General features: G+C 67.2%; 49 protein-coding genes and 1 pseudogene (2 of these 50 cut by a window edge). 25 read left to right on the top strand and 25 right to left on the bottom strand.

The features are described 5' to 3' along the window. The 9 genes from LDO13_RS04670 to LDO13_RS04630 all read right to left on the bottom strand — a co-directional run. Positions 1-776, bottom strand: partial view of an ABC transporter permease gene (locus tag LDO13_RS04670; protein ID WP_224048893.1) — the 5' portion only. Its footprint begins 553 nt before the window's first position; the window shows 776 of its 1,329 coding nt (coding positions 1-776); its start codon is at positions 774-776; the stop codon falls past the left edge of the window. Further along, on the bottom strand, positions 773-2,176 hold the full coding sequence (locus tag LDO13_RS04665; RefSeq protein WP_224048892.1) for an ABC transporter permease: 1,404 nt from the start codon (positions 2,174-2,176) through the stop codon (positions 773-775). The genes LDO13_RS04670 and LDO13_RS04665 overlap by 4 nt, the downstream gene beginning before the upstream one ends. After that, on the bottom strand, positions 2,169-3,860 hold the full coding sequence (locus tag LDO13_RS04660; RefSeq protein ID WP_224048891.1) for an ABC transporter ATP-binding protein: 1,692 nt from the start codon (positions 3,858-3,860) through the stop codon (positions 2,169-2,171). Before LDO13_RS04660 ends, LDO13_RS04665 begins: the two co-directional genes overlap by 8 nt. A 167-nt stretch (positions 3,861-4,027) precedes the next feature. Continuing rightward, a complete protein-coding gene (locus LDO13_RS04655) occupies positions 4,028-5,098 on the bottom strand; it encodes a BMP family ABC transporter substrate-binding protein (RefSeq protein ID WP_224049664.1) in 1,071 nt (356 codons plus the stop codon). Positions 5,099-5,408: 310 nt separating this feature from the next. Beyond that, positions 5,409-6,440: an NADP-dependent oxidoreductase gene (locus tag LDO13_RS04650; protein WP_224048890.1), complete on the bottom strand. Its 1,032-nt coding sequence runs from the start codon at positions 6,438-6,440 to the stop codon at positions 5,409-5,411. Beyond that, positions 6,437-6,868: an organic hydroperoxide resistance protein gene (locus tag LDO13_RS04645; RefSeq protein ID WP_224048889.1), complete on the bottom strand. Its 432-nt coding sequence runs from the start codon at positions 6,866-6,868 to the stop codon at positions 6,437-6,439. The genes LDO13_RS04650 and LDO13_RS04645 overlap by 4 nt, the downstream gene beginning before the upstream one ends. Before the next feature lie 118 nt (positions 6,869-6,986). Then, positions 6,987-7,451 carry a MarR family transcriptional regulator gene (locus LDO13_RS04640; protein WP_224048888.1) on the bottom strand — a complete coding sequence of 155 codons (465 nt, stop codon included), beginning with the start codon at positions 7,449-7,451 and terminating at the stop codon, positions 6,987-6,989. Positions 7,452-7,746: 295 nt separating this feature from the next. Then, a complete protein-coding gene (locus LDO13_RS04635; RefSeq protein WP_224048887.1) occupies positions 7,747-8,946 on the bottom strand; it encodes an amidohydrolase in 1,200 nt (399 codons plus the stop codon). A gap of 129 nt (positions 8,947-9,075) precedes the next feature. Next, positions 9,076-10,233, bottom strand: coding sequence for a sugar phosphate nucleotidyltransferase (locus LDO13_RS04630; protein WP_224048886.1), 1,158 nt, complete (start codon positions 10,231-10,233; stop codon positions 9,076-9,078). 350 nt (positions 10,234-10,583) lie between these two features. Between LDO13_RS04630 and sdhC the strand changes: the two genes are divergently transcribed. The 6 genes and pseudogenes from sdhC to LDO13_RS04600 all read left to right on the top strand — a co-directional run bounded on the left by sdhC (position 10,584) and on the right by LDO13_RS04600 (position 17,139). Next, a complete protein-coding gene (gene sdhC, locus LDO13_RS04625) occupies positions 10,584-10,919 on the top strand; it encodes a succinate dehydrogenase, cytochrome b556 subunit (protein ID WP_056433017.1) in 336 nt (111 codons plus the stop codon). Between the two features lie 2 nt (positions 10,920-10,921). Further along, a complete protein-coding gene (locus LDO13_RS04620) occupies positions 10,922-11,419 on the top strand; it encodes a succinate dehydrogenase hydrophobic membrane anchor subunit (protein ID WP_224048885.1) in 498 nt (165 codons plus the stop codon). Between the two features lie 125 nt (positions 11,420-11,544). After that, complete coding sequence (sdhA, locus tag LDO13_RS04615; protein WP_224048884.1) at positions 11,545-13,353, top strand: succinate dehydrogenase flavoprotein subunit; 1,809 nt, start codon at positions 11,545-11,547, stop codon at positions 13,351-13,353. A gap of 1 nt (position 13,354) precedes the next feature. Then, positions 13,355-14,137, top strand: a complete 783-nt coding sequence (locus LDO13_RS04610; protein WP_056433008.1) for a succinate dehydrogenase iron-sulfur subunit — start codon at positions 13,355-13,357, stop codon at positions 14,135-14,137. 1,072 nt (positions 14,138-15,209) lie between these two features. Further along, positions 15,210-15,314 (top strand): annotated as a pseudogene (locus LDO13_RS18630) (thrombospondin type 3 repeat-containing protein); the annotation flags it as partial. 1,060 nt (positions 15,315-16,374) lie between these two features. Then, complete coding sequence (locus LDO13_RS04600) at positions 16,375-17,139, top strand: alpha/beta hydrolase (protein WP_224048882.1); 765 nt, start codon at positions 16,375-16,377, stop codon at positions 17,137-17,139. Here the strand turns inward: LDO13_RS04600 and LDO13_RS04595 are convergent. The 11 genes from LDO13_RS04595 to glyA form a co-directional block, all read right to left on the bottom strand. Then, positions 17,102-18,268 (bottom strand): YihY/virulence factor BrkB family protein, encoded by a 1,167-nt coding sequence (locus tag LDO13_RS04595; protein WP_224048881.1) that lies wholly within the window; start codon positions 18,266-18,268, stop codon positions 17,102-17,104. The two genes, LDO13_RS04600 and LDO13_RS04595, sit on opposite strands and share 38 nt — an antisense overlap. Next, the gene (locus tag LDO13_RS04590) at positions 18,213-18,878 is read right to left on the bottom strand and encodes a 2'-5' RNA ligase family protein (RefSeq protein WP_224048880.1); all 666 of its coding nucleotides are present in this window, start codon (positions 18,876-18,878) and stop codon (positions 18,213-18,215) included. The genes LDO13_RS04595 and LDO13_RS04590 overlap by 56 nt, the downstream gene beginning before the upstream one ends. 4 nt (positions 18,879-18,882) lie before the next feature. Then, positions 18,883-19,878: a tryptophan--tRNA ligase gene (gene trpS / locus LDO13_RS04585; protein ID WP_263422154.1), complete on the bottom strand. Its 996-nt coding sequence runs from the start codon at positions 19,876-19,878 to the stop codon at positions 18,883-18,885. 134 nt (positions 19,879-20,012) lie between these two features. Then, a complete protein-coding gene (locus tag LDO13_RS04580; protein ID WP_224048878.1) occupies positions 20,013-20,846 on the bottom strand; it encodes an exodeoxyribonuclease III in 834 nt (277 codons plus the stop codon). A 10-nt stretch (positions 20,847-20,856) separates the two neighbouring features. Beyond that, entirely contained in the window at positions 20,857-21,432 is a 576-nt protein-coding gene (locus LDO13_RS04575) for a hypothetical protein (protein ID WP_224048877.1), read from the bottom strand. Positions 21,433-21,560: 128 nt separating this feature from the next. Then, complete coding sequence (locus LDO13_RS04570) at positions 21,561-21,917, bottom strand: VOC family protein (protein WP_224048876.1); 357 nt, start codon at positions 21,915-21,917, stop codon at positions 21,561-21,563. 25 nt (positions 21,918-21,942) lie between these two features. Continuing rightward, positions 21,943-22,776 (bottom strand): ABC transporter permease, encoded by an 834-nt coding sequence (locus LDO13_RS04565; RefSeq protein ID WP_224048875.1) that lies wholly within the window; start codon positions 22,774-22,776, stop codon positions 21,943-21,945. Continuing rightward, a complete protein-coding gene (locus LDO13_RS04560) occupies positions 22,773-23,636 on the bottom strand; it encodes an ABC transporter permease (RefSeq protein WP_224049663.1) in 864 nt (287 codons plus the stop codon). Before LDO13_RS04560 ends, LDO13_RS04565 begins: the two co-directional genes overlap by 4 nt. A gap of 10 nt (positions 23,637-23,646) precedes the next feature. Further along, positions 23,647-24,597 (bottom strand): ABC transporter ATP-binding protein, encoded by a 951-nt coding sequence (locus tag LDO13_RS04555; protein WP_224048874.1) that lies wholly within the window; start codon positions 24,595-24,597, stop codon positions 23,647-23,649. 216 nt (positions 24,598-24,813) lie between these two features. Further along, on the bottom strand, positions 24,814-25,713 hold the full coding sequence (locus tag LDO13_RS04550) for a bifunctional methylenetetrahydrofolate dehydrogenase/methenyltetrahydrofolate cyclohydrolase (protein ID WP_224049662.1): 900 nt from the start codon (positions 25,711-25,713) through the stop codon (positions 24,814-24,816). A gap of 25 nt (positions 25,714-25,738) precedes the next feature. Continuing rightward, on the bottom strand, positions 25,739-27,040 hold the full coding sequence (gene glyA / locus LDO13_RS04545; protein WP_275960437.1) for a serine hydroxymethyltransferase: 1,302 nt from the start codon (positions 27,038-27,040) through the stop codon (positions 25,739-25,741). A 329-nt stretch (positions 27,041-27,369) separates the two neighbouring features. Here glyA and purU point away from each other — a divergent pair, with 329 nt between their 5' ends. Continuing rightward, the gene (purU, locus tag LDO13_RS04540; RefSeq protein ID WP_224048873.1) at positions 27,370-28,230 is read left to right on the top strand and encodes a formyltetrahydrofolate deformylase; all 861 of its coding nucleotides are present in this window, start codon (positions 27,370-27,372) and stop codon (positions 28,228-28,230) included. 40 nt (positions 28,231-28,270) lie between these two features. Beyond that, a complete protein-coding gene (locus LDO13_RS04535) occupies positions 28,271-28,684 on the top strand; it encodes a class I SAM-dependent methyltransferase (RefSeq protein ID WP_224048872.1) in 414 nt (137 codons plus the stop codon). Between the two features lie 20 nt (positions 28,685-28,704). Here the strand turns inward: LDO13_RS04535 and LDO13_RS04530 are convergent, their stop codons facing one another. Then, entirely contained in the window at positions 28,705-29,181 is a 477-nt protein-coding gene (locus tag LDO13_RS04530; RefSeq protein WP_224048871.1) for a DUF2231 domain-containing protein, read from the bottom strand. Positions 29,182-29,271: 90 nt separating this feature from the next. Between LDO13_RS04530 and LDO13_RS04525 the strand changes: the two genes are divergently transcribed. From LDO13_RS04525 to LDO13_RS04475, 11 genes are all read left to right on the top strand, one after another. Then, the gene (locus LDO13_RS04525) at positions 29,272-29,790 is read left to right on the top strand and encodes a gamma carbonic anhydrase family protein (protein WP_224048870.1); all 519 of its coding nucleotides are present in this window, start codon (positions 29,272-29,274) and stop codon (positions 29,788-29,790) included. A 128-nt stretch (positions 29,791-29,918) separates the two neighbouring features. Further along, positions 29,919-31,109, top strand: a complete 1,191-nt coding sequence (locus tag LDO13_RS04520; RefSeq protein WP_224048869.1) for an ROK family transcriptional regulator — start codon at positions 29,919-29,921, stop codon at positions 31,107-31,109. Positions 31,110-31,239: 130 nt separating this feature from the next. Further along, on the top strand, positions 31,240-32,796 hold the full coding sequence (gene mmsA, locus LDO13_RS04515; RefSeq protein ID WP_224048868.1) for a multiple monosaccharide ABC transporter ATP-binding protein: 1,557 nt from the start codon (positions 31,240-31,242) through the stop codon (positions 32,794-32,796). A 57-nt stretch (positions 32,797-32,853) separates the two neighbouring features. After that, a complete protein-coding gene (gene mmsB / locus LDO13_RS04510; RefSeq protein ID WP_224048867.1) occupies positions 32,854-34,122 on the top strand; it encodes a multiple monosaccharide ABC transporter permease in 1,269 nt (422 codons plus the stop codon). A 60-nt stretch (positions 34,123-34,182) separates the two neighbouring features. Beyond that, a complete protein-coding gene (locus LDO13_RS04505) occupies positions 34,183-35,286 on the top strand; it encodes a sugar-binding protein (protein WP_224048866.1) in 1,104 nt (367 codons plus the stop codon). Between the two features lie 186 nt (positions 35,287-35,472). Next, positions 35,473-36,906 (top strand): FtsX-like permease family protein, encoded by a 1,434-nt coding sequence (locus LDO13_RS04500; protein WP_224048865.1) that lies wholly within the window; start codon positions 35,473-35,475, stop codon positions 36,904-36,906. A gap of 2 nt (positions 36,907-36,908) precedes the next feature. Further along, a complete protein-coding gene (locus LDO13_RS04495) occupies positions 36,909-37,616 on the top strand; it encodes an ABC transporter ATP-binding protein (protein WP_224048864.1) in 708 nt (235 codons plus the stop codon). A gap of 137 nt (positions 37,617-37,753) precedes the next feature. Next, on the top strand, positions 37,754-38,824 hold the full coding sequence (locus tag LDO13_RS04490) for a Gfo/Idh/MocA family oxidoreductase (protein WP_224048863.1): 1,071 nt from the start codon (positions 37,754-37,756) through the stop codon (positions 38,822-38,824). A 950-nt stretch (positions 38,825-39,774) separates the two neighbouring features. Then, positions 39,775-40,362 carry a hypothetical protein gene (locus LDO13_RS04485; protein ID WP_224049863.1) on the top strand — a complete coding sequence of 196 codons (588 nt, stop codon included), beginning with the start codon at positions 39,775-39,777 and terminating at the stop codon, positions 40,360-40,362. Positions 40,363-40,926: 564 nt separating this feature from the next. Next, entirely contained in the window at positions 40,927-42,207 is a 1,281-nt protein-coding gene (locus LDO13_RS04480; RefSeq protein WP_224048862.1) for a serine/threonine-protein kinase, read from the top strand. Positions 42,208-42,209: 2 nt separating this feature from the next. Further along, the gene (locus LDO13_RS04475; protein ID WP_224049660.1) at positions 42,210-42,701 is read left to right on the top strand and encodes a mucin-associated surface protein; all 492 of its coding nucleotides are present in this window, start codon (positions 42,210-42,212) and stop codon (positions 42,699-42,701) included. A gap of 116 nt (positions 42,702-42,817) precedes the next feature. Here LDO13_RS04475 and LDO13_RS04470 read toward each other — a convergent pair whose 3' ends face one another. Beyond that, complete coding sequence (locus tag LDO13_RS04470) at positions 42,818-45,037, bottom strand: NADP-dependent isocitrate dehydrogenase (protein ID WP_224048861.1); 2,220 nt, start codon at positions 45,035-45,037, stop codon at positions 42,818-42,820. A gap of 246 nt (positions 45,038-45,283) precedes the next feature. Here LDO13_RS04470 and LDO13_RS04465 point away from each other — a divergent pair, with 246 nt between their 5' ends. Continuing rightward, positions 45,284-46,282, top strand: a complete 999-nt coding sequence (locus LDO13_RS04465) for a hypothetical protein (protein ID WP_224048860.1) — start codon at positions 45,284-45,286, stop codon at positions 46,280-46,282. 669 nt (positions 46,283-46,951) lie between these two features. Further along, positions 46,952-48,715 carry a glycoside hydrolase family 3 N-terminal domain-containing protein gene (locus tag LDO13_RS04460; protein WP_224048859.1) on the top strand — a complete coding sequence of 588 codons (1,764 nt, stop codon included), beginning with the start codon at positions 46,952-46,954 and terminating at the stop codon, positions 48,713-48,715. Positions 48,716-48,793: 78 nt separating this feature from the next. Here LDO13_RS04460 and LDO13_RS04455 read toward each other — a convergent pair whose 3' ends face one another. The 3 genes from LDO13_RS04455 to LDO13_RS04445 all read right to left on the bottom strand — a co-directional run bounded on the left by LDO13_RS04455 (position 48,794) and on the right by LDO13_RS04445 (position 52,708). Beyond that, the gene (locus tag LDO13_RS04455; RefSeq protein ID WP_224048858.1) at positions 48,794-49,660 is read right to left on the bottom strand and encodes a MurR/RpiR family transcriptional regulator; all 867 of its coding nucleotides are present in this window, start codon (positions 49,658-49,660) and stop codon (positions 48,794-48,796) included. Between the two features lie 70 nt (positions 49,661-49,730). Then, positions 49,731-51,332 carry a serine hydrolase domain-containing protein gene (locus LDO13_RS04450; protein WP_224048857.1) on the bottom strand — a complete coding sequence of 534 codons (1,602 nt, stop codon included), beginning with the start codon at positions 51,330-51,332 and terminating at the stop codon, positions 49,731-49,733. Continuing rightward, positions 51,329-52,708 (bottom strand): M20/M25/M40 family metallo-hydrolase, encoded by a 1,380-nt coding sequence (locus tag LDO13_RS04445; protein WP_224048856.1) that lies wholly within the window; start codon positions 52,706-52,708, stop codon positions 51,329-51,331. Before LDO13_RS04445 ends, LDO13_RS04450 begins: the two co-directional genes overlap by 4 nt. 230 nt (positions 52,709-52,938) lie before the next feature. Here LDO13_RS04445 and LDO13_RS04440 point away from each other — a divergent pair, with 230 nt between their 5' ends. The 4 genes in view from LDO13_RS04440 to LDO13_RS04425 are tightly spaced (at most 2 nt apart) and all read left to right on the top strand, a layout consistent with a single transcriptional unit that may run on beyond the window. Continuing rightward, a complete protein-coding gene (locus tag LDO13_RS04440) occupies positions 52,939-54,816 on the top strand; it encodes an ABC transporter substrate-binding protein (protein WP_224048855.1) in 1,878 nt (625 codons plus the stop codon). A 2-nt stretch (positions 54,817-54,818) separates the two neighbouring features. Beyond that, positions 54,819-55,895, top strand: coding sequence for an ABC transporter permease (locus LDO13_RS04435; RefSeq protein WP_224048854.1), 1,077 nt, complete (start codon positions 54,819-54,821; stop codon positions 55,893-55,895). Then, on the top strand, positions 55,892-56,794 hold the full coding sequence (locus LDO13_RS04430; RefSeq protein ID WP_224048853.1) for an ABC transporter permease: 903 nt from the start codon (positions 55,892-55,894) through the stop codon (positions 56,792-56,794). The genes LDO13_RS04435 and LDO13_RS04430 overlap by 4 nt, the downstream gene beginning before the upstream one ends. After that, positions 56,794-57,671: the 5' portion of an ABC transporter ATP-binding protein gene (locus LDO13_RS04425; protein WP_224048852.1), read on the top strand. 826 nt of this gene lie beyond the right edge of the window; 878 of the gene's 1,704 nt are visible here — the first part of the coding sequence; it begins with the start codon at positions 56,794-56,796; the stop codon falls past the right edge of the window. The genes LDO13_RS04430 and LDO13_RS04425 overlap by 1 nt, the downstream gene beginning before the upstream one ends.

Here is a 57,671-nt window from a genome sequence, read left to right as displayed (position 1 = left end):
CGGCCGGGCGAGTTGAACATTTCCTTGTTCGCCTGCATCACGGTGCTGAACAGGAAGCCGGTGAGGCCCGAGATCAGCACGTTGAGCACCACACCGACGATGATCTGGTTGACCACGTACTTGATGCTGAAGACCGCCAGCACCATCGACACGAGTGCTCCGGCTACGGCCGCCGCGAGCAGGCCGAGGTACGGGTTGTCGGTCATGCTGGCGACGATTGCGGCGGTGAAGGCGCCGCCCAGGAGCTGGCCTTCGATGGCGATGTTAACGACGCCGGCGCGTTCGCACAGGACACCGGAGAGGGAACCGAAGACAATCGGCACGGCGAGGGTCACGGACCCGGCGATGAGGCCGGCCAGCGAGATGCTGGGAGTCCGCGCGCCGCCGACGACCCAGATCAGGAAGGCAACCACGAAAACGATGGTGAAGACGACCGGCAACCAGCGGGGCGGCCGCTGGTTCCTTTTCGCCTTCAGGACCAAGGCGTAGCCCGCGAGGCCCAGCAGGACCAAGGAGAGCACTATGCCGCTGAGGAATGCGGGGACTTCGATCGCCGGCAGCTGGAAGAAGTCGCCCCCGGAGGAGACCCCGAACTTAGCGGTTCCTTGCGGGCCCATCAGGCCAAAGAAGATGAAGGCGACGGTGGCCAGCACCGACAGCGTGACCGGCAGCTTCCAGGTGACGGGCTTGGCGGACACTGTCTGCTTGCGTTCCTTTGCCTGCTCCGGCTTGCCCTGCGGGCCACCCGGTACGGGCGCTGTTGCTGTTGTGCTCATGCTGCACCTCCGGTGGTTGCTGCCTTCTGGGTCTTGCCGGCGGTTGCGGCCTTCTTCTTGCGCGGGTTCATTCCGAAGATCGCCCGGATCAGCGGCGGCGCCGCGATGAACAGCACGATGAGCGACTGGACCACCAGCACGATGTCGATCGGCGTGCCGGTCTGGATCTGCATCTGGACCGCACCGGCGCGGAAGGCGCCGAACAGGATGCCGGCGGCGAACGTGCCCCACGGCGTCGAACGTCCGAGCAGTGCGACGGTGATGGCATCAAAGCCGTAGGTTGCCGCGACTCCGTCGGTGAGTACCTTTTCGGTGCCCGCCACCTGCGCGACGCCGGCCAGCCCGGCCAGGCCGCCGGCCAGGGTCATCACCAGGATGGTGGCGCGGGGGACGTTGATGCCGGCGGTCAGTGCCGCCTTGGGGTTGGCGCCGACGGCGCGGAATTCGAAGCCGATCGTTGACCGGTTCAGCAGCCACGAGACGAATACGGTCGCCGCGATGGCCAGCAGGAAGCCGAGGTGCAGCCGGTACTGGCTGCCGAAGAGCTGCGGGTACAACGCTGAGGGATCCAGGATCGGGGAAATCGGGGTGGTCTCCCCCGGCCGCTGGAACAAGTCCGTGTCCAGCAGGTAGCGCAGGAAATACAGGGCGATGTAGTTGAACATGATGGTCACGATGACCTCATGGGCGCCGGTTTTCGCCTTGAGCACACCAACGAGTCCGCCCCAGATGGCACCGCCGATGACGCCGGCGATCAGGACGAGCAGCAGGTGGAGCCCCACCGGCAGGTCCAGAGCGAAGCCCACCCAGGCGGCAAGAATGCCGGCCATGATGATCTGGCCCTGGGCACCGATGTTGAAGAGGCCAGCACGGAATGCCAGTGCGACGCCGAGGCCGGCGGTAATCAGCGGCGTGGCGATGGTGAGGGTTTCCATCAGCGGAGCGAACTGTCCGCCGATGCCGCTCCCCCGCGGGTTGAACACAGAGCCCTGGAAGAGCGCGACGTAGGAGCCGGTGGCGGCTGACCAGACTGCAGAAAGGAAGTCGGTGGGCCGGGCAAAGAGGTAGCTCGACGTGGCCGCTACCACCTTGTCCGTGGCGGCAATGAGCAGGCCGCCAAGGATCAGGGCGAGGAGGACGGCCAGGATGGTCACGATGCCGTTGCCGGTGAAGATCTTGCGCAGCACCGAATCCGGTTCCTCAGCGCCGGGGAGTGCCCCGCTCTGGGCGGAGACCGGAACCGCTGATGGCCGCATCGCCCCGCCGGCTGTGTCCAGCGAGGTGACGAAGTCGGCGTCGTCTTCCAAGGGATCCTGGGACTCCGGGTTCGGAGCCTGGGTTTTGGGAATCCGGTCCGGATCCGGTTCAGCCGAGTGTCGCGGCTCGTTGTTCTCACTCATGGTCGTCTCCTACGGCGCCGGAGCGGGGCTCCTGCACGGGCTGGGCGGCGGGCGCCTGGTTCGTTTCTCTGTTCGCGGCGGCGTTTTCGGCCGCGTTCGCTGCGGCGTTTTCGGCCGGTTGCTCAGCGGGTACTTCCCCGGGACGGGCAGCCGTCTGCTTGCTTGCGGCGTCCGCGAGGGCGTCCTGCGGGGACAGGCCCGCCATCATCAGGCCGAGGACGTCGCGTCCTGTGCCTGCCGGGACGATCCCGACCAGCTTGCCCTTGTAGAGCACTGCGATCCGGTCGGCGAGTTCGATCACCTCGTCCAGTTCGGTGGACACGATCATCACGGGGGTGCCGTGGTCACGCTCGGCGACGATGCGCTTGTGCAGGAACTCGATGGATCCGACGTCCACGCCGCGGGTGGGCTGGGAGGCTATGAAGAGCCGCAGCGGCCGGGAGAGCTCCCGGGCCATCACAACCTTCTGCTGGTTGCCGCCGGAGAGGGTGCCCGCCGCCAGCGAACCCGACGGCGTGCGCACGTCGAACTCGTCGATGCGGGTCTTGGCGTTCTCCAGGACCTTGGCCGGGCTCATGCTGATGCCCTTGGCGAACGGAGCCTTGTCGTAGCGGTCCAAAATCAGGTTTTCGGCGATCGAGAAGGTGCCGATCAGGCCGTCGACCGAGCGGTCTTCGGGCACGAAGCCGACGCCGGAGTTCAGCACGTCCTTAACGCTGCGGCCGAGGAGTTCTTCGCCGTCCAGCAGGATCGATCCCTGGGCGCGTTCATGGAGGCCCAGGATGGCCTCGGTCAGTTCGGTCTGGCCGTTGCCCTGGACACCGGCGACGGCGAGGATCTCCCCTCGTGCGATGTCGAAGCTGATGCCGTCCACAACATGCTGGCCGCTGGGGGCGATCACTGTGAGGTCCTTGACCTGGAAGGTAGTCTCCTGCGGCTTGGCCGGGGCCTTGTCCAGTGTCAGGTTCACGGCGCGGCCCACCATCAGGGAGGCAAGTTCGGTCGTCGAGGCGCCCGGGTCGGCGCTTCCGACCACTTTGCCGCGCCGGATCACCGTGATGGTGTCGGAGACGGCCTTGACCTCGCGGAGCTTGTGCGAAATGAAGACGATCGAGGTGCCGTGGCTTTTGAGCTGGCGCATGATGTCCAGGAGCTCATCGGTGTCCTGCGGCGTCAGCACGGCCGTGGGCTCATCAAGGATGAGCACCTTGGCGTCGCGGACCAGAGCCTTGATGATTTCGACGCGCTGCTGCACGCCGACGGGAAGGTCCTCGATCAGGGCGTCCGGGTCGACGTCGAAGCCGTACCGGTCGGAGATCTCCTTGATCTTCCGGCGGGTGTCGTCCAGGTTCAGGAATCCGCCGGCCTTGGTGGTTTCCGCGCCCAGGGCGACGTTTTCGGCAACCGTGAAAACCGGGACCAGCATGAAGTGCTGGTGCACCATGCCGATGCCCGCGGCCATGGCGTCGCCCGGGCCGCGGAAGGTGACGGGTTTGTCGTCGATGAGGATCTGGCCCTCAGTGGGCTCGTACAGTCCATACAGGACGTTCATCAGCGTGGACTTACCCGCGCCGTTCTCACCGAGCAGACAGTGAATCTGCCCGGGTTCAACAACCACATCAATGTGATCGTTGGCTACCAGGGAGCCGAAGCGTTTGGTGATCCCCTTGAGTTCAAGTTTCAAAACTCTGACCAATCTCGAAGTGTCCGGCGATTGGACCCGGACGGATGATGGGGCTGCAGAACCAGCGTAGTGCCTGCAGCCGGAAGCGGAGTCAGTCCGCGCAACGAAAAGCGCCACAGCCCGTGCGGTGGATGACCGTACGGGCCGTGGCGCTTAGCTAAGGGAAGTTAGACCTTCGGGCTGGCTGCGGATTCAACCTTCAGCTTGCCGGAGGCGATGTCCTTCTTGATCTGGTCCAGGTCAGACTTGAGCTGGGCCGGGACCTGGGAGTCCAGGTCGTGGAACGGAGCCAGCTGCACGCCGTCGTTCGCGAGGGTGCCAACGTACGGGGTGTTGCTGAACTTGCCTTCCGTGTCTTCCTTCACAACGGTCTCGACGGCCTCGCCCATCAGCTTCATGACGGAGGAGAGCATGATGTCCTTGTAATCCGGTGCCGTGAGGAAGCCGTCGGAGTCAACCCAGATGAGCTTGACGTCCTTGCCTGCCGCCTTGGCTTCCTTCAGGGCCGCGCCCGCGCCCTTGCCGACCGGACCGGCAACGGGCATCACGATGTCCGCGCCCTGGTCCAGGAAGTTCTGGGTGAACTGCTTGCCCTTGTCCTGCTTTTCGAAGTCACCGGTGAAGGAGCCGTCCTGCTTGGCCTTGTCCCAGCCAAGAACCTTGACGTCCTTGCCGTTCTTCTCGTTGTAGTACTTGACACCGTCGGCGTAGCCGTCCATGAAGATGGTGACGGTGGGGATCTTGATGCCGCCGAAGGTGGCAACCGTTCCGGTCTTGGTGGTGCCTGCTGCGAGGTAGCCCGCCAGGAAGGCAGCCTGGGCCGTGTCGTAGATGATCGGCTTGACGTTGCTGATCGGGGTCTCGTAGCCGAAGTCGATGATGGCGAAGTGGCTGTTCGGGTTGGCCGTGGCCTGGGACTTGGTGGCGTCGCCGAGCAGGAAGCCGACCGTGACGGTCAGGTTGCAGCCGGCGGTGACCATGGCGCGCAGGTTCGGCTCGAAGTCGTTGTTGGTCTTGGACTCGGCCTGGTTGACCTTGATGCCCAGGTCCTTCTCGGCCTTCTTCAGCCCTTCGTAGGAGGACTGGTTGAACGACTGGTCGTCGAATCCACCGGAGTCGGAGACAATGCAGCCTGTGTAGTTGCTGGCCGTGGCAGAGGCGCTGCTGCTGGCCGTCGGGGCGGCCCCGCAACCGGTCAGCAGAAGTGCAGCCGCACCGGCGGTGGCGACTCCGGCCATTGAACCGCGCTTGAAGGTTGCACGCAGAGAGTTCTTCAATTTTCCTCCAGGAAGAAAGAGTAGGCGCTACGACGTGAGCTCAATGAGTGTCTGTTGGCGGGATTGCCGCTGAAACGCTGTTTTCACTGATGGATTTCGCAGCACTGCGCCGAGGCGCACTGATGCAAGCCACTTTAGTGTCCTGTGACACGTCGAGGTAGCACAGTTCACAGCGATTCCACAGATTGTTGAGAACTTGTTACCAAGCGGTAGAGACAACAAAGCCCGCGCCGGCAGCACCGGTGCGGGGCCTTGCAGCGTGCAGACCGGGCTAGAGGCGGACCAGCATCTTGCCGGTGTTGGCCCCGTCGAGGAGATCCATGAAGGCCTGCGGGGCGTTTTCGAGTCCGTCCACAATGGTCTCGTCGTAGCGAACGGTGCCGTCGGCGAGCCAGCCGGACATGGTCCCGACGAACTCGGCCATGTGCTGCCAGTAGCCGCTGACCAGGAAGCCCTTCAGGGTCAGCTGCTTGCCGATCGCCTGCATGAGGTTCCGGGGTGCCGGGGTGGGTTCGGTGGAGTTGTATTGCGAGATGGCGCCGCACATTGCCACGCGGCCGCCGACGGTGAGCGCCGACAGCGCGGCTTCGAGGTGTTCCCCGCCGACGTTGTCGAAGTACACGTCGATCCCGCGTTCGCCGGCGGCCTCGGCCAGCTGCGCGGCCACCGGACCGTCATGGTAGTTGAACGCGGCGTCGAAGCCGAGCTCCAGCAGCCGGGCCACCTTTTCCGGCGAGCCTGCGCTGCCGATGACACGGGACGCACCCATGGCCTTGGCGATCTGCCCCACCAGTGAGCCGACCGCACCGGCCGCGCCCGAGACGAAGACGACCTCGCCGGCCTTGAACTCCGCCACCTTCAGCAGGCCTGCGTACGCAGTCAGGCCGGTCATGCCGAGCGCGCCCAGGAAGGCCGGTGCAGGGGCCAGATCGGTGCGGGCGGGAGTGGTTGCGCCGGCGTCGAGCACGGCATATTCGCGCCATCCCAGGGAGTGGACGACGGCGTCGCCCACCAAGAGGTCCGCGGACCGGGACGCGATGACCTCGCCGACGGCGCCGCCGTCGAGTGCGGCGTCCAAGGCAAACGGCTGCGAGTAGGACTTAACGTCGTTCATCCGGCCGCGCATGTAGGGATCCACGGAGATGAAGAGGTTGCGGACCAGGACCTGGCCGTCCTGCAGTTCGGGCAGGGCAGTCTCGGCCAGGCGGAAGTTCTCCGGCACGGGGCGGCCGTGCGGGCGGGACGCCAGCTGGATTTCGCGGGTGGTGGCGGGAAGGGTGATGGTTTCGGTGCTGGCGCTCATGCGGCGACCTCCAGGATCTTGATGTCGACAGTGATGTTGCCTCGGGTGGCATTGGAGTAGGGGCAGACTTCGTGTGCCCTGGCCACGAGGGCCTCCGCCGTTTTCCGGTCGACGGCGGGCAGGGCGATCTCGAGTTCCGCGGCGATGCCGTAGCCGGTTCCGTCGCCGAGGGCGCCGAGGTGGATCCGGGCGGCGACGGCGGAATCCGTCAGGTCCGCCTTTTGCTGGCGGCCGACGAGGCGCAGGGCCGAGTGGAAACAGGCCGCATACCCGGCGGCGAAGAGCTGCTCCGGGTTGGTGCCTTCGCCGTCGCCGCCGAGTTCCACCGGGCTGGCCAGGGCCACATGGAGTTTTCCGTCCTTGGTGACGGCGGTGCCGTCCCGGCCATCGCCCGAGGCCAGGGCCTCAGCTGTGTAGAGAGTCTTCATGGGGATCCGATCTGTTGGGACAATCTGGTGGCAGGCGGCAAACTCGCCGGAAGCCTGCGCGGGCGCCGTAAACTACCGGCGGACTGGCGCGCCTCCGGCGATTTCGACGTCGGCGGCTTCAGCGGGGGGTGTGCAGTGCGGCGGCGAGCCGGCCGAGGGTCTCCCGCAGCTGGTCAAGTTCTGCGGGAGAAAGCCCGGCCGCATCGGCGAGCCGCTGCGGGATGCCTGTGGACCGTGCGCTCAGCGCTGCACCGGCTCCGGTGAGGTGGACCTCCACCCGGCGTTCGTCCGCCGCGGACCGGCGCCGCTCCACGAACCCCAGCGCTTCGAGCCGCTTGAGCAGCGGGGAGAGTGTGCCGGAGTCGAGCCCCAGCTCCTCCCCCAGTTCGCGGACGCTGCGCGGCTCCTCTTCCCAGAGGACCAGCATGACGAGGTACTGCGGGTAGGTCAGGCCGAGTTCGTCGAGCATCGGCCGGTAGGCGGCGGTGGCCGCCCGCGATGCGGAGTACATGGCGAAGCACAGTTGCCGGTTGAGGCGCGGGGCTTCCTGGCTGGCAGGGGCTGCCTTTTGCGGCGGGGTCATGAATCCACCGTACCGCACAATTCGATTGTGAACAATTTAGTTGTGCACAATCTAATGAAGCGGGCTGTAACCGTGCCTTCCGCCCTGCAAGGGGCCAATGCCGCGGGAATCCGCCGGATTTCCCCATGTTTGCAAGGCGCCGCTGGCGAGTCCGCCCGAACGCCCGGCGCGTCCCGGCGTCGCGCCGGCAAAGGTGGGGAAACCCCGCACGGCGGCCGCTCCCGTGCGCAGGGCAGCAGAACAAAAGGATGGGGCAGGAACACCCGGAGGCGAAAGCCGCGGGTAGCTGCGGGGTTTAGAGGTCGCGGATGGTGCGGAGGGCTGCCGCGGTGAGGACCTGGATGCCCAGGCCCAGGGCGCGTTCGTCCAGGATGTAGTCGCCGCGGTGCAGGTCGTACTCCTCGCCGCCCGGGGTCTTGGTGCCGAGGCGCATCATGGCGCCGGGGAGGTCCGCGAGGAACCAGGCGAAGTCCTCGCCGCCCATGGACTGCGGGGTCAGGACCACCGAGCTCTCGCCGATTTCGGCGCGGGCCGCGGCTTCGATCAGGGCGGTCTCGTGTTCCGAGTTCACCACGGGGGGCACGCCGCGGGTGTGTTCCAGGTGCACGTCGACGCCGTACGGTGCGGCGATCTGTTGCACAACCTCGTCGAGGATTTGGCCGGCGTTGTGCCAGGCGTCGCGGTCCAGGCAGCGCATGGTGCCCGCCATGTAGCCGCTGGCCGGGATCGCGTTAGGGGCGGAGCCGGCGGAGATGTGCCCCCAGACCACCGAGACGCCGCTGCGGACGTCAACGCGGCGGGACAGCACCGCCGGGACGTTGACCGCGATCTGGGCCAGGGCGAAGACCAGCTCTTCGGTCAGGTGCGGGCGCGAGGTGTGCCCGCCGCGGCCGGTCAGTTCGATCTTGATGGTGTCCGAGGCGGAGGTGATGGCGCCGATCCGGGTGCCGATCTTGCCCACATCGATGCGGGGGTCACAGTGCAGGGCAAGGATCCGGGGAACACCTTCGAGGACGCCCTGCTCGATGCAGCTCTGGGCTCCGCCGGGCATGGTTTCCTCGGCGGGCTGGAAGATGATCCGGACCGAACCGCGAAGCGGCGACACCTCATGCATCCGCTGCAGCACCAGGGCCGCTCCGAGCATCGTCGCGGTGTGGACGTCGTGGCCGCAGGCGTGCGTGACACCGTGGTTCTTCGAGGCGAACGGCAAGCCTGTTTCCTCGATGATGGGCAACGCGTCAATGTCGCCGCGCAGGGCGGTGGCGATCGGACCGTCTCCGATGTCGACTGTAAGGCCCGTCCCTTCGAGACGCCGGGGTTTGAGGCCCGCTTCCTCGAGGCGCTTGGCGAGTTTGTCCGTGGTCCGGAATTCCTTGAAGGAGAGCTCCGGGTGCGCGTGCAGGTCCCGCCGGAAGGCGATCAGCTCCGGCAGCAGGGGCTCGAGCCACGGTCCCACCAGCGTGGTGGGCTCAGCTTCAGTTGAGTAGTTGCGCACAGAATAACTCTAGCGAGCGCACAAAAAATAGCGGCATCGCGTACGGCGCGTTACGGATCGGGAAACACTTCCGGCGCCCCCGGTAGGGCCGAAAGGCCCGGAGGACGCCGGAAACTAGGGGACGTCAAACTAAAGGACGTCCGTGTCGCCGCTGGCCGTGAGAGCGTCAACGGCCTGCTTCACACGCTGGGAGTGTTCCTTGTGCATCACGAGCAAGGCATCGGGAGTGTCGACTACAACCACGTCCTTGATCCCGATCAGCGCGATCAAGCGTTTGGTATCGGAGACCACTACGCCGCTGGCGTCCTCGGTGAAGACGCGGGCGCCGTCGCCGATCACGGTGACGTCCTTGACTTCCTTGGCGCTGTTGAGCCGGCCCACCGAGGCAAAGTCGCCGACGTCGTCCCAGCGGAACGTTCCGGGCACGACGGCGACGTCGCCGGCGGCGGCGGCCGGTTCGGCCACGGCATAGTCAATCGCGATCTTGGGCAGGGTGGGCCAGACGCGGGCCTGGACCTCGTCGCGCTGCGGCGTATCCCAGGCCCGGGCGATCTCCTGGACCCCGGCGAACAGCTCGGGCTGGTTGGCTTCGAGGTGCTTGAGCATCAGCGCGACGGGAGCAACGAACATCCCGGCGTTCCAGACGTACTCGCCACTGTCGAGATACTGCTGGGCCACTTCCTCGCTGGGCTTCTCCACGAACTCGACGACGGCCTGGGCGCTGGGGGCGCCGCCCACGCCGAGGTTCTTTCCGGCCCGGATGTAGCCGAAACCGGTGGAGGGGTGCGTGGGCTTGATGCCGATCGTGACGATCTTGCCGGCGGCGGCAGCGTGGATGGCCTCCCTGACGGCGTCATGGAACAGTCCGTCGGGGCTGATCACCTGATCCGCCGCGAACGAGCCCATGATCGTGTCCGGATCGCGCTCGTGCAGGATCGCCGCGGCCAGCCCGATGGCTGCACCGGAGTCCTTGGGCTCGCTCTCGAGCACCAGGTCCGCGTCGTCAATCTCCGGGAGCTGGCGGCAGACCGCGTCGCGGTGGGCCATACCGGTCACCACGAGCATGTGCTTGCCGGCGAGCGGCTCAAGCCGGTCGAAGGTGGATCTCAGCAGGGTACTGCCCGAACCGGTGAGGTCGTGAAGGAACTTGGGGGCTGCTGCCCGCGACAGCGGCCAAAGGCGGGTCCCCACGCCGCCGGCCGGAATCACCGCAATAAACCGGCCCAGGGCCGAACCTTGGGCCGGATCCTGCGTGTGGTCCTGGCTTGTCACTTTTTCTGTAGTCATCACGGCTACTTTAGCCGAACGTGGTGCAATCGTCTTTGATCCGGTGCCGGTCGCGGTCCGCCGCAGCCCTCCCGGCTGCCGTCCTTTAAGTAACGGCGGCGCTCCCGCGCAGTCCACGGAATGTGGCGTTAGTCTCAAAACTCGAGGAAAACCCCGCCGGGGCGCCGTCACCGACGGGTGGCTGAATTGAATAAGCTGTGAGCGAAGCCTAGATTTAGGCTTGAGCTTACGAGTGCTCTCGCAGCAGGCGTTCCCCCCGCGTGGATCCCATGCCAGCGCCGCTGTGTTGCAGGGAGGTTTATTCAGTGCCGACAAAACCAGCTGGCACCTTGTACCGCGGCCGTGAAGGCATGTGGTCCTGGGTGGGACACCGCATTACCGGTGTAGTGATCTTTTTCTTCTTGTTGGTCCATGTGCTGGACACCTCATTGGTGCGTGTGTCCCCCGAGGCCTACACCGCCGTGATCGGTGCCTACAAGAACCCCCTGATGGCCCTGGGTGAAACGGGCCTTGTCGCAGCGATCGTGTTCCACGCCTTCAACGGCCTGCGGATCATCGCCGTCGACTTCTGGAAGAAGGGCGCGAAGTACCAGCGCCAGATGCTGTGGACAGTGCTCATTCTCTGGGCAGTCGTCATGGTGGGCTTCTCCATCCGCCACCTTTCCCTCGCCCTTGGAGGTCACTAGCCATGAGCGCAACTGATATTCAGAGCCCCCGCAGCCCGAAGGCGGCCGCCGCCAAGGTGGGCAGCAACCGGATCGCTCCGCAGTACCGCCGCAACGGCAGCTCCAAGGGGAACTTCGAGATGCTCGCCTGGCTCTTCATGCGGCTGTCCGGCGTTGTCCTCGTGGTGCTGATCTTCGGACACCTGTTCGTCAACCTCCTCGTCGGCGAAGGCATCCACGCGATCGACTTCGGTTTTGTGGCCGGCAAGTGGGCCGACCCGTTCTGGCAGATCTGGGACCTGGCCATGCTGTGGCTCGCCATGCTGCACGGCACGAACGGTGTCCGCACCATCATCAACGACTACGCCGAAAAGGACGCCACGCGCCTGTGGCTGAAGATCGTTCTCTATGCGGCCACCACTGTCATCATCATCCTCGGCACACTGGTCATCTTCACCTTTGACCCGTGCCCCGTGGTCAACGGTGTCCAGCTGCCCGGCGGGTTCTGCCCGGCGCCGTAGCGGCGCAGCCCTTGCGGCAACCGATCCCTGCCTGCCCGTGCGGGCCAGGGATCTCCACGAGATTTCACCGGGCAGGCTCCGCCGGCCGGTGTTGTTAGCGAATTTTGAGAGAAAGAGCGTCTGGTATGCAGGTCCATAAGTACGACGTCGTCATCGTCGGTGCCGGTGGCGCCGGGATGCGCGCGGCGATCGAATCCGGTCAGCGCGCCCGAACAGCAGTACTGACCAAGCTGTACCCCACCCGCTCCCACACCGGCGCGGCTCAGGGCGGCATGTGCGCAGCCCTGGCCAACGTTGAGGAAGACAACTGGGAGTGGCACACCTTCGACACCATCAAGGGCGGCGACTACCTGGTTGACCAGGACGCAGCCGAGGTCATGGCGAAGGAAGCGATCGACGCCGTCCTGGACCTGGAAAAGATGGGCCTGCCGTTCAACCGCACGCCCGAGGGCCGGATCGACCAGCGCCGTTTCGGCGGCCACACCCGCGACCACGGCAAGGCCCCGGTCCGCCGTGCCTGCTACGCCGCCGACCGCACCGGCCACATGATCCTGCAGACCCTGTACCAAAACTGCGTCAAGCACAACGTCGAGTTCTACAACGAGTACTACGTCCTTGACCTGCTGACCGTCGAGGAAGACGCGGTCCGCGAGGACGGCACCCCTTACAAGCAGAAGCGCGTTGCCGGCGTCGTGTCCTACGACCTCGCCTCCGGCGAGCTGCACGTCTTCCAGGCCAAGTCCGTGGTGTTCGCCTCCGGCGGCGCCGGCAAGGTCTTCAAGACCACCTCCAACGCACACACCCTGACCGGTGACGGCATGGGCATCGCCTTCCGCCGCGGCATCCCCCTGGAGGACATGGAGTTCTTCCAGTTCCACCCGACAGGCCTGGCGGGCCTGGGCATCCTCCTCTCCGAGGCTGCCCGCGGCGAAGGCGCGATCCTGCGCAACTCCGAGGGTGAGCGCTTTATGGAGCGCTACGCCCCGACCATCAAGGACCTCGCCCCCCGCGATATCGTGGCCCGCTCCATGGCCAACGAAGTCCGTGAGGGACGCGGCTGCGGCCCGAACAAGGACTACGTCCTCCTGGACCTGACGCACCTTGAGCCGGCGCACATCGACGCCAAGCTGCCGGACATCACCGAATTCGCCCGCACCTACCTCGGTGTGGAGCCGTACACCGAACCGGTGCCGGTGTTCCCGACGGCGCACTACGCCATGGGCGGCATCCCCACCAACATCAGCGCCGAGGTGCTCCAGGACAACGACACCGTCGTCCCGGGCCTCTACGCCGCCGGTGAGGTTGCCTGCGTCTCCGTGCATGGTTCCAACCGCCTGGGCACCAACTCGCTGCTGGACATCAACGTCTTCGGCAAGCGCGCCGGCATCGCCGCCGCGGAGTACGCCAAGACCGCCGACTTCGTGGAACTCCCCGTTGACCCGGAGGCTTACACGCTGGACCTGCTGAACCACGTCCGCACCTCCGACGGCACCGAGAAGGTCGCTGCGATCCGCAAGGAACTGCAGGACACCATGGATGCCAACATGCAGGTGTTCCGCACCGCGGAGACGCTGAACCAGGTCCTGACGGACATCGCCTCCTTCGAGGAGCGGTACCAGCGGATCAGCGTCCAGGACAAGGGCAAGCGCTTCAACCTGGACCTCCTGGAGGCCGTGGAACTGGGCTTCCTGCTGGAACTCGCCAAGGTCATGACCGTGGCGGCCCTGCACCGCGAGGAATCCCGCGGCGGCCACTTCCGCGAGGACTTCCCCGAGCGCGACGACGAAAAATTCATGAAGCACTCCATGGCGTACAAGGATGAGCATGCTCCTGCGGATGGGGCTGCGGGAACCGCAAAAACAACAGCCGGCATCCGGCTTGCCACCAAACCGGTGGTCTTTACGCGTTACGAGCCGATGGTGAGGAAGTACTAAGATGACCGCTGAACTCGCTGAGCCAGCCTCCAAGATTGAACTGCCCGCCCACATCGGAGGCGGCGGGGAAATCCCGTCCTTCGATGTGACCTTGCGCGTGCGCCGCTACAACCCGGAGGTCTCCGAGGACGCCACCTGGGATGACTTCAAGGTCACCATGTACGGCACCGACCGCGTCCTCGACGCCCTGCACAAGATCAAGTGGGAGATGGACGGCAGCGTCTCCTTCCGCCGTTCCTGTGCCCACGGCGTCTGCGGCTCCGATGCCATGCGCATCAACGGCCGCAACCGCCTCGCCTGCAAGACCCTGCTGAAGGACTTGGACACGTCCAAGCCCATCACGGTCGAGCCGATCAAGGGCCTCCCGGTGGAGAAGGACCTGATCGTGGACATGGAACCGTTCTTCCAGTCCTTCCGCGAGGTCATGCCCTTCCTGATCAACCGTGGCCACGAGCCCACCAAGGAACGCCTGCAGTCCGCCGAGGACCGCGAGCGGTTCGACGACACCACCAAGTGCATCCTCTGCGCCGCGTGCACGTCGTCCTGCCCGGTGTTCTGGACCGACGGCCAGTACTTCGGCCCGGCGGCAATCGTCAACGCCCACCGCTTCATCTTCGATTCCCGCGATGACGCCGGCGACATGCGCCTGGAGATCCTCAACGACAAGGAAGGCGTGTGGCGCTGCCGCACCACCTTCAACTGCACCGAGGCGTGCCCGCGCGGCATCCAGGTCACGCAGGCCATCGCCGAGGTCAAGCAGGCCATCCTGTCCCGCAAGATCTAGCGTTAGCTCCACGTAAACCAAAAAGCAACAGACGACGGCGCCTCTCACCTTCCGGTGAGGGGCGCCGTCGTCGTACCGGTAGGAAGCTCCCGGCTGAGGCAATCCCATTGACCGCCACGAGCGGCGGGCCTACAGTGTGCTGACACGGCGGTTCTGGGACAGCGTGCCTATGTATTCATGGCTACAGTTCTGCACCCAGAAGGGGTTCCCCATGCCTGGTTCACGCGTCAAACAGCGCATCGTCGCGGTTTTTTCCGCTCTCGTCCTGAGCTATTCAATTATCGCGCCGGCATCGGCAGCGGTTGCTGCAGATCTCCCGCCGGCCCAGCCTTCATCCGAAGAATGCCCCTGGTACGGCGCGGCGACGACAACCACAACTACCTCATGGTCAAGGTCCGATGCAGACCAGAGCCAGAACGATTCCTATGAAGCCTCCTTCGTTTCCGCTCCCGGCACAGGCCGGACTTGCGGGGCGGTCTGGTCAGCATCGCTTGCGTCGCAAGCCGTCGACTTCAACCCGGGAGATTGCCCGTCGACAACAACCTGGACAACTACGGGGGCCGGGACCGGTGTAGGCGACCTCACCGTCTTTCTCTACACCCGGGATCCGTTTGGACCGGCGTTCGAGGGGATCTTCAACGCCGATACGAGGTTTCCGGTGACGAGCACAGTCACAGTCACGGGCTGTTCGCCGTCCAGCGACACCTCCGTTGGCGAGTCAGGCTATCCTCCCATCATCGGAGTTTCCGGGTGCGGCGGGCAGAGCGGCAACGACCCCCTGGAGATTGTCTCCTACGATGTCCAGGCCGTAGCTGGAGAGTGCATCGTCAATTCCGAGGACGCGGACCCCTCAATCGGATATTCGCTGACGTCCCAGCAGAAAACGACGTGGAAGTTTCGGCGGACCGTCTGTGATGTTGCCGTCGACTCCGACGCCGACAGCCTTCCGGATTGCACGGAATTCGACCTGTCCACGGACCCGTCCAATCCCGACACGGATGGCGACGGCTTCCGCGATGGCGCCGACCGCTGTCCGGTTGTGGCCGGAACGGCGAACGGGTGCGTTTCCGAGGACGCCGACAATGACGGCGTCCTGGACGGCACCGACAACTGTGGATCGGTTCCCAATCCAGGGCAGACCGACCTCGACGCGGATTCGATTGGCGACGTGTGCGACTCGGACATCGACGGGGACGGACTGGACAATACCCAGGAGGCGTCGGCGGGAACGAACCCGGTGAACGCCGACACTGACGGGGACGCGGTCCAGGACGGCCCGGACGCCTGTCCTTTGGTTGTCGGAACGGCGGCTAACCACGGATGCCCGGACAACTGCAGATCCTTCCGTTCAGGCGTCACGGCTGAAGCCGGAACAGCCAGCGCAAGCCTCTTTGCATTTGATGTCACCGCAATCTACCGGCTCTGCACCGATGCAGCCGGACAGCCCTATGTCAGCGTGCGAAACGTGGACTACGACGCCACCGCATTGGCCGGCGTGACCGCCGGCGTCCTCCAATCTTTGGGGTTTACCACCGCGGAGGCCCCGGATGCGACCCTGTTGCTGCCCACCGAAGTTCGCCCGGGAGGAGTGGTCATCGCCGCGCAGAGCCGGCTCGACATGTGCTTCGACTTCGCCACGCTCGCCGACAAGATCGGGTTGAGGCAGACAGCGGAAAAAGTTGCAGCCAAAAAAATTTCACAGCTGATCGCCAAATACGGGAAAGGCAAGGAGGTCCAACTGGCAACCTCCGTGCGGGCCGTCATAAGCGATCTCAAACGAGAAACCGACATCGCGGTGGCTAAGGCCTTCAGCCGGCTAAAGTCGCTGTCCCCGGCTCAAGGCCAAGAGTTGCATCTGGTGGTCCAAAGAGCGGTGGATGCGCAATTCCTGAAACTCAACAACGTCGTCGACTCGCTGCTGAACGGCGATAGCGTGGTGCAGAAGCTGAAGTCCTGGCTAAGCGGCGGCGGCATTTCCGCGTGGCTCACGGAACTGACGACGGTCTGCTTCCCCGTCTGGGAACCAACAATCTCGATCACGGTGCCCTACGCCAACGGCATTGCCTCCGCAGCCCTGGACGGCTTCCAGAATCCATTTTTCGGCCGGGCCTCCATTACGAAGGACGAGTTTGTTCAGCTGCCATAGAACTGTGCCTTCATTCCAGACGAACGCAATGGTGCAGGGTGTGCGATAACCTTCCAACGGTCAACTAGTTCAGTATCCAGGAAGGCTCCATTTGTCCCGCTCCGAAAAAGTCTCGTTCCAGGGTTCCACCGGCGAGCTGCTCTCCGGCATCGTCGATGTCCCCGAGGGCCCCGTGAAGGGCTGGGGCGTGTTCTCGCACGGCTTCACCCTGGGCAAGGACAGCCCCTCGGCGTCGCGGATGTGCAAGGCCCTGGCCGACAACGGAGTGGGCATGCTCCGCTTCGACAACCTGGGCCTGGGCGAGTCCGCCGGGCACTGGTCCGAGGGGTCCTTCAGCCACAAGGTGGCGGACACCGTCAAGGCGGCCGAGTTCATGCGCGACGCCGGCCGGCCCGTCTCGCTGCTGGTGGGCCACTCCTTCGGCGGCGCCGCCGTCCTGGCCGCCGCCGCGGCGATCCCGGAGCTCGACGCCGTCGCCACGGTCGGCGCGCCGTTCTCGCCCAAGCACGTGGCCCACGTCTTCGACGCCGCGCTGGACCGGATCCTGAGCGAGGGCAGCGCCGAGGTGGACCTGGGCGGCAAACGGGTGGAGATCCGGCGGCACTTCGTCGAGGACCTCGAAAACGCCGACCTGACCGACTGCATTAGGCGGCTGCACAAACCGCTCCTGGTGCTGCACTCCCCCACCGACAACACCGTGGGAATCGAGAACGCAAGCACCATTTTCCAGACCGCGCGTCATCCGCGCAGCTTCGTGTCCCTCGAGGGCAGCGACCACCTGTTGACGGCCAAGGGCCAGGCGGCCCGGGCCGCGAAGATTATTTCGGCGTGGGCCGACCAGTACCTCGACGCCTGAACGCGGCGGACCAGGGCGTTCGGCGGGGCCGGGGCTCCGACGGCGTTTTACCCGGCTGGACGCGCCGGGCTCCCCACCCGGTGGTCGAGGCGGCAGGTGCCATGGCGAGGTCCTTTTCCCTGATGGCCACCCAGGCGGCGCAGATCACGTAGACCTGGCTGACGAGGTTGAACCAGATCAGCAGGCCGATGATGATGGCAAAGGGTGCCAGGATGGGGTTTTTTCCGGCGCTGGCCAGCAGCTGGGTGCTGAAGATCTGCAGCACCGTGGTGCCGACTGCTGCGAGGATGGTCCCCTCCAGCAGGGAGCGCCTGGCCGGCTTTATCCCCGCCGCAACCCGGAACATGATCAGGGCGGTACCCCAGCCCAGCAGCAGCGGCACGAGGATCATCACAGAGGTCGTCAGGGGTCCGGCCAGCGCCGGGTCGAGGTTCAGCTGCGCGGTTACCCAGTCCGCCGCTGTGCCGAACACGAGCGAGACTGCCGCGCTGGTGACAAGGGCGACCCCCAGGAGTACCAGCGCTCCGACGTCGAGCAGTATCTGTAGGACCGGATTCAGGCCCTTCGGGCCGAGCTGCATCATGCCGCGCACGCCGTCGCGGATGCCGCTGATCCAGCCCAGGGACGTAAACACAGTCACGACGGCGGCAATCACGGCCGCCCAGCCCAGGCTGGACGGGTTCAGCAGCGCATACGGGTCAACCAGGCCCTCGCTGCCGTCGACCTGCAGGAGTCCGGGCGCGGTCATGGCGACGCTTTTGATGATCTGGTCCAGCAGCGCTGGTTGTCCGCTGAGGAAGAGGCCGGCAAGGGAGAAACCCGTGGCGAGGAGGCCCGTGACGGAGAAGAACATCCTGAACCCGATGCCGGCGCTCATCAGCGGACCGTGCTGGAGGCCGTAGTGTGCGAAGGCCCGGGCGGGAAGCAGCGTGTTGACCCGGGCCAGCAGCCACGCCACCATGGCCATCAGCGAGGCCAGCCCCCCGCCGCCGGAGCGGCGGGCCCTGCCCCAGTCGACACGTTTCCGGATGACTTCGAGTTTCAGCCCGGCCAGATCGGTGGGAAGGGGCGGCTTAGCCGGCGGCCGCGGCGCCGTCCTGGCCTCCGTCGTCGTGAGGTTTGGTCCCAAAATCAAGCTCTTCCCGTAGCTGCCAAATGCCGTTGTCGTCGTGCTCGTAGAGTCCCATGCTAGCCACCGGGAACGTGGCCCTGTAATCCTTGAGGACCGCTTCGGCCTCATCGAGGCTTTCCGGGGCGACGTCGTGGGCCACAGTGACGTGCGGGTGATAGTCGAACGGCAGGTCCCGCTCCAGCGGCCCGGACTGCAGCTGTTGGTGCAGGCTCACGCAGTCGCCGAAGCCGTCCTCGACGTTCAGGAAAACCACCGGGGACACCGGCCGGAACGACCCCGTCCCCGCGATGGTCACGTTGAAGGGCTCCTGCCGGCCCGCGATCTCACGCACATGGCTGCGGGTGGCTTCCCAGTCCTGGGTCATGGTGGTCGTTACCAGCGTGATGTGCGCCGGGATGACGCCAGCCATGGGATCACCGAAAGAGGCACGCCAGCGCTGGAGCTCCTCGGCGATCTCCGTGGGAAACCCGAGGATTACGCCGATGCTGATGCCTTCGCTGCGGTGTCCGTTGTCCTGCGTGTCCTGGACGTCCGGAGCAGCGCTGCCGACGGCACGCGCGGAGGCGCGTTCCGGCTCGTTAGCGGTGACTTTGCTGACGGAGGACATCGGCCTAGCGGACTCCGTGTGTTCCGGCGTAGGGAAGGAACCCTACCTTGGCGTACACGTCCTGCAGCGTGACCGAGGCGATCTCCCGCGCCTTGTCAGCGCCGAGGGCCAGCAGCCGGTCAAGCTCCGCGGGGTCGTTCAGCAGCTCGTTGGCCCGGTCCCGGATGGGAGTGAGGCGCTCCGCCACAACCTCGGCCAGATCAACCTTGAGGTGGCCGTACATCTTGCCCTGGTAGGCAGCGACGAGGGCCTCGACACTCTGCCCCGTGATGGCCGAGTAGATGGTCAGGAGGTTGGAGACCCCCGGCTTGGACTCACGGTCGAAGCGGATTTCCGTCTCAGCGTCCGTCACCGCGGATTTGATCCGCTTGGCGATGACCTTGGGATCATCCAGCAGGTTGATCAGCCCGGCCGGTGATTCCGCCGATTTGGACATCTTGCCCGTGGGATTCTGCAAGTCGTAAATCTTGGCCGATTCCTTCTGGATGAAGGGGGCCGGAACGTTGAACGTCTTACCGAAGCGCGAGTTGAAGCGCTGGGCCAGGTCGCGGCTGAGCTCTACGTGCTGCCGCTGGTCCTCGCCCACCGGCACACCGTGCGGCTGGTACAGGAGGATGTCCGCGGCCTGCAGGATGGGGTAAGTGAACAGGCCCACGCTGGCCTGCTCCGAGCCGTGCCTTGAGGATTTGTCTTTGAACTGGGTCATCCGCGACGCCTCGCCGAAGCCTGTGATGCAGTTCAGAACCCAGGCCAGCTGGGCGTGTTCGGGGACCTGCGACTGGACAAAGAGCGTGCACTTTTCCACGTCCACGCCGCCGGCGATGTACTGCGCAGCCGTGACCCTGGTGCGGTGGGCCAGTTCGGCAGGGTCCTGCGGAACGGTGATCGCGTGCAGGTCGGGGATGAAGAAGACGGCGTCGTACTCGTCCTGCATCCGGACCCAGTTCACCAGGGCGCCGAGGTAGTTGCCCAGGTGCAGGGAATCCGCCGAGGGCTGCATGCCGGAGAGGATGCGCTGGCGGGTTCCCGCAGGGGCGGCGGCGGGGACAGCGGCTGCCGGGGCGGCGGCGGTTTCGGCGTCGTCGTTCACGGGGGTCACAGTGGAAGGAGAGGTCATTCGCGGAAGCCTTAAGACTAGAGCCGGTAGTCCACTACCAGCGGGGCGTGGTCGGAGAAGCGGGTGTCCCAGGACGGTGCCCGGTCAACAACGGCTGACACTGCGGCCGCAGCGAGAGCGGGCGTGGCCATGTGGTAGTCAATGCGCCAGCCGGTGTCGTTGTCGAAGGCCTGTCCCCGTTGCGACCACCAAGTGTAGGGGCCGTCGACGTTGCCCGCCAGGCCCCTGTGAACATCCTTCCAGCCGATCTCCTCGCCGAAGAAGCGGTCAAAGTAGGCACGCTCCTCGGGCAGGAAGCCGGCACGTTTGACGTTGCCCTTCCAGTTCCTGATGTCCAGCTCCGTGTGGCCAACATTGAGGTCGCCCACCACGAGTGCGTGGTCGCTGTGTTTTGCCAGCTCGGGAAGCCGGTCAACCATCACGTCCAGGAAACGGAACTTGTCGTCCTGCTTCGAGGTGCCCGCCTCGCCGGAATGCACGTAGGCGCTGACGACGGTCAGCTGGGATGCTTCCCCCTCCGCGTTGCGGACGATGTAGTCGGCTTCGACCCAGCGGCCCGAGGTGGCGAAGTAGTCGTCGTCGATGCCCACGCGGGTCTGCAGCGGCTCTTCACGGGAGGCAATGGCGACGCCGGCGCGGCCCTTGGCCTCGGCTTCGGCATGCAGGATGTACCACCCTGCACCGAGGAGCTCGTGGACGATCGCGTCGGGTGCGCGGACTTCCTGCAGGCAGAGGATGTCCACTTCGCGGGGCTCAAGCCATTCCGCCATGCCCTTCTTGTAGGCAGCGCGAAGGCCGTTGACGTTGACTGATGCGATGCGAAGGTTGTCCTTCTTCAATGCCGAACTCACCCGATCCACTCTAGTCGACAATGGTTCCGGAGACGGGCTCGTCCGTTCCGCCGGAGGACTTGATCATGTCCCGGGCGTTGGTGGCGGTGATCTCGATGGTCTCCAGCGCCCGGCGGATGGTGTCCTGGTCCGAGGCGTCGCCCTTGGCCCGCTCCTGCTCGACGACGCGGACCTGCACCTGCACGATCTTGAACGAGTGGTCCAACTTCAGGTCCCGGACCTCGTCCGCTTCGCGGCGGACCTCCACAAGGCGGGTGCTGCCGTGGTCAACACTGCCCGACGACGGCGCCCGGCCGGCCGCCGCGTTGAAGGCATTCTGCGCTTCCGTGAGCTTGGCGCCGGCCTTCTTGGCCGCCTTCTGGATGCTGAAGACGACGAAGGAGGCCAGGGCGAGCCAGAAGCCGGCGATGATCGCCACGAGCCAGCCGACGACGTCGTTCTGGTTCGCGGCAAAGATGACCGCGACGACGAAGGCGATGATGAACACCATCATCCCGGGCCCGCTGATGCGGAACATGGAGAACTTGCCGGAGGCGGAGTTGTACGCGGACGGCTTGGAAGACTCGGAGTTGCCCAGAGATTGCATGTGCCTATTATGGCAAACCGCCGGGCCGCGCCGGGCCGCTTCCACCCGGGGCGAACGGACGCGAATGGCCGCCCCGGGAAGGGGCGGGGAGGGCCAGTACGGCGCCGGGCCTTAGGGCGTCACCGGCCCTACGACAGGACCAGGCAGAACGGGTGGCCGCTGGGGTCCGTGAAGACCCGGAAGGTCTCCGTGCCGGCGTCGAGGCTCGTGGCGCCGAGCCGGAGGACCGCCGCCTCGCCGGCGTCGAGGTCGTCAACCAGCACGTCCACGTGCATCTGCTGCGGGTGGTCGGCGTCGGGCCACTGCGGGCGGACCAGCCGGTCCACCCGCTGGAAGTCCACCGACGGCAGGCCGGCGCCGTCGCCGATCGAGATGAAGCCGTCTTCCTCGTGGACCCGGGCCATGCCCAGCAGTTCCTGGTAGAAGCCGGCCAGGGCGTCCGGGTCCTCGCAGTCGATCACGAGGGCCCGCAGTTTTCCGATCATGGGGGTTCTCCTTTGCGAAGGATCGCTACTTGAGGAACAGCGTGCGCAGGCGGCCGGTGGTGAGCAGGACGCCCAGCACGATCATCACGAGGTAGTAGCCGACGTGGACGGCGGTGGCCGGGGTGAAGACGCCCACGCTGATCTGCCGCAGCAGCTCCACGCCGTGCCACAGCGGCATGGCCTGGATGAGCCACTGGATGTACTCCGGGTAGACGCTCAGCGGGTAGAAGGTGGCGCTGAACAGGAACATCGGCAGCATCACGAAGTTGATCCAGTCCATCTGCTGGAACGTCTTCATAAAGCTCGTGATGCCCATCCCGAAGCTGGCGAAGCCGAAGGCGATCAGCACCGCGGCGGGGATCATCAGGATGGCCCACGGCGTGGTGATCAGCCCCATCAGGCCCATCACCGCGGTGAACCCGGTCGCGTACATCAGGCCCCGGAGCAGGGCCAGGAAAATCTCGCCCATGGCGACATCCAGCGGGCCCAGGGAGGTGTACAGCATGCCCTGGTACAGCTTGGCGAAGTTCATCTTGAAGAACACGTTCCAGGTGGAATCGTAGACTGCACCGTTCATCGCGGACACGGCCAGCAGGGCCGGGGCGATGTACGCGGCGTAGGAAATTTCCCCGCCGCCGGGCCCCTGCACCGAGCCGACGATCGCGCCCAGGCCCACACCCATCGAGATCAGGTACAGCACCGGCTCGAAGAAGCCTGAGAGCATAACCATCCAGTTGCTGCTCTTGGTGGCCATAAGCCCGCGGGCGACGACGGCGCGGACGTTGCGGGAGTAGAGCGGCCCGAACTGCCGGTTGCGGGCCGCCTCGGTGACGCTGTGGCTGGTAATGATGGCGCTCATCCGCCCATCCTTTTCACGAACTGGCGTTTGGTCAGGACCCAGCCGACGACGCAGAGCGCCAGCAGGAACGCGACGTGCGCGATGGTCAGCAGCGGGGGTTCCTGGTAGCCGTAGCTGAGCACGCGGCCCAGCTCCGTGCCGTGCCAGATCGGGGAGATCCAGCCGATCCAGCGCACGGCAAGGGGCAGGGTGTCCAGCGGGAAGAAGGTGCCGGAGAACAGGAACAGCGGCATCACGATGAAGCGCATCACCATGGCGAACTGGCCCTTGTCTTCCTTGATGGAGGCCGCGTAGGCCATCAGCGGGAGGCCGAAGGACAGCCCGGCGAGCGTCGCGACGAGAATGGAGGCCCAGCCCCAGGCGCTCGGGGAAGCTCCGAACAACGCGACCACGCCGAAGTAGATGGCCGACTGCAGCAGCAGCCGCAATGTGACGGCGATGATGTGCCCGAGCGCAATCTGCTCCGGCGTCAGCGGCGAGGCGTGCGGTCCGTAGTAGACCCGGCGCCATTTGAAACCGTCCATCACCGGGAAGGTGAACTCGTTGGCGGCGGCCATCACGGCGGCCGAGATCAACAGGGCGGGTGCAATGAACGCCAGGTAGCTGACCCCGCCGAAGGCGGCCGTGCTGCTGGTGTCAACGAGGGTGGCGAGGCCGACGCCCATTGCAAAGAGGTAGGCGACGGGCTGCCCCACGCCGTACATCACGATGGTCCAGCCGTAGCCCTTCATCACCCGCAGGACCTGCTCGGCGTAGTAGAACGCGCCCCACTTCCGGGCTTTCGCGGCAGAGACCTCCGGCGAATGCGCCCTCAGGGCCGGGGCCGCCGTCGTGCCGGCCGCCCGGGTTGATTCAGCCAGCTCTGCTTTCTTAGTCAACGAGGCTCCTGCCCGTCAGGCGCAGGAAGACATCCTCGAGCGAGGACCGGCGCACCAGCGAGGTCACGGGTCGCAGTCCGCGGGCGGAGACCTCTTCGAGGGCGGCCTCGCCGTCGTGCGCGTAGATCAGGACGCGGTCCGGCAGGGTTTCCAGCCGTTCGCCGATGCCCTCAAGCTCGGTGCCGACCGTGGCGTTGCGTTCCGAGCCGAAGCGCAGTTCCAGGACTTCGCGGGTGGAGTACTCGCGGATCAGGCTTGCGGGCGAGCCCTCGGCCATGATCTTGCCCTTGTCCACCACGATCAGCCGGTCGCAGAGCTGCTCGGCCTCGTCCATGTAGTGGGTGGTCAGGATCAGGGTGACGCCCTGCTCCTTGAGCCGGAACAGCCGGTCCCAGAGGATATGGCGGGCCTGCGGGTCCAGCCCGGTGGTGGGTTCGTCCAGCAGCAGGATCCGGGGTTCGTTGATGAGGGAGCGCGCGATCGTGAGCCGGCGCTTCATGCCGCCCGAGAGCGCATCGACCTTGGATTTGGCCTTGTCCGTGAGCTGGGCGAACTCCAGCAGCTCATCGGCCTTGGGCTTGAGGTAGCTCATGGGCAGGCCGAAGTAGCGGCCGTAGACCAGCAGGTTGTCGCGGACCTTGAGTTCCTCATCCAGATTGTCCTGCTGCGGGACGACGCCCAGGTGCGCGCGGACTTCCGGCCCGTTCTGGTCGGGGTCCAGGCCCATGATGCTGAGGCTTCCGGAGGTCCGCTGGGACACCCCGCCGATCATCTTCATGGTGGTGGACTTGCCGGCGCCGTTGGGGCCGAGCAGACCAAACGCCTCGCCGGCGGGCACCGAGAAGGAGATGCCGTCGACGGCGACGACATGGCCGTAGCGTTTGGTCAGGTTTTCGGCAGTGATGACATACTGCGGAGCGCCGGTGGCGGAGGAGCTGCTCAATGGTGCGTCCTTTGAGGAGGCTTCCTTGGGTGGGGTTTGCTTCGAGACGAGTTCAGGCACCCGAACACGGTAATGGAAACGGCCGAACTATGAAAGAGTCTTTTCGTAAAAAATCCAGACGTTTGCCGTTCTGTTATCTCCACTGATTAAACGCCCCAGGGCGCCACCTCTTCGACGGAGGGGCGCCCTGGGGTTCAGATCGTTCAGTCTCCGGGACTAGGCGTGGCCCCCGGCGGCATGGCGTTCCGCGGTTTCCACCACGTTGGCCAGCAGCATGGCGCGGGTCATGGGGCCAACTCCCCCGGGGTTCGGGGAAAGCCAGGCGGCGACGTCGGCCGCGGCGGGGTCCACGTCCCCGGTGACCACGGCCTTGCCGGAGCCGTCGTCGACGCGGCTGACGCCGACGTCGAGCACAATCGCGCCCGGCTTGAGGTCCTCCGCCTTGATCATGTGCGGCTGGCCGGCCGCGGCGATCACGACGTCGGCCTGCCGGAGTTCGGCTGGCAGATCCACGGTGCCGGTGTGGGCGAGGATAACCGTGGCGTTGACGTCCTTGCGGGTCAGCAGCAGGCCCACGGGCCGGCCGATCGTCACGCCGCGGCCCACCACGAGAACACGTTTGCCCTTGAGGTCGATGCCGTGCCGGGTGAGCAGCTCCACGCAGCCCTTGGGCGTGCAGGGCAGCGGGGACTTCATGGGGCCGCTGACGTTGGCCACGAGCCGGCCGAGGTTCATCGGGTGCAGGCCGTCGGCGTCCTTTTCGGGATCCATGGCCTCCAGGATGACGTCCTGGTCGATGTGCGCCGGCAGCGGGAGCTGGACGATGTAGCCGGTGCACTCCGGGTTCTCGTTGAGCTCCCGGACCACGGCCAGGAGCTCCTCCTGCGTGGTGTCCTCCGGCAGGTCACGCCGGATGGACGTGATGCCCACCTCGGCGCAGTCCTTGTGCTTGCCGCCGACGTACCACGTACTGCCCGGGTCGGAGCCCACCAGGATGGTGCCCAGGCCCGGGACGATGCCCTTGGCTTTCAGGACGGCGACTCGTTCGGTCAGTTCCGCCTTGATCGTGGCGGCGGTGGCTTTGCCGTCAAGGATGCGGGCGGTGTTGGCGGGGATGCTGGTCGTCTCCGTCGTCATCCGTTCACCACTGCTCGTGCTGCGGGTACAGCGGGAAGTCAGCGGCGAGCTTGTCCACGCGGGACTGGAGCGCCTCAACGTCCGCGGCGGAGCCGGCCTTCAGCGCGGTGGCGATGATCTCCGCCACCTCGGTGAACTCCTCCGCGCCGAAGCCCCGGGTGGCCAGTGCCGGGGTGCCGATGCGCAGGCCGGAGGTGACCATCGGCGGGCGCGGGTCGAACGGAACGGCGTTGCGGTTGACCGTGATGCCCACCGAGTGCAGGAGGTCTTCGGCCTGCTGGCCGTCCAGCTGGGAGTTGCGCAGGTCCACCAGGACCAGGTGCACGTCGGTGCCGCCGGTGAGGACGGAGATACCGGCGTCGGACACATCGGCCTGGTTCAGGCGGTCGGCGATGATCCGGGCGCCTTCCAGGACGCGCTCCTGGCGTTCCTTGAATTCTGCCGTGCCGGCGATCTTGAACGCGACGGCCTTGGCGGCGATGACGTGCATCAGCGGGCCGCCCTGCTGGCCCGGGAAGACGTTGGAGTTGATCTTCTTGGCCCACTCCTGCTTCGCCAGGATCACGCCGGAGCGCGGCCCGGCGAGGGTCTTGTGCACCGTGGAGGTGACGACGTCGGAGTGTGGGACCGGGCTCGGGTGCAGCCCGGCGGCCACGAGGCCGGCGAAGTGCGCCATGTCGGTCCAGAGGAGGGCTCCGACCTCGTCGGCGATCGAGCGGAAGGCCGCGAAGTCGAGGTGGCGCGGGTAGGCGGACCAGCCGGCGATGATCACCTGGGGCTTCTCGGCGATGGCCTGCTCGCGCAGCTTGTCCATGTCGATGCGGAAGTTGTCCTCCTCGACCTGGTACGCGGCCACCTTGTAGAGCTTGCCGGAGAAGTTCAGCTTCATGCCGTGGGTCAGGTGGCCGCCATGGGCCAGGGACAGCCCGAGGATCTTGTCCCCCGGCGTGATCATGGCGGAGAGGGCCGCGGCGTTGGCCTGGGCGCCGGAGTGCGGCTGGACGTTGGCGTACTCGGCGCCGAACAGGCCCTTCACCCGGTCGATCGCGAGCTGCTCGGCGATGTCGACGTATTCGCAACCGCCGTAGTAGCGGCGGCCGGGGTAGCCCTCGGCGTACTTGTTGGTCAGGACCGAGCCCTGGGCTTCCATGACTGCGCGCGGGGCGAAGTTCTCGGAGGCGATCATTTCCAGGGTGCCGCGCTGGCGGCCTAGCTCCTGGGCCAGGACGGCGGCGATTTCGGGATCGAGGTCGGCCAGCGGCTGGTTGCTCACGGCGGCTGAAGAAAGGCTAAGGGAGGTGGTCACGGGGAACTCCTGGCTAGGCAACGGGCACTGCTTAAGGTCAGGTTACCGGCTGGCCCGCGGCGGCGCCCCTAAATTACGGCCCCGGATGATGGGGACGTGCCAAGGGAACGCACCCCGCTGGCGGGGTGCCGATGCGGGCCGGCAGCGATGTGCTGCCGACCGGAAAACATGACCCTCGGCCCAGGCGTACGATCCGTGGTCTTCGTGAATGCCGCTCCCTGGTGGTTAGCCACCCAACGCCAGTTGCGACCCGTCCAGACTACCCCAGAGCGGCGCCCGGCCCACAGCCGCGCGTCAGCCCCACCGCCGCCGCGGGTAGGCTATCCCCCGTGACTGACGACCAGCTGACTGCTTCCTATATCCTGACTCTCTCCTGCCCGGACCGCCCCGGAATCGTGCACGCCGTCGCCGGCGCCCTGCTCGTCGCGGGCTGCAATATTACGGACTCGCAGCAGTACGGCAGCCAGAGCACCGGCACCTTCTTTATGCGCGTCGAGGCCACGACGGCGGCTTCCCAGCTGGAGCTTCAGGCCGCACTCGAACCAGTGGCCCAGGCCTTCGGCATGCAGTGGAGCCTGAACCCGGCCGGCCGAAAGGTCCGCACGCTGCTGATGGCCAGCACCTCGGCGCACTGCCTCAATGACCTGCTGTTCCTGCAGCGCTCCGGAACGCTGCCGATCGAGATCCCGGCCATCGTATCCAACCACCGCGACCTCGCCGGTCTGGCCGAGTTCTATGGCATTCCCTTCCACCACATCCCGGTCACCCCGGCCACGAAGGTCAAGGCCGAGGATGAACTGCGCGCCCTGATGGCTGAGCACGACGTCGAACTCACTGTCCTGGCCCGCTACATGCAGATCATCTCCGACGAACTGTGCCAGGAGCTGACCGGCAAGGCCATCAACATCCACCACTCCTTCCTGCCCTCCTTCAAGGGCGCCAAGCCCTACCACCAGGCGCACGCACGCGGGGTGAAGCTCATCGGCGCCACGGCGCACTACGTGACAGCCGCCCTGGACGAGGGGCCGATCATCGAGCAGGAAGTGATCCGCGTGGACCACCGGCGCACGGCAGAGCAATTCGTCCAGATGGGCCGTGACGTGGAGGGCCGCACCCTGGCCCAGGCTGTTCAGTGGCATGCCGAGCACCGGGTCCTGCTGGACGGGAACCGGACGGTGGTCTTCAACTGACCCGGTTGTTTTCGGCTGGCCGCAGTCATTGAATAGTGGTATGGCGCTTTCTGCGGGAGACCCGCTCCCGGAATTCGTAGCCCTGCTCAAGGCCGAGGGGCGCAGGGGCGTGCTGGGCCTCGACTGCGGCCAGGGCGCGGACGGGCTGCGCTTTGTCCAATCCGGCATCCACTTCACCGGCGTCGACCCCTCCGAGGAGAACATCCATTCAGCGCGCGCCCGCGGGCTGGAAGCCTCGGTGGCGGGGGCCGGCTCCCTGCCGTTCGCCGACGCTGCCTTCCCCTCGGTCTGGGCGGTGGATGCCCTGGCGGGGCTGCCGCCGGAGGAATGGGACGACGTCGTCCGCGAACTCGGCCGGGTGGCGGCACCCGGCGCCCCGATCGCCGTCGTCCTTCCCGACCCCGACCCGGGCAGCGAAGGCGGGGGCTTCACCGTTCTGCGCTCCCCCGCCTGACCCCAACTAGCTAGATGGGCTCAGGGGCGGCGCTGGCTGCGCATGTAGCCGCCCAGGAACCCGCCCACGATCAGCAGGGCCCCGCCCGCGCGGGCCAGGTTCACGCCCAGCCGGTGGCGGTCCCGGGTCCGCGCGGCCCACGACGCTAGGGAGATGAGCGTGGCGGTGAGGTTGGCGGCGGCATGGACGACGCCGATGCGCCGGGTGCCGCGGTCCGCACGGGCCCATTCGGCCCAGCCGCTGATTCCGGTGGGAGCCGCAGCGACGACGCCGAGGGCCACCAGCCGCGTTGCCGCCCGATGGGTGCCGGCATCGGGGAACAGGTCCAGGAAGATCGCCATGAACCAGGCGCCGAACGGCACATCCGTGGCGATGCCGTGCAGCGGGATGCCGGTGGCGTCGCCGCGGAAGAAGCTCCGCAGCCGGGGGTCGGCCACGAGTTTGCCCGCAAGCGGCTCGGCTGCCCGGACGGCCGGGTCGAGGCGGTCCGCTCCCACCCAACTAACTCGCAGCAGGGGCCGTTATGAGGGCTCATAACGGCCCCTGCTGCCAGCTACTTGGGCCGCGACGTGTCCTAGGCTGGAGGAATGGCTCCCATTTACGCATTTGCCGGCGACACGCCGGCCGTCCACGAATCCGCCTTCGTCGCGCCGAGCGCCTCGGTGATTGGCAAGGCAACGCTCGCCGAGGACTCCAGCGCCTTCTACGGCGTCTCCGTCCGGGCTGACACCGCCCCGATCAGCGTCGGCGCCGGCACCAACCTCCAGGACAACGTGGTCCTGCATGCGGACCCGGGCTTCCCCTGCAGTGTCGGCGCCCGGGTCAGCGTCGGCCACAGCGCCGTCGTGCATGGCTGTACGGTCGAGGACGACTGCCTCATCGGCATGAGCGCCACCATCCTCAACGGCGCCGTCATCGGCGCCGGTTCCCTCATCGCGGCAGGCGCCGTGGTGCTGGAAGGAACCGTCATCCCGCCCCGCTCGCTCGTCGCCGGGGTGCCGGCCAAGGTCCGCCGCGAACTCAGCGACGAGGAGTTCGCCGGGGTCCAGCAGAACGCTGCCCACTACCGGGAACTGGCCCGGGCGCACCGGGAACTGCACGCCTGACACCCCGGCGCCAAGGTCCAACGGGCGACGGCGGCACCCCGCAGCCGGGGCGCCGCCGGAAGCGACACGCGTGCAACAGTTGCGTTAACTTCTTGACTACAAGCGCCTGATGCGGGACGCTTCATTCCATGCCCTCACCAACGCGCTCAACGAGGAGCCGAACCAAAAACCCCGGATCACAATCCGCCCTGCGGCATCTGAACCAGCAGCGGATCATTGAATGCCTTCTCGCCGGGCCTTCCACGCAGGCGGAACTCGCACGGCAGACCGGCCTGTCCACGGCGACGATTTCGAACATCGTCAAGATCATGCAGGACGCCGGCCTGGCGTCCACCGAACCGATAACCAGCTCGGGCCGGCGGGCCCTTAACGTCCGACTCAACAGCAACGGGGCCGTCGCAGTCGGAATCGACTTCGGCCGCCGGCACCTGCGCGTCGTCCTGGCCTCGCTGAGCTATCACGTCATTGCCGAGGAATCGGTGCTCCTCCCGCTGGGCCACCACGCCGAGGAGGGCATCACGGCCGCCGTCGGACTGCTGGACCGGCTCCTGGCCAGCAGCGGAGTGGAACGCAGCGCCGTGGTGGGCGCCGGCGTCGGCATCCCCGGCCCCATCGACCGCCGCACCGGCACCGTGGCGCAGGGCGCCATCCTGCCCGAATGGGTGGGCATCAACATCCTCAAACGCCTCGAGGAAGCCTTGGACCTCCCCGTTTTCGTCGACAACGACGCCAATCTGGGCGCCCTCTCCGAGGTCACCTGGGGACCCCACACCGGCATAAGCAACCTGATGTTCCTCAAGATCGGGTCTGGCATCGGCGCGGGGCTGATCCTGAATGGCATGCCCTACTACGGCAACGTGGGAATCACCGGCGAAATCGGCCATGCCACGATCCATGAACACGGCCTGGTCTGCCGCTGCGGGAACCGGGGATGCCTGGAAACCATCGCCTCGACCACCACCATGATCGAGCTCCTGGGCCGCGGAGAGGACGCCCCGCTGACCCCGGAGGACATCGTCCGCAAGGCCCTCGCCCGGGACTCCGCAACACTGCGCGTCGTGGACGACGCCGGACTCGCCGTCGGCCGCGCCCTGGGCAACGTGGCCAACCTGATCAACCCGGAAGTGATCGTCGTCGGGGGCCCCCTCGCGGGACTTGGCGAGCTGCTGCTGGATCCGATCAGGCGGGGCCTGGTCCGGCACGCAGTGCCCGTTATCGGCGAGACGACGACGCTCACCATGTCGTCGCTGGGCGACCGCGCCGAGGCCCTCGGAGCCACCGCACTGGTGTTCCAGCACGCGGGAATCCGGCGGAACTGAGTTTTCGTTATCGGGCCGTTGCGTTAAAGACTTGACGACAAGGCCTGTGATCCAGTTTACTTTTCCATCAGACGGCCCTGCGGTTTGCAGGGGCGGACAACGAAGTCATGCATTGGAGGCGTAAGGGCAGATGACGTCCCTCAACACGCACAGCGATCCGGTAATTCTCGAGATGCGCTCCATCACCAAAGAGTTCCCCGGCGTTAAAGCTTTGGCCGAGGTGAACCTGCGGGTGAAGGCCGGTGAGATCCACGCCATTTGCGGTGAAAACGGCGCAGGCAAGTCCACCCTCATGAAGGTGCTTTCCGGGGTTTACCCGTTCGGCAGCTACGACGGCGACATCGTCTACCAGAGCGAAGTCCAGCAGTTCAAGGACATCCGGGCCAGCGAGCACGCCGGCATCGTGATCATCCACCAGGAGCTCGCGCTGATTCCCGAGCTGTCCATCATGGAAAACATCTTCCTGGGCAACGAGCCCACCAAGCGCGGGGTGATCGACTGGGCCGAGGCCCGGACCCGCTCCACCGAGCTGCTCGCCCGGGTGGGGCTCCGGGAGGACCCGGAAACCCCGATCAAGGAAATCGGCGTCGGCAAGCAGCAGCTGGTGGAGATCGCCAAGGCCCTGAACAAGTCGGTGAAGCTCCTCATCCTCGACGAGCCCACGGCGGCGCTGAACGAGTCCGACTCCCAGCACCTGCTGGACCTGATGCTGGGCCTGAAGGGCCGCGGCATCACGTCGATCATCATTTCCCACAAGCTGAACGAGATCGAGCAGATCGCGGATTCCATCACCATCATCCGCGACGGCAAATCGATCGAGACGCTGGACGTCAAGGCCGACGGCGTCGACGAGGACCGCATCATCAAGGGCATGGTGGGCCGGACCCTCGAGTCCCGCTTCCCGGACCATGAGCCGAAGATCGGCGAGGTTTTCTTCGAGGTGAAGAACTGGAACGTGGGCCACCCGCAGGTCCAGGACCGTATGGTCTGCAAGAACTCCAGCTTCTTCGTCCGCCGGGGCGAGATCGTCGGTTTCGCCGGGTTGATGGGTGCCGGGCGCACCGAGCTTGCCCGCTCGGTCTTTGGCCGGTCCTACGGTCGCTTCCTCTCCGGACATGTGTACGTGGACGGCAAGGAAGTCGAACTCAAGACCGTCCGCCAGGCGATCGACGCGGGACTGGGCTACGTCACCGAGGACCGCAAGTCTCTGGGGCTGAACCTGCTGGACGACATCAAGGAAACCACGGTCTCTGCCAACCTGCGCAAGGTCAGCAAACGCAACGTCATTGACGCCAACAAGGTGTTCACCGTCGCCGAGCAGTACCGCAAGTCGTTGCGGACGAAGGCGCCCTCCGTGGAGGAGGGGGTGGCCAAACTTTCCGGCGGTAACCAACAGAAGGTGGTGCTCGCGAAATGGATGTTCACCGACCCCGAGCTGCTGATCCTCGACGAGCCCACCCGCGGGATCGACGTCGGCGCCAAGTACGAGATTTACGGCATCATCCAGCAGCTGGCCAACCAGGGCAAAGGCGTGATTGTGATCTCCTCGGAGCTGCCCGAGCTGCTGGGCCTCTCGGACCGGATCTACACCATTTTCGAAGGCGCCATCACCGGTGTGGTCAACAAGGACGAAGCCAGCCAGGAAAACCTCATGAAACTCATGACCTCCGCCCGCAAGACCGCCTGACCGCCGTGGCCAACCGCTCCGCACACTCCGAACACTCCGGAAACAAGGACTGAAACAATGAACGCGCTCAAGAAGCTCTTTGGCGGCAACACCCGCCAATTCGGCATGATCTTCGCCCTGGTGGCGCTGATCATCTTCTTCCAGATTGCCACCGATGGCCGCACGCTCACCCCGGGCAACGTCATCAACCTCTTCAACGGCAACTCCTACATCCTGATCCTCGCCATCGGTATGGTCCTGGTGATCATCGCCGGCCACATCGACCTCTCCGTCGGTTCGGTCGCGGCGTTCGTGGGCGTCTGCGTGGCCCTCTTCATCCGTGACTGGGGCATCCCCTGGTACCTCGGCATCCTGATGGGGCTCGGACTCGGCGTCCTGATCGGTGCCTGGCAAGGATTCTGGACGGCCTACGTCGGCATCCCGGCGTTCATCGTCACCCTCTCCGGCATGCTGATCTTCCGCGGCGCCAACCAGTACGTCGGCAAGTCCAACACCATCCCGGTCCCCGGAGACTTCCAGAAAATCGGCTCCGGCTACCTCCCCGAAATCGGACCGAGCACCGGCTACAACAACCTCACCCTGCTGCTGGGCCTGGCCGCCGTCGCGTTCGTGATCTTCAGCGAGATCCGCTCCCGCCGCAACGCCAAAGCCCTCGGCGCCGAGGTCCCCGAAGCCTGGGTCAGCATCACCAAAATGGTCCTGATCAACGGCGCGATCCTCTACGCCACCTACCTGTTCGCGACCGGCCGGCCGGGCACGTCCTTCCCGATCCCGGGCCTGATCCTGGCAGCCCTCGTCATCATCTACGGGTTCATCTCCTCCAAGACCGTCATCGGCCGCCACATCTACGCCGTCGGCGGCAACCGGCACGCCGCAGAACTCTCCGGCGTCCAGTCCAAGAAGGTCAACTTCCTGGTCATGATGAACATGTCGGTCCTCGCCGGCCTCGCCGGCATGATTTTCGTCGGCCGTTCCACCGCCTCCGGCCCGTTCGACGGCGTCGGCTGGGAACTGGACGCCATCGCAGCCGTATTCATCGGCGGCGCCGCAGTGACTGGCGGCGTCGGCACCGTGATCGGCTCGATCGTCGGCGGCCTGGTCATGGCCGTCCTGAACAACGGCCTGCAGCTCCTCGGCGTCGGCGCCGACCTGACCCAGATCATCAAGGGCCTCGTGCTCCTGATCGCCGTCGCGTTCGATGTTTACAACAAGTCCCAGGGCAAGAAATCCATCATCGGCATGCTGATGAAGAACTTCGGCCGCAGCAGCGAAATCAAGGCCGATGAGACCACCTCCACCAAAGAGGTCATCTCAAGGGGCATTTGATCCGCGCCCTGGACAGCTCGACAATTCTCCGCACACCATCTAAAGAAAGTGAACCAAACAATGCGACTGATTGGTAAAGCAGGAAAGGCAGCAGCAATCGCTGCTATTGCGGCACTGGCGCTGACAGCCTGCGGCCGCACGGACTCCGGGACCTCCGGCGGTTCCACGACGGGCGGGGAAGCGTTCCCCAAAGATTCCCTGATCGGCGTCGCGCTCCCCCAGAAGACCAGCGAAAACTGGGTACTGGCGGAGACGCTCTTCAACGACGGCCTGAAGAATGCCGGCTTCAAGCCGGATGTGCAGTTCGCCAACGGCGGCGTTTCGGAACAGCAGAACCAGATCAGTGCCATGATCACCAAGGGCGCCAAGGTGATCATCGTCGGCGCCATCGACGGTGCGCAGCTGGGTACCCAGCTCCAGCAGGCCAAGGAGTCCGGCGCTACGATCATCGCGTATGACCGTCTGCTGCTGAACACCCAGAACGTGGACTACTACGTGGCCTACGACAACTTCAAGGTCGGTGAACTCCAGGGCCAGGCGCTGCTGGAGGGCATGAAGGCCAAGAAGCCTGAGGGCCCGTACAACATCGAGCTCTTCGCCGGTTCCCCCGATGATGCCAACGCGAAGGTCTTCTTCGACGGCGCCATGAGCGTCCTGAAGCCGAAGATCGACGACGGTACCCTCAAGGTGCTGTCCGGCCAGACGAGCTTCGAGCAGGCCGTTACGCAGGGCTGGAAGGCAGAGAACGCCCAGCGGCGTATGGACACCCTGCTCGCCGGGACCTACGGCAGTGCACCGCTCGACGGCGTGCTGTCCCCGAACGACACGCTGGCCCGCGCGATCATCACCTCGGTCAAGGCTGCCGGCAAGCCCATTCCGGTGGTTACGGGCCAGGACTCCGAAGTTGAGTCCGTAAAGTCCATCATGGCCGGAGAGCAGTACTCCACCATCAACAAGGACACCAGCAAGCTCGTCGAGCATGCCATCACCATGGTCAAGGACCTCCAGGCCGGCAAGACGCCTGAGATCAACGATGACAAGTCATACAACAACACCGTCAAGGTGGTTCCGGCATACCTGCTGGAGCCCGTCATCGTGACCAAGGAAAACGTCAACACGGCCTACGTCAACGATCCGGTACTCGGACCGCTCACCAAGCAGTAGTTCGTTCACTGCATCACGAGAGCCCCGGCTCCGCCTCCTGGCGGGCCGGGGCTTTTTGCTGCCCCGGTTTTCCCCGGGCGCTCACAGCGGATCCATAGCTCCGGAAGGCGGTCCGCACAGCAGCCCGTACCAGTGTGGGATCAGCCGCCGGCCGATTCCGGCCGGCCTGAGATCCCTAGGAGTCACGTGAGCGTCCTTGCCCGGAGTGTAGGCAACGCCTTTCGAAACAAGGTCCGAACAGCGGCAGTGGTGGCGGTGCTGGCCGTGGCCATCTGCCTGGCGCTTGCCATGCTGGTAGCCAACCAGGCCGTAGCGGGGAAGGTCGCCGAGCTGAACGCCTCGGTGGGCACCGTGCTGACGGTGAATCCCTCCGGCGGCCAGGGCTTCGAAGGCGGCGGCGAGCCGCTGACCGCGGAACAGGCCACGACGGCGGCCGCCGTGCCGAACGTGAGCACAGTCGTCGGCACCAAGGCGCTGCGGCTGCGCAACGCCGACGCGGCTGCAGCCCAGGCGGGCGGGCAGGGAGGTCCAGGCAGCCAGGGAGGGCCGGGCGGCCAGTCCGCCACCACCGTGACCACCAGCCTCACCGCCGCCGTCGACGCCGGGACACTCGGCACGCGCAACCAGGCGGCCACCGGCAGCACGGGATCCGGCGCGGCGCCGTCGTTCTCCCTGCCGATCACGGCCACCGGCGTCGGCGCCGAGGTGGACACCACGGGCAAGGCCCTGGCGCTGACGAAGGGCACCGGACTGGGCGACTACACCGCCGGCTCCACCGGCGCCCTGCTGGGCACCACCCTCGCCGAAAAGAACGGCCTCGATGTCGGCTCCACGTTCACCATCCAGGACCAGAGCTTCACCGTGGCGGGCCTGTTCGACGCCGGAACGGCCTTCGGCAACAACGCCCTGTACCTCACGCTTCCCGCGGCCCAGGCACTCGCGGAACTCCCCGGGGAACTGTCCACGATGATCGTCACCGTCGATTCCATGGAAAACGTCGACGCCGCCAAGGCGGCGCTGCAGGCTGCGCTCGGTACCGACACGGCTGACGTCAGCCAGGGCCAGCGGAACCTGGAGACGGCGGTCAGTTCGCTCGGAAGCGTCAAGAACATCTCCTTCATTGGGTTCGTGGCGGCGCTGGCCACCGCGGGCCTGATCATCCTCCTGATCATGGTCATGCTGGTCCGCGAGCGCCGCCGGGAAATCGGTGTGCTGAAGGCGATCGGCGCCCGGAACCGCACCATCGGCCTGCAGTTCGTGCTGGAGGCGCTGGTGCTCGTGGCCCTGGGCAGTGCGGTGGGTGCCGCCGTCGCGTCCTTTGCCAGCGGCGGCATCGCCTCCGCGCTCATCAGCTCCAACACCGCCACCGCCGCCACCACCACCGTGGCAGGCCAGCGCGGGGTCCCCGGCGCCGGTTTGGCCGGCGGCTTCCCCGGCGCTCCTGGCGGGAACCCGCTCGGCGGGGCCAGCCAGCTGCTGACGTCCGTCACGGCGAGCGCCTCCCCCGGCGTGATTGCCGCCGGGATCGCCGCGGTGTTCGGCGTCGCCATCGTCGGGGCCCTGGTTCCGGCCCTCCTCACCGCCCGCATCCGTCCCATCGAAGTCCTCCGAGGAGAGTAGCCATGATCGAAGTCAAGAACCTGGTCCGCACGTTCAAGTCCGGCGACCGCACCATCAAGCCCGTCAACGATGTCAGCTTCGAGCTCGAGCAGGGCACCCTCGCCTCGATCGTCGGCAAGAGCGGCAGCGGCAAAAGCACCCTCTTGTCCCTCCTTGGCGCCCTCGACAAGCCGACCAGCGGCGACGTCCTCGTCAATGGCGTGAGCCTGGCCAGCATGCCGGACAGCAGACTCACCGAATACCGCCGGCGGGACATCGGCTTCGTGTTCCAGCAGTTCAACCTGATCCCCAACCTGTCGGCGGTGGACAACGTGATGCTGCCCATGGAGTTCGCCGGGATCCGGAAGGCGGCCCGCCAGGAGCGTGCACGGGGGCTGCTGCAGCAGGTACAGCTCGATCCGGACAAGCATGGGCGGCGCATCAACCGGCTCTCCGGCGGCGAGCAGCAACGGGTGGCCATCGCCCGCGCACTGGCAAACTCCCCGAAGCTGATCCTCGCGGACGAGCCGACGGGCAACCTGGATGAACAGACCGGAGAGCACATCATCGAGCTCCTCAGTTCGCTGAGCCGGGACCACAACACCACCATCCTTGTGGTCACCCACGACCGTTCGCTGGCCAACAAGACCGACCGGCGGTTCCGGCTCCAGCAGGGCCGGCTGACGGAGGAGCCCGCGCGCAGCCGGGTCACGGCAGGATCCCCCGCCTGACGCCCGGCCCACAGACGCCGCGGAAGCCGGGGGCTCCCCCTCAACCCGCCCCCAGCTTCCGCGGCAACCGCGCCGGCGCTCCCGCAGCTTCGGCGCGGTCACGGGGGGCCACTCTCCCCGGGTGAGAAGATGACTCCATGACCGCCCTCATCGCCAAGCCCTGGTTGTCCAGCCAAGCGGACCCCGATCCGCGCACTGCTACCGGCGCCAGGCTGCGCTGGGGGGTCATCGCCACGGGAGGCATTGCGGCGTCCGTGACCCGCGATCTGGAACTCCTGGCCGACGCCGAGCTCTATGCGGTCAGTTCACGCACGCAGGCGGCGGCGGATGCCTTCGCCGCCGATTTCGGCTTCGCCCGGGCCTTCGGGGACCAGAACGGGCAGACCGGGTATGACCGGCTGCTCGCCAACGACGCAGTCGACGTCGTATACGTGGCAACACCGCACGCCCATCACCACGAAATCGCGATGGCGGCCCTCACCGCGGGCAAGCATGTCCTCTGCGAAAAGGCACTCACCGTGAACGCCCGGGAAGCCTCCGAACTGGTGTCGCTGGCGCGTGCCAAGGGCCTCTTCCTGATGGAAGCCATGTGGAGCCGCTTCCTGCCGGGCATGCAAAGGGCCTTCGAGATCGCCGCCTCCGGCGAAATCGGGGAGGTCAAGTGGGTAGGGGCGGACCTGGGCTTCCCCGCACCGTACTCGCCCGCCTCGCGCCTCTGGGCACCGAAGGATGGCGGCGGCGCGCTGCTGGACCTGACCGTCTACCCGCTGCTTTGGGCCCTGGGCACCCTGGGCTTTCCGCAGACCGTCAGTGCCACCGGCTGGCTGAACGACGACGGCGTCGACGCCCAGAACGCGCTGACCCTCGGCTACCACCACGGCGCCCAGGCCCAGTTGACGTCCTCCCTGCTGGCGCACGGCCCCCGGACCGCCACCGTGGCCGGCAGCCACGGCTTCCTGCAGTCCATCGGCTCGATTAACAACCCCAAGGAGCTCCGCGTGCAGGTCGGCTTCGACGGGCCCCGCAGCGAGTCTTTCGACGTCGTCGGGCGCGGCTACACCTATGAACTGCGCGAAGTGACCCGCTGCATCCAGCATGGACTCACCGAAAGCCCCGTCATGCCGCTCGAGGACTCCCTCAACACCATGCGGCTGTTCGACGGGGTGCGCGCCCAACTGGGAGTGAGCTACCCGAACGACGCCCGCTGACGGTGTTTTTGGGACGCCTGAAACGTCAAGTTACCTTTGACTCTGGACTCGCCCCAGCGCGCGGACTTACCCTATAGGCAACCGTCGAGCAATCGGGGAAATGGGGTGTGCGCGTGGACCCAGCATCAGTCCCCTTGCGCGCGCGCCGCGCACTCCGGAGGGTGTTTCTGGGCGGCGTCGCCGGAATCGCCTGGCTGGCGATCTCAACGACCGCAGCCGTGGCTGACAACCCAGCTTCTCCCCCACCGACGTCAGGCGGCTCGACCGCGATCATGAGGCTCACCGCGCTGTTTCCTTCGGAAGAAGCGGTTCCGGTGCCGGCGGTTTCGGCGGCAGCGGCCGAAGCCATGCCCGTGCCCAGGGGAACGCCCTGGGCCGCCGTTCCTGTGCCCCCCGGGGACCCTGCGCCGCCCCCGTCCGCCCCGGAGCCTCCGGTGCCGTCCGAGCCCCCTGCCCCCGCGCCCGCGCCGGACCCCGCACCTGCCCCTGCACCGGCCCCCGCTCCGGACCCTGCACCGGCCCCCGCACCGCCCCCGGCCGCTGCACCGGCGCCGGCTCCGGCTCCGGACCCTGCACCGGCCCCCGCACCGCCCCCGGCGGCCCCTGCACCGGCACCGGCCCCGGTTCCGGACCCTGCACCTGCCCCCGACCCCGCACCGGCCCCCGCCCCGGCGCCCTCTCCCGAGCCCACTGCGGTGCCGACTACCCCGCCCGCGGAGGAGCCCGCGCCGGACCCGGCGCCGACACCGACTCCAACCCCGATCGGTTCCGGTCCGACCCCGTCGCCGGCCCCGGACCCGGAGGTGACGTACCCGGCTCCCGCACCGGATCCAGTCGCGACTCCCGATCCAACTCCTCCGGCGACCGCACCGGCCCCGGATCCCACACTGCCGGCCACGGATCCAACGCCCCCGGCTGATGCCCCGGTGCCGGATCCCACGATCCCGGCAGTGACGGACCCCGTGCCGGCAGAACCCGTTACGGTCCCGGCACCGTCGGGTGGTCCCACGGGTCTGGAGTCGGAGCCCCTGGACGTTGTGCTCCCTGCTCCTCCCGATCCCGCTCCCCCTGACACCGCCGTCGTGCCCCCGGGATCCGAAGCCCCTGCCGACTGCCTGGTCAGCTACGAAGCCGTGCCCGCCCTGCAGGAGGCAACATCGACGCCCAGCTACGGGGCCTATGGAAGTGCCCTGTACCTCCCGGCGCTGAAGGACGACACCCGCCTCAGCGGGGACGGCCAGCACTCCAGCGCGCCTCCGGAAGGCTCTGCCTCCGGAAGCACCGCGCCCCCGGCACCTGGCAACGACCGCCCGGGCCCGTGGCCCCAGGGGACAGGTCTGCCCGCTCCCAATGCGCTGCCCGCCGCCCCCGGCTCCGGTTCCGGAACGACGCTCTCGTCCGGTGGTCCCGGAAGTGCAGCTGCCTGGCTTCCCAGCCAGTACCTGGTGATTCCCACGGCCGGCGCGGAACCAATCCGCGGCCCGCTTCAGCACGTCCACTCAGCCGTCGCCGCTGACCCCGGTTCATCTCCTGACTAGTTAGCCGTCTCTGCCTCCACAGAGCACGGCCAACCGGGCTGCCTTTGAGCGCCCGCCAACAGTCATTCAGGAGACCCCCGATGGACGCCACCGTCCGCTGCCGGTATTCCGGCACCCCTTTTTCCTCATTCGTTGCTTCGGCCGCGGGACCGACGTCGTCGGCGCCCGTGGTGCTGCCCGCCGCGCCAGGCGCACCCGAAGGACCAAAGGCGCGCCGTAAACCCTCACCGCACTACAGGGAACGCCCGCCCTAAGACGCCCCGCCTCCGCGAGGTCTCGTGAGGCCGGAGCGAAGTCGTTGGGTCCGCTGGGGGACTCAACGACCTCTCAAGCTCCGGCAGAGCATTCCGTCGTTGGGTCCGCTGGGGGACTCAACGGCAACAGGCTCCGGCAGAGCATTCCGTCGTTGGGTCCGCTGGGGGACCCAACGGCAACAGGATGCGGAAGCATCTGTCCCGCACGGCGGCCGTCGGTCCGCGGCCGCAGTGCGGGAAGCCGATACCCGTCCCGGTATCATTCTTGAGGGGCGCCGCCGTGGCGCACGGGAAAAGGACGGGGATAAGCGTGGACAGTTCGCCCGAAATCGTCACGGCAGTGCTCCTGGGCGGCCGATACCGGCTGGGGGAAATAATCGGCAGGGGCGGTATGGCCTCCGTCTACACGGCCAAGGACATGAACCTGGGCCGCGAAGTCGCGCTCAAGCTCTTTGCACCGCAGTCCGCCGATCCCGACGAACTCCGGCGTCAGGAAGCAGAGATTGAACTGCTGGCAACTCTGAACCATCCCAGTCTGGTGACCCTCTTCGATGCTGGCACCGACACCCGGATCCCCGAGGAACCCCGGCCCTTCCTGACCATGGAACTGGTGGACGGGCAGGATCTCCGGGCCCGGATCCGGCACAGCCCTCTGCCCTTGGATGAGATCGCGGTCATCGGAGCCGGCGTGTCGGATGCCCTCGCCTACGTACATTCACTCGGCATCATCCACCGGGACATCAAACCGGCCAACATCCTGCTGGTTCTGGTCCGTCCCGGGGAACCGCTCCGGCCAAAGCTCACCGACTTCGGGATCGCCCGCATCATGGATGGAACCCGGCTGACCGCCACGGGCACCATGGTGGGCACCGCCGCGTACTTAAGCCCGGAACAGTCCCGGGGCGCGGACCTGGGCCCGGCAAGCGACATCTATTCGCTGGGACTCGTCCTGCTCGAATGCATCAAGGGCGAGATCGAATACCCCGGCAGCGCTGTGGAATCCGCCGTCGCCAGGCTGCACCGGGCCCCGGGCATCCCCGATTCCGTCCCTGCCGAATGGGCCAAGCTGATCCGCTCCATGACCGCGCTGGATCCGCTGGACCGGCCATCCGCCGCGGACCTCGAAGTTGCGCTCCGGCATGCCCTGGTCTCGCCCGAGTCCCTTCCCGGACCGCTCGCCGAAGAGCGCACGCGGGTGCTGCCTGCCCCGCCGGCCCGGCCCCCGCGGCTCCCCTCTGCCGGACCAGCGTCCAGCCCCGGCACTACTACCGCGCTGATTGCCGCCACCGGCAATAGCGGCGGCGCCGCCGCCACGGTCGCTCAGGCCGTGCACCTGCTGGACCCGGACGCGGCAACCAGTCCGAAGGCAGACCGCGATTCATTGGCGTCCCGGGCCTCCTCCCGCTTCCGGCTGGCCCGCCGCCGCACGCAGATCCTGCTGTCCGTTGCGCTATTGGCGATCGTTTCCGGCGGCGTCGCTGCCGCCTTCGCCCTTGCGGCGCCCGAGCCACCCGCCGTCGTCCCCTATCCGGCTGTCACCGGGGACCTGGGCCAGCACCTGCAGGAACTGCAGAAGAGCGTGGAACCGTGAAAATGAAAATCATGCCTCCCCGGGCCGTCTGGTCCCGCAGCTCCAGTCCGGTCCTGACCGGCTGGCTCCTCGCCGCGGTGCTGTCCACCGGTGCTCTGGCCGGCTGCGCGCCGGCACCCGAGCTGGACCGCGGCGCCGCCCGGGAGCTTCAGTCCAAGGTCCTTGCCGTCACCGAGGCTGCCGCGGCTAATGATCCGGCGGCGTCCCTGAAGCAACTCGACGAACTCGTCCTGAAACTGGACGAGGCGGCCGCCCGCGGCGAAGTTTCCTTCAAACGTCACCAGAGCATCCGGAAATCCGTCGACTCCGTCCGCGGGGACCTCACCGCCCGGCAGGCCGAAGCCGAAGCTGCCCGGGTTGCTGCGGCGGAGGCTGCCCGGGTTGCTGCTGAAAAGGAAGCGGCCGCACAGGCGGCAGCCGCCGCCGCGGCGGCTCCCCCCGCGCCCGTGCCGCCGGCTGAAAGCGGCAAGGGGAAAGGTAAGGGCAAGGGCTAGGGCCGTCCGCCTGTCCTGCCATCCTGTCCCCTGCATCAGCCGGCCCTTGGCCACGACAGCAAAACGCCCCGCTTCCCCTTCGGGAGGCGGGGCGTCTGCGTTGCCGTGGACGGCTGTTAGCCGAGCATCGACAGCACTTCGCTGAACTTGGCCGAGGGCCGCATGGCTGCGGTGACCTTGGCCGCGTCCGGGTGGAAGTAGCCGCCGAGGTCCACCGGGGAACCCTGGACCGCCAGAAGCTCGCCGACGATGGTCTCCTCGCCGGAATCCAGTGCAGCGGAGACGGCGGCGAACGCCGCAGCCAGCTCGGCGTCGTCGGTCTGGCGTGCCAGCTCCTGGGCCCAGAACTTGGCAAGGTAGAAGTGGCTGCCGCGGTTGTCGAGCTCGCCGGCCTTGCGCTTCGGGGACTTGTCCTCCAGCAGGAAGGTGCCGGTGGCCCGGTCCAGCGTGTCGGCCAGGACCTGCGCACGGGCGTTGCCCGTGGACGTGGCGAGGTGCTCGAAGCTGACGGCGAGGGCCAGGAACTCACCCAGGCTGTCCCAGCGCAGGTGGTTTTCCTTCAGCAGCTGCTGGACGTGCTTCGGAGCCGAGCCGCCGGCGCCGGTCTCGAAGAGGCCGCCACCGTTGATCAGCGGCACCACGGAGAGCATCTTGGCGCTGGTGCCCAGTTCCAGGATCGGGAAAAGGTCCGTCAGGTAGTCGCGCAGCACATTGCCGGTCACCGAGATGGTGTCCTCGCCCTTGCGGATCCGCTCCAGCGTGAACGCCGTAGCCTCCACCGGAGACATGATGGCGATCTGCAGGCCCTCAGTGTCGTGCTCCTTGAGGTACTCCTCAACCTTCGCGATCATGCGGGCGTCGTGCGCGCGGCCCTTGTCCAGCCAGAAGATGGCCGGGGTGGCGGAGGCGCGGGCGCGGGTGACGGCCAGCTTGACCCAGTCGCGGATCGGCACGTCCTTCGTCTGGCAGGCACGCCAGATGTCACCCGGGGCGACCTGGTGCTCGATCAGCACGGTGCCGGCGTCGTCGACCAGCTGCACAGTGCCTGCGGACTGGATCTCGAAGGTCTTGTCGTGGCTGCCGTATTCCTCGGCGGCCTGGGCCATGAGGCCGACGTTGGGGACGGTGCCCATGGTGGTCGGGTCGTAGGCGCCGTGGGCGCGGCAGTCGTCGACGACCACCTGGTAGATGCCGGCGTAGCTGCTGTCCGGGAGGACGGCGAGCGTGTCGGCTTCCTGGCCATCGCGGCCCCACATGTGGCCGGAGCTGCGGATCATGGCAGGCATGGAGGCGTCCACGATCACGTCGGAGGGGACGTGGAGGTTGGTGATGCCCTTGTCGGAATCGACCATTGCCAGCTCGGGGCCGTCGTTCAGGCCCTTCTGGATGGCCGCTTCGACGTCGGCGCGGATCTCCTCGGGGAGGTCCTCGAGGCCGTTGAGGATGGAGGCGAGGCCGTTGTTCGGGCTCAGGCCGGCGGCCGCGATCTGCGCGCCGTACGTGTCGAACAGTTCGGCGAAGTACGCCTTGACGACGTGGCCGAAGATGATCGGGTCCGACACCTTCATCATGGTGGCCTTGAGGTGGGCGGAGAACAGCACGCCCTCTTCCTTGGCGCGGGCAACCTGGGCGGCGAGGAACGAGTCCAGCGCCGCGGCGCGCATCACGGTGCCGTCGATGACCTCACCGGCGAGGACGGGGAAGGCACGCTTGAGGACCTTGACCGTGCCGTCTTCCTTGACCAGCTGGATCTTGAGGTTGGTGTCCGCCTCAATGACCACGGACTTCTCGTTGGAGCGGAAGTCATCGGCGTCCATCGTGGCAACGTTGGTCTTGGACTCCGGGGACCACGCGCCCATGCTGTGCGGGTTCTGGCGGGCATAGTTCTTGACGGACAGCGGCGCGCGCCGGTCCGAGTTGCCTTCGCGCAGCACCGGGTTGACGGCGGAACCCTTGATCTTGTCGTAGCGGGAGCGGATATCCGTCTCCTCGTCCGAGGACGGGTTGTCCGGGTAGTCCGGCAGTGCGTAGCCCTGGCCCTGGAGTTCCGCGATGGCTGCCTTCAACTGCGGCACGGAGGCGCTGATGTTGGGCAGCTTGATGATGTTGGCTTCCGGCGTCTTGGCGAGGGCGCCGAGTTCGGCCAGGGAGTCACTGACGCGCTGCTCTTCGGTGAGGTAGTCGCCGAAAGCGGCGATGATGCGGCCGGCCAGCGAAATGTCGCGGGTTTCCACTTCCACACCGGCCGTCGAAGCGAAGGCTTCGACAATCGGCAAGAACGAATAGGTGGCCAACATCGGCGCTTCGTCGGTGTGGGTATAGATAATCTTTGCCATTGCTCGGGCGTCTCCCTGAAGGTCTGGGTATTTCCGGAATCTTGTGTTATCTCAACACCCCTAACTTACCCGAGGGAGCCGGGTTGCCGCCTACCGGCGTCGTGCACCCGGGACTCCGTGACGGCCGCAACACACCTTGACAAGAATTGACAATTCGCTTTACAGGTTGGTCAAAGTGCCGTAGTTTCGTTCCATCACAGCGGCCACCACGGGCGGCCGCCCCGCTTTCCACCGGTTAGGACACCCATGAGAACACCGAAGACTCTGGCCACCAGCCTTCTCAGCCTCTCGGCCGCTGCGCTGCTGGCACTGAGCGCCGCGGGCGCCGCTACCGCGGCCCCGTCACCCGGAAACGCCCCGACAGAAACGTCGGGCGTCAGCAGCCACACCGTCGTCGAGACCGGTGGAGCGGAATACTGGACGAAAGAACGGATGCGCAACGCCATCCCCGGCGACGTGCTGGCCGACAGGGCCATGCAGAAGGGCGCCAATTCCAAGGCCGTGAACCGCCCGGCCGAAGCGGGAGCGCCCAGCACCGTCGAATCCCAGGCTCCGAGCCTGCAGGCCAAGGAAGTGGCGCCCAAGGCGAACGCCAGCGAGACCCCGGTCAAGCACATCGGCAAGGTCTTCTTCACCCTCGGCGGCGCCAACTACGTCTGCTCCGGCAACTCGGTATCCTCGACGAATAAGAGCACCGTCTCCACTGCCGGGCACTGCGTCAACGAGGGCCCCGGCGCCTTCGCCACCAAGTTCACGTTTGTCCCGGCCTACCTCGACGGCGCCGCACCCTACGGCATGTGGACGGCCAAGTCCCTTCACGCCCCGACCCAGTGGAGCTCCGGCGGTGACATGACGTACGACACCGGATTCGCGGTCATGAACACCCTCAACGGCCAGACGCTCTCCGACGTTGTGGGCGCTTCGGGCGTGCAGTTCAACGCCGCCCGCGGCCTCGCCTACAAGGCTTTCGGCTACCCCGCGGCACGGCCCTTTAACGGCGAGTCCCTCAAGAGCTGCACCGGCACCGCCACGAACGATCCTTACAACCCGCAGTTCAATTCCCAGGGCATCCCCTGCAACATGACCGGCGGCTCCTCCGGCGGCCCGTGGTTCATCGGCACCAGCTCCACCGGCTACCAAAACTCGATCAACAGCTACGGCTACGGCAGCAAGTCCACCACGATGTACGGCCCGTACTGGGGCTCCGTCATCCAGCAGGCCTACAGCACTGCGGCAGCTTCCTAACCATCCAACAACCCACATAACACCAGCGCGGGGTCACTCGAGGCCCATCTCCAGCAGCGGGGATGGGCCCAGGTGGCCCCGCGTTGGCGCTTAAGACTTGGCCAGGCCCTGTCCTGCACTGCACCGCGCTGAGCCACGGGACATGCCCTCCGCGCGAACCCGGGGCAGGACATAATCCCATTGTGCCCAGTCCTTGGCGCAAAGAATGAGCATGTCCCCCGTGCGTACTTGCCTCACGCGGCCCACTCAGCGTGGCCGCCCTGGCACCACGGGACATGCCCTCCGCACGAACCCGGGAGTGGACATAATCCCACTGTGCCCAGTCGCTGGCGCGAAGAATGAGCATGTCCCCCGCGCGTGCTTGCCGCACACGGCCCACTCAGCGTGGCCGCCCTTGCACCGCTGGACATGCCCTCCGCACGAACCCGGGAGTGGACATAATCCCACTGTGCCCAGTCGCTGGCGCGAAGAATGAGCATGTCCCCCGCGCGGACCTGGCCCACTCAGCGTGGCCGCCCTTGCACCACCCGGCACCTCTCCCCGCGCCACTGGACATGCGCTCCGGCCAGCCCCAAGGGTGGACATAGTCCCATTGTGCCCAGTCCTTGCCACGAAGAATGGGCATGTCCCGCGGGGTTCCATGGCCGGGGCTCTGGGTAGGGTGGGCGCATGACAATCCGGGACGAGACGAACACCTTCGAAGCCTCGGGCACCCCGGGCATTTCCGCCGGCGCCACGGCGGGCATCAGCCTGGGCGCTACGGCGGGCGTCAGCCACGTCGGAACTGCAGTCCTCAGCTACGCGGAGCTCTGCCGGCTGGTCAACGCCGTAATCTGGCCGGGATTCTCCGGCCGCACCGTGCCGCAGTGGCTCTCCTCCGCCCTGCGCCAGGGCCTTGCGGGCGTCGTCTATTTCAGCCAGAACATCGATCCCGCGGATCCGGCCCAGGTGGCCCGGCTCTCGGTCCTGGTCCGGCAAGCCAACCCGCTCGCGGTTATCGGCTGCGATGAGGAAGGCGGAAACGTCACCCGGCTGGAGTCCGGCCCCGGCTCGTCGATTCCCGGCGCCGGCGTGCTCGGCCGGATCGACGACACCAGTGTCACCGAGGCCGCCGGGCGCGCCATCGGGGAGATGTGCCGGAACGCGGGAATCAACCTGGTCCTGGCACCCGTGGCCGATGTGAACACCAATCCCCTGAACCCCGTGATCGGCGTGCGGTCCTTCGGCGAACGGCCCGGGCTCGCGGGCCGGCACACGGCAGCCATGGTCACCGGGATCCAGTCCGCGGGGGTCGGGGCCTGCGCCAAACACTTCCCCGGCCACGGCGACACCAGCACAGACTCCCACCTGGAACTGCCCGCCCTGCGACAGCCCCTGAACGAAATAATGGCGGAGCACCTGCCGCCGTTCCACGATGCCGTCACCGCCGGCGTCAAGTCCGTCATGACCGCCCACATCGTCATTCCCGAGCTGGGACCGGCCCCGGCAACCCTGAACCCTGCAGCCGGTTCGCTGCTGCGGGGGCTGGGATTCGAAGGCCTGCAGATTACCGACGCGTTGGACATGGCGGCCATCCGCGCCACCACCGGGTCCGGCCGCGGCGCCGTCCTGGCCATGCTGGCGGGCGCGGACCTGCTGTGCCTCGGCAACCCGGCGACGTCCGGGGAGCGCGACAGCAACGCCACCCGCAACGCCACCGACGGCGACGACGGCGACGGCACCGGCACCGCCACCGGGGCCATCCGTCCCGACGAAGCCGCCTACCTTGAAGTGCGGGACGCCCTGCTGGCAGCTGTGGCCGACGGCACCCTGCCCGTGGAACTGCTTCGGGACGCCGGGCGCCGGGTAGCGGAATTTGCCTGCTGGGCAATGGACGCCTCGGCTGCGGCCTCCGCAATTCCCGCACTGCCGGCTCCGGATTGGGTGGCGGCCGCGGCCGGAGCCTGCAGCTTCAGCCATCCCGCCAGAGGGACCGCCGAAACAGCCACCGGACCAGCCGCCGTCGCCGGGACAGACCCAGGGCAGCCCGTGGCACTCCCGCCGGGGACCACCGGAGTGCTGCTGGTCGACGCCAGGCGGGGCCACAATCAGGCCGCCGGACGTACCGCGGACCTCTTTGCAGCAGGCCTGGCGGACTACGTCGCTGTGGAGCGGCTGCCGGCGTCGGACCTCCCCGGTGCCGGACGCCGGCACCCGAACCACGGCACGCCAGCCCCTGGGAAGCCGGTGGTGGTCCTTGTCGGGAGCCTGGCGGCCGGGAGCCCTGGACTCGCCGCCGCGGAGGCTGCCCGGGACATCCCCGGCGCTGTCTGCATCAACACCGGCGTCGCGGTGGTGCCGGATCCGCCCCTCCCCACGCTCAACTGCTTTGGCTCATCCCGGGCAACGGCGCGGGCGGTGGCGCGGATCCTCTGCACGCACCTGCCCGGCTGAATCGCCGGACCGGCGAGACCCCGGCCGCCGGGAACAGCCAAACTCCGCGCGCGCCAAAGAGCCCGCGGAAGGAACCGGCTACTGGCGCGGTCCCGGCCGTCCCAGCACGGCCTCGCGGGTGGTCTCCAGCGCCTCGAGCGTGGCCGCGTAACTCAGCCGGGCCACACTGACAAACAGGCAGTCCACCACGGAAAGCTGGGCGATCCGGGACACCATCGCGCCGGAGCGGAAGGCCGTTTCCCGGACCACGGTGAACAGGCTGAGGTCCGATTCCTGGACGATCGGCGAGGCTGCCGCGTTGCTGACCGCCACCGTCGTGGCACCCGAGGCCTTCGCCCGGCGCAGGAACTCCAGCGTCTCCCGGGTCCGGCCGCTGTGCGAAAAGGCAATCGCCACATCCTCCGGGCCCATGAGGGATGCCCCCATCAGCGCATCGTGCTGGTCGCGGAAGGACGTCGCCTGCCGCCGGATCCGGAAGAGTTTGTAGCGGAGGTCATCCGCGACGATGGCCCCGGCGCCCACCCCGTAAATCAGTGTGTGCGGCGCGGCGTTGATCTTCTCCGCGACGGCGCCGAGGACGTCGAGGTCCAGGCCGTCCAAAGTCTCCTGGATGCCCATGGTCTCGGTGTACCGGACCTTGGCGACGGCGTCAGCGAGGGAGTCCTCCGGCCGGATGTCTTCGCCGAATTTCTTCCCCACCGCCCCCGTGCTGTGCTCCCGGCCGATTTCGGTGGCCAGGGCCAGCCGGAGCTGGACGTAGCCGCTGAACCCGATGGCGCGGCAGAACCGCACCACGGACGGTTCCGAGGTATTGCACATGGTGGCAAGCTCGGAAATGGTCATGCCCAGCACGACGCCCGGGTCGGCGACGATCACCTCGGCAACGCGCCGGGCAGCGGGCGCCAGCGAGGGCATCAGGGAATGAATGGTGGACTGGATACTCACGTACGGCTCCCCTGGACTCGGGCCCTGCCTTGCGGTCCCTGAGGCGCGGGCCGCCCAGGGTTCTCGGATTCTATGTCCTGAGGGGTGCCGCAGCGTCGCCTGGCGTGGACGTGACGGCCGAGAAAGTCAGGGTCTGCACCTTGGGAACCGCTTCGGGGGTCATCGACAACTGGCATTTGAGGCCGCCGCGGGTTCCAGGAATCACCCATTCGAGCCTCGCTGCTGTCTCGCTGAAGCCGGGCTCCGCGGCGTCGTGCCGCAGCGGCCCCACCGCTGCCAGCGCCTGCTGAAGCCCGCGGCGCCGGTCCGCGATCGGTTCATCCAGCTCCACGTTTCCGGCGAAGACAGAGCCTGCCAGGTCCTCATCCCACGCCTCCACCAGGCGTTCGACGACGGCGCGCGCCGCCAGCGTTTCGGGCCACGGAGCCACCGCGGTCCGAGCGGGCTCCACGGCGGCCGGCGTCGCGGGTTCGCCGGCAGCGGGGCCGGCGCCGGCGGGTTCAGGGCCGCCATCCAGCACCCCGGCCAGCACTTCGCGGACCAGTCCGCCGACCTTCGCGTATGTGGCATTCTCGAACCCGACGACGGCGGCCCCGCTCGCCGGGTACCACGTCATGTGCGAGCTGAACCCCGGATAGCCGCCGGAGTGGCCGATGACCAGCCCCCGTTCCGGGTCCGCCAAGACCCGGAGCCCGAAGCCATATCCCCCGACGCCGGCCCCGGCCACCCGGCCAGACCCGCCGGACCCGCCGGACCCGCCGGCGTCGCCGGCCGCACAGGCGACCAGGCTCTCCGGGCCGGCATACCGGTGCAGCTGCTGCATTTCCCGGCGGCTGGCCCGGCTCAGGGGTTCCCCCGCAGGTTCCGGCGCGTCGGTGAAGCCGTCGGCGAGCCAGTCCGCCCAGCGGCCGAGGTCGTGCAGGGTGCTGAACAGCCCGCCGATGGCCGAGAACGCGCCGGGTCCGCTGAACGGCTGCGGCTCCCAGGCCCCGCCGCGCCGGCAATAACCCAGCGCCACTCCCCCGGCCGCGCGGACGCTCGCGTCGAAGCCGGTGCTCACCAGCCCCAGGGGCTCCAGCAGCTCGTCCCGCACAAACTCGGTGTAGCCCTGTCCGGTGACCGCAGCGATGACCGCTCCGAGCATGGCGTAGCCGAGGTTCGAGTATTCGTAGTCCGTGCCCGGCTTCCGGACCAGGCGCACCCCGGCCGCGAGCAGGGCCTCGAAGTCCGCGTCTGGCATGGCTTCCTGCCGGTCGGCCCAGGGGTCGTCGGTGGGCAGGCCGCCGGACATCGTCAGGAGCATCCGCAGGGTCAGCGGACCGGTGGGCATGTCCTCCGCTGGACCGATCAGCCGGAGAAAGGGCAGGTGCGTCGCGACCTCGCTGTCGAGGTCCAGGAGGCCGCGGTCCCGCAGGATCAGGACGGCGGCAGCGGTGAACGACTTGGTGCAGGACGCGATCCGGAAGGCGGTATCGGCCCGCGGCGGACGGCCGGCCGCATCGATGCTGCCGCGCAGGGCCGTGGCCCGCAGCTTCCCTCCGGCGAAGACGCCGACGGCGAGCGCCGGCGCTGTGCCGGCGGCGGCCCGCTCCGCGGCCATGGCTTCGAGCCGCACGTCAAGGGAATCCCCGTTCAACAGCGAGTCCACGCCGGCGGCCAGCCGGGCACTCACACGTTCTCCAGGAAGTCCTGCAGGATGCGCTGACCGCTGCGGACGCTCGCCACCGGGACGCGTTCGTCCACACCGTGCACGCCGTCCACGGTCCGGCCCCCGGGGTCAGCGCCCAGGGGCGCGAAGCCGAAGCAGGAGATCCCCAGCGGCGCGAAGGCTTTGGCGTCCGTGCCGCCGCCCATGCAGTAGGGCACCACGACGGCGGCAGGGTCGTGCCGCAGCAGGGCACTGCGCATCGAGTCGAACCAGTGCGAGCCGGCGTCCGATTGGGTGGGGGGCTGGTTGGAAAGGAATTCGCGCGTGATCCCCGGGCCCAGGAGCGCATCGATCGTCTCCATGGTGGATTCCTGGGTCCCCGGCAGGCAGCGGATGTCAATGTCGGCTTCGGCGACGCCCGGGATGACGTTGACCTTGTACCCGGCGCGCAGCACCGTGGGAGTGGCGGAGCAGCGGATGGTCACCCCCGCCACGGTACCCGCCGTACCCATGGCGTCAATGGCCAGCCCGACGCCGGCCTCGGTCGCCAGATCCGCGTTATGCCCCAGCGCCGCAGAGGTCTGCTCGATGTAGGCGCGCACGGCCGGCGTGAGGGTCAGCGGCCAGCGGTGGCTTCCCACCCGCTCAAGCCCGGAAATCAGGGTCTTGACGGCGTTTGCGGGCACCGGGCGGGAGCCGTGGCCCGAGTTCCCCTCGGCCCGGACCCGGACGTGCAGGGTGCCGCGCTCCGCCACTGCCACCGGGTACAGCCGGACCTCCCGGCCGTCGACGGCGGTCAGGACCGTCGCGTGGCCGCCGGACTCGCCGATGGCGGCCCCGACGCCGTCGAACAGTTCGGGGTGTTCAGCCACGAGCCAGAGGGCGCCGTAGTCGCCTTTGTCCTCCTCGTCCGCCACGAAGGCCACCACCACGTCCCGTTTGGGCCGGGTTCCGGCCGCCGACCACTTGAGCAGGGTCGCGAGGGTCATCGCCACCATGTCCTTCATGTCGGAGGCGCCCCTGCCGTAGATATAGCCGCCGTCGATCTCGCCGGAGAACGGATCGCGGCTCCACTGCTCCGGCTCGGCCGGCACAACGTCGAGGTGGGCGTGGACCAGCAGGCCCGACAGGGACCGGTCCGTGCCCTCGATCCGCACCACCACCGAGGAGCGCTCCGGGGAGGGCCCCAGCAGGACGGGGCTGTAGCCGGCACCGGCCAGGAGCGAGGCTATGAATTCCGCGCACTCCCGCTCCCCGGCGCTCATGCCCTCCCCGTGGTTGGTGGTGTCGAAGCGGATCAGCCGCGCGCACAGCTCGGCCGCGTCGGTGGTCGGAGCAGCTGCTGCCGCTCCTGCTGCCGGACGGGCGGCCCCTGCAGTGCTCGGCGCATTAATGGTCACGGTTGGGTCTCCCTGAATGGTTTTCTGAACACCTCGGCTATAGGGTGAGCGTAAGTGAATTGCATCACGTTATTCAATCCGGTAATTCATTTACATGCTGGTTACATCCGCGACACAACTCCCGGATACCTTGAAGCCGTCCCCCGGCCCTGCCAGGGGATACGGCGCCAGCCGCCACCAGACACACTGATCACAACCCACGCTGATCACTGAACCACTAGGGGAACGCGATGACACCGACACGGACCGCGGCAGCACCAACACCGCCGCCGGGAAACAAGAAACCCCGCAGCAAATCACCAACCGGAGTGCGCCTCCCGGCGGTCCTGGCTGCCGCCGTCGTCGCCCTCGCCCCGGCCGTTATGGCGGTACCGGCCGCAACAGCGTCAAGCGCCCCCGCGGGCAGCACCCTCAAGCTCGCACTGACCGGGGACATTGACTCGCTCAACCCGTTCAAGGCGATCCTCTCCAGCAGCACCGGCATCCTCGCGCTGCAGTACCAGTCCCTCGTGGCGTACGGCCCGAAGAACAACGAGGACATCCCCAGCATGGCGGACAAGTGGGAGACCTCCACCGACGGCAAGGTCTGGACCTTCCACCTGCCCAAGGACCGCAAATGGTCCGACGGCCAGCCGATCACGGCCAAGGACGGCGCCTGGACGTTCAAGGCCATCCAGACGAACGACCAGCTCAAGCAGGCCAACGGCTCACTGCTGTCCTCCGTCGCCGCGGTGGAAGCCAAGGACGACGAAACCCTGGTCATCACACTCAAGGCACCGCAGGCCCCCAACCCGGGCACCCAGCTCCCGATCATGCCCGAACATGTCTGGTCCAAGGTCGAGAACCCGGCCACTTTCACCAACGACAAGGACGCTGTGGGCTCCGGCCCCTTCACTGTCACCAGCTACGACAAGGCAGCCGGCGTCACGATGAAGTCCAACCCCTACTACTGGCAGGGCAAGGCCAAGATCGACGGCATCACGTACGCGCCCTACAAGAACAGCGACGCCGCCGTGCAGGCCCTCAAAACCGGCGAAGTGGACCTGATCAGCGGCCTGACCCCGGCCCAGTACAAGGCCCTGCAGAACCAGCCCGGCATCACCACCAACGCCGGCACCGGCCGCCGCTACCAGGCGATCGGCATCAACCCCGGCACGCAGACCCCCGACAACACCCCCATCGGCGACGGCAGCCCCGCCCTGCACGACGTCGAACTGCGCCGCGCGATCGTGATGGCAGTCGACAACAAGACCCTCCTCGACAAAGTCCTCCAGGGCCTCGGCCAGGAGGCCACCGGCGAGGTTCCGCTCGCCTACCCCCAGTACAACTGGGACACCAAGGACCTGCCGCTGAAGTACAATCCGCAGGCCGCCAACGAGCTGCTGGACAAGGCCGGCTACACCAAGGGCGCCGACGGGATCCGCCTGGACAAGTCCGGCAACCCGCTCAAGCTGCGCCTGATGGGCCGCAACACCGATCCCACGCACCAGCAGATGGCCGACTACGTCAAGCCGTGGCTGAAGGAGATCGGCATCGACGTCACCACCGTGATGAAGTCCTCTGCCCAGGTGAACGACGACTCCACGGTGGGCAACTACGACCTCTACTTCACCGGCTGGGGCATGGGACCGGACCCGGACTTCCAGCTCTCCATCAACACCTGCGCCTCCCGCCCGAACGCTGACGGCACCGGCGCCACCTCGGAGAACAACTACTGCTCCCCCGAGTTCGACGCCCTCTTCAAGCGCCAGCACGAGGAACTGGACCAGGCCAAGCGCAGCGCCCTCGTCAAGCAGGGCCAGGAAATGATCTACAACGCCGCCGTCAACAACGTCATGTACTACGCCAACACGCTCGAGGCCTACCGGTCGGACAAGTTCCAGCCGTTCGTCACGCAGCCGGAAAAGGGCGGCGTCATCACCGGCCAGAACGGTCCGTGGGGCTACTACAGCGCCACCCCCGTGGGCATGAACACCGGCACCGACGAGGCCTCCGCCGGGTTCAACCCGGCCGCGGTGGTTGTGCCCGCCGTCGTGCTCCTGGCCCTGGCGGCCGGCGGATTTGTGCTCTACCGCCGCCGCAGCGCGACTGCAGGAGACCGCGAGTAGCAATGGAATCAACGCTCAGTGACCCCGTCCTCGGAGGGGCAGTGCCCGCATTGGCGGCCCCTCCCGGCGGGACCCCGGACAAGGATACCGACGAACCCCGGCGCGGCGGATCCTGGCTGCGCTACATCGGCGCCAAGGCCGGCGGCGCAGCGGTGTCCCTGGTCATGGTGGTCCTCCTTGGTTTCTTCGCCTTCCGCATCCTGCCGGGCGACCCCGTCCGGTCGCTGGCGGACGGCCGGCAGGTCACGCCGGAACAGATGGATATCCTGCGCCGGCAGTACGGCCTGGACCAGCCGCTCCCGGCGCAGTTCTGGCGCTACCTGACGGACCTGTTCCAGGGCAAACTGGGCGATTCCTACACCTACAACCGGCCGGTGATGGAGCTGATCCTGGACCGGATCGGCCCCACCCTGCTGCTCACCGGCACCGCCGCCGCGCTGTCCGTCGTCCTGGGCCTCTGGCTCGGGCAGCGGGCCGCGTGGCGGCGCGGCAGCCGCTTCGACAAGACCCAGACCGGCCTGGCCCTGGTCTTCTGGTCCGTCCCGACGTTCTGGCTGGGCCTGCTGATGCTGCTGGTCTTCGCCGGCGGCCTGCACTGGTTCCCGACCGGCGGCATGGTCACCGCGGGCGTCCAGGCCACCGGCCTCGAGTACGCCTGGGACGTGGCCCGGCACATGGTCCTGCCGGTCCTGACCATGGTCGCCGTCGTTTATGCCCAGTACCTCATGGTGATGCGGGCGTCCCTGCTGGAGGAAATGAGCGCCGACTACCTCGTCACCGCGCGGGCGAAGGGCCTGCGTGAGGACGAGGTGCGCCGCAAGCACGCCGTCCCCAACGCCCTGCTGCCTACCGTGACGCTGATCTTCCTGACCCTCGGCGGGCTGGTCGGCGGTGCGGTGACGGTGGAGACGGTGTTCTCCTGGCCGGGGCTGGGCTACCTGACGTTCCAGGCCCTGTCCGCCCCGGACTTCCCGCTGCTGCAGGGAACCTTCGTTGTCTTCTCCTCGATTGTGATCATCATGAATTTCTTCGCCGACATCGTCTACCGCCTCCTCGACCCCCGGCTGCGTGCCTCATGAGTACCCTCACGAGCAGCCGGCGCAGCGTGGCCACCGCCCGCCGGGTCCAGCGCCTCCGCGAGGTGTGGGCGGAGTTCGCCGCCAACCGCGCCGGGCTGATCGGGCTGGTCCTGCTCGGCGTCGTGATCCTGCTGGCGTTCCTGGCCCCGGTGCTGGCGCCCGAGGAAACACTCAACGTCACCCGGATCACCTCGGCCCAGAACGAGCCGCCCACCTGGGCGAACCCGCTGGGCACCGACCCCGCCGGCCGGTCCATCCTGGCGATGCTCGTCTGGGGCGCCCGGATCTCGCTGCTGGTCGGCTTCGCCGCCACCGCCGTGTCCATGCTGATCGGCACCGTGGTGGGCATGGCCGCCGGGCACTTCACTGGCGCCACCCAGGGCGTGCTGATGCGCGTCATCGACTTCTTCCTGGTGGTCCCCAGCCTGGTCCTGGCGATTGTGCTGTCCTCGGTGATCGGTCCCGGCGTCGCCACCATCGTGATCGCCATCGGCATCACCTCCTGGGCCGGCACGGCCCGCCTGGTGCGCTCCCAGACGCTCAGCGTGGAGTCCCGCGCCTACATCGAACGCAGCTGGGCTCTCGGCGCCTCGGACGCGCACATCATCGGCAAGCACGTGCTGCCCGCCGTGATGCCGCTGGTTCTGGCCAACACCACCCTCACTGTCGGTTCGGCCATCATCGCCGAATCCACGCTGTCCTTCCTCGGCATGGGCGACCCGGGGCAGATCTCCTGGGGCTCCATGCTGAAGGCCGCCCTGGACACCGGCGCCGCGACCGGCGGCTACTGGTGGTTCGTGCTGACCCCGGGCATCGCCATCGTCCTCGTGGTGCTGTGCTTCACGCTGGTGGGCCGCGCCTTCGAGTCAGTCATCAATCCGACCCTGAGAGGCCGCTAATGCCGCGTCTTGAATTCAAGGACCTCCGCGTCACGTACGCCACGCAGGGCGAGGACGGCCCCCGCACTCTGACAGCCGTCGACGGCGTCAACCTCGTCGTCGAGCCCGGCTCAACGCTGGGCCTGGCCGGCGAATCCGGCTGCGGCAAGTCCACCCTGGCCATGTCCGTGCTCCGGCTGCTGCCCGCCAACGCGAAGGTCGATGGCAGCATCCTGCTCGGCGAGGAGAACGTCCCGGACCTCAGCTGGGGCAGGCTGCGTGCGGTCCGCTGGACCGAGGCCTCCATCGTGTTCCAGGGTGCCATGCACTCACTGAATCCGGTCCGGAAGGTCCGGGAGCAGATCGCGGAAGCACTCCGCATCCACGCCAGGGCGCTTCCCTACAAGGACGACGCCGCACGGGACCTCCGGGTTGCCGAGCTGCTGGAACTCGTGGACCTGTCCCCGGCCAAGGGCGCCTCCTACCCGCATGAACTCTCGGGCGGGCAGAAACAGCGCGTCATGATCGCGATGGCCCTGGCCTGCGACCCCGAGCTGATCATCGCCGACGAGCCCACCACCGCCCTGGACGTCATTGTGCAGGCCCAGGTCCTGAACGTCCTCACCGCCTTGGTGGCCTCCCGCGGGCTGTCCCTCATCATGATCAGCCATGACCTCTCTGTCCTCGCCGCCACGTGCGAGCGGATCGTCGTGATGCAGCAGGGCCGGATCGTGGAGGACGGGCCCTCCGCAGACGTCATGCGCACCCCGCAGCACCCGCACACCCAGGCCCTCGCAGCCGCGTTCCCGCTGATCGGCGACCCCGCGTCCCGGCTCCGGCTGCCCGGCTACACGGCACCGGACGCTCCCGCCGCCACGCCGCTGGAACGGGCCGGGAC

The organism is Arthrobacter sp. NicSoilB4 (assembly GCF_019977335.1).
Classification (GTDB): domain Bacteria; phylum Actinomycetota; class Actinomycetes; order Actinomycetales; family Micrococcaceae; genus Arthrobacter.
Note: the sequence above shows the minus strand (reverse complement) of the source record. Positions and strands in the feature narration are given on the sequence as shown.

What these genes read in the sequence shown, in the direction of transcription:
- LDO13_RS04655 (WP_224049664.1), bottom strand. Translation starts at nt 5,098, where the DNA reads ATGGCCGGAGTCGCCACCGCCGGTGCGGCTGCACTTCTGCTGACCGGT.
- LDO13_RS04435 (WP_224048854.1), top strand. Translation starts at nt 54,819, where the DNA reads ATGGAATCAACGCTCAGTGACCCCGTCCTCGGAGGGGCAGTGCCCGCA.
- mmsA (WP_224048868.1), top strand. Translation starts at nt 31,240, where the DNA reads ATGACGTCCCTCAACACGCACAGCGATCCGGTAATTCTCGAGATGCGC.
- LDO13_RS04645 (WP_224048889.1), bottom strand. Translation starts at nt 6,868, where the DNA reads ATGAAGACTCTCTACACAGCTGAGGCCCTGGCCTCGGGCGATGGCCGG.
- LDO13_RS04590 (WP_224048880.1), bottom strand. Translation starts at nt 18,878, where the DNA reads ATGTCCTCCGTCAGCAAAGTCACCGCTAACGAGCCGGAACGCGCCTCC.
- LDO13_RS04460 (WP_224048859.1), top strand. Translation starts at nt 46,952, where the DNA reads ATGACAATCCGGGACGAGACGAACACCTTCGAAGCCTCGGGCACCCCG.
- LDO13_RS04630 (WP_224048886.1), bottom strand. Translation starts at nt 10,233, where the DNA reads ATGACTACAGAAAAAGTGACAAGCCAGGACCACACGCAGGATCCGGCC.
- LDO13_RS04650 (WP_224048890.1), bottom strand. Translation starts at nt 6,440, where the DNA reads ATGAGCGCCAGCACCGAAACCATCACCCTTCCCGCCACCACCCGCGAA.
- LDO13_RS04620 (WP_224048885.1), top strand. Translation starts at nt 10,922, where the DNA reads ATGAGCGCAACTGATATTCAGAGCCCCCGCAGCCCGAAGGCGGCCGCC.
- LDO13_RS04470 (WP_224048861.1), bottom strand. Translation starts at nt 45,037, where the DNA reads ATGGCAAAGATTATCTATACCCACACCGACGAAGCGCCGATGTTGGCC.
- trpS (WP_263422154.1), bottom strand. Translation starts at nt 19,878, where the DNA reads ATGCAGCCCTCGGCGGATTCCCTGCACCTGGGCAACTACCTCGGCGCC.
- LDO13_RS04570 (WP_224048876.1), bottom strand. Translation starts at nt 21,917, where the DNA reads ATGATCGGAAAACTGCGGGCCCTCGTGATCGACTGCGAGGACCCGGAC.
- LDO13_RS04665 (WP_224048892.1), bottom strand. Translation starts at nt 2,176, where the DNA reads ATGAGTGAGAACAACGAGCCGCGACACTCGGCTGAACCGGATCCGGAC.
- LDO13_RS04505 (WP_224048866.1), top strand. Translation starts at nt 34,183, where the DNA reads ATGCGACTGATTGGTAAAGCAGGAAAGGCAGCAGCAATCGCTGCTATT.
- sdhC (WP_056433017.1), top strand. Translation starts at nt 10,584, where the DNA reads ATGTGGTCCTGGGTGGGACACCGCATTACCGGTGTAGTGATCTTTTTC.
- LDO13_RS04440 (WP_224048855.1), top strand. Translation starts at nt 52,939, where the DNA reads ATGACACCGACACGGACCGCGGCAGCACCAACACCGCCGCCGGGAAAC.
- LDO13_RS04490 (WP_224048863.1), top strand. Translation starts at nt 37,754, where the DNA reads ATGACCGCCCTCATCGCCAAGCCCTGGTTGTCCAGCCAAGCGGACCCC.
- LDO13_RS04520 (WP_224048869.1), top strand. Translation starts at nt 29,919, where the DNA reads ATGCCCTCACCAACGCGCTCAACGAGGAGCCGAACCAAAAACCCCGGA.
- LDO13_RS04465 (WP_224048860.1), top strand. Translation starts at nt 45,284, where the DNA reads ATGAGAACACCGAAGACTCTGGCCACCAGCCTTCTCAGCCTCTCGGCC.
- LDO13_RS04565 (WP_224048875.1), bottom strand. Translation starts at nt 22,776, where the DNA reads ATGAGCGCCATCATTACCAGCCACAGCGTCACCGAGGCGGCCCGCAAC.
- LDO13_RS04640 (WP_224048888.1), bottom strand. Translation starts at nt 7,451, where the DNA reads ATGACCCCGCCGCAAAAGGCAGCCCCTGCCAGCCAGGAAGCCCCGCGC.
- LDO13_RS04610 (WP_056433008.1), top strand. Translation starts at nt 13,355, where the DNA reads ATGACCGCTGAACTCGCTGAGCCAGCCTCCAAGATTGAACTGCCCGCC.
- LDO13_RS04535 (WP_224048872.1), top strand. Translation starts at nt 28,271, where the DNA reads ATGGCGCTTTCTGCGGGAGACCCGCTCCCGGAATTCGTAGCCCTGCTC.
- LDO13_RS04495 (WP_224048864.1), top strand. Translation starts at nt 36,909, where the DNA reads ATGATCGAAGTCAAGAACCTGGTCCGCACGTTCAAGTCCGGCGACCGC.
- LDO13_RS04525 (WP_224048870.1), top strand. Translation starts at nt 29,272, where the DNA reads ATGGCTCCCATTTACGCATTTGCCGGCGACACGCCGGCCGTCCACGAA.
- LDO13_RS04430 (WP_224048853.1), top strand. Translation starts at nt 55,892, where the DNA reads ATGAGTACCCTCACGAGCAGCCGGCGCAGCGTGGCCACCGCCCGCCGG.
- mmsB (WP_224048867.1), top strand. Translation starts at nt 32,854, where the DNA reads ATGAACGCGCTCAAGAAGCTCTTTGGCGGCAACACCCGCCAATTCGGC.
- LDO13_RS04575 (WP_224048877.1), bottom strand. Translation starts at nt 21,432, where the DNA reads ATGCAATCTCTGGGCAACTCCGAGTCTTCCAAGCCGTCCGCGTACAAC.
- sdhA (WP_224048884.1), top strand. Translation starts at nt 11,545, where the DNA reads ATGCAGGTCCATAAGTACGACGTCGTCATCGTCGGTGCCGGTGGCGCC.
- LDO13_RS04475 (WP_224049660.1), top strand. Translation starts at nt 42,210, where the DNA reads ATGAAAATCATGCCTCCCCGGGCCGTCTGGTCCCGCAGCTCCAGTCCG.